This is a genomic window from Chitinophaga pendula (assembly GCF_020386615.1).
GTDB classification, from domain to species: domain Bacteria; phylum Bacteroidota; class Bacteroidia; order Chitinophagales; family Chitinophagaceae; genus Chitinophaga; species Chitinophaga pendula.
This window is the reverse complement of the sequence record NZ_CP077769.1, coordinates 288,358-346,028: the sequence shown is the minus strand read 5'-3', so window position 1 is coordinate 346,028 and position 57,671 is coordinate 288,358. Positions and strand designations below refer to the sequence as shown.

Genomic DNA, 57,671 nt, shown 5'->3' with positions numbered 1-57,671 from the left:
TTCCGGTATCGCCGGAATAGGTATCGCTGGTAGCTGCTCCACCAATTCTTTTACTGTGCTGAAATGAAATATCCGTTCCTTTCCTTTCTTTATAGCCGGAAATTGCCGTTCAAATTGCAGCTGTAGCTCTACTAACCGCAGAGAGTCCATACCGAGTTCCGACTCCAGTAAGGTATCGGCCGTAATGATCGTTGCGGGTACACCTGTCATCACTGACAGTGTATTGATCAGCCATTTTTCGGCATCTGTTGTTATCCCGCTGGCTACGGTTATACCAGCATCCGGCGCTTCTTTTCCGTTCTCAGTGGTTGCTGGTATTTCTTCCAGGTACGCCACTAATTGTGCGATGGTACGGTTATTATAAATTGCATCATGTCGTAGCTGATACTGAGGAAAGTTTTCACACAGTTGTCGCCATATAGTAGCCAAACGTATTGAGTCCAGGCCCAGATCGCTCTCCCAATCTGCATCTGTAGTAATCAGTTCTGCATCTATACCTAGCAACGCTGCAATACGCGACTGTAACCAGGATTGTATAACTGGAAAAACTGGAGGGGTACTGGATTCCGATTTGTTATGTGAGGAAATTTCTCCAGTTGTAGCTGAAATAAGGACACCTGTACTTTTATCAGTTTGTTGTAGCAATTGTTCCCTTAATAATTCATTGGCCTTTAGATATAGTGTAAATACTCTTTCACCGGTATCTAAAATAGCGCGAAGTAAATCTGCAGTATGTGGCGTGAGGGGTTGGGAAGCAATTAAATTGACTATTCGCTCCTGGTAGTCAAAAAATAACGCAATGGCATCCGCGTTGCTTCGGGTAAAATCTGAAGACACATGCATAGGTTTAATAAATTAAAATATCAACTAATTACTTAAAATCAGTTATCAGTTAAGCAATAAGTCTTAAAAAAGAGGTAGTTAGCAGATCCCGGCTGGGCCTGATACAAGATGATGGGATTTACAGTTATGAAACACTTCTATTCATCCAGCAACAAGATGATAATGTGCACGCAGAGTAAACAAACGCAAAACAAGTTTTTCAGGTAGTATCCGGGGTTTGGGTAGATTTGATTAGATATAGCTTCGCTATTTCAAGTCACAAGACTTCGATGTTAGCATAGTTTAATAATACTTCACTGGTCCTTCACCTGGGTTATTCCTGTGCGCCGACATTATATAGCCACACAAAACATAATAATAAAATAATAATCTAATATACTAAGAAATCTAAATCGGCGGAAAATATTTTGCAGTACAACTGTTATAAATTTATTTGACAAATATAACTAGTTGGCCTATACTAATTAGTATCATTTCAGCGAACTTATCCGTTCATCTCTTATTTGCTGTTTAGTTGCTGTAGTATCAGATCGGCCATGTCAAACCGCGGAAAATCGCCACTATTGCTCAATAAAATGATTACAATGCCTTCATCCGGCTGCCTCAATATCATACTATAGCATCCCATATCTGTACCCGGATGATATTGTATTACATGTTTATCTGACACTTTAAACATACCTTTATCTATCATCCATCCGTAACCGTAATCTGCATTCCAGTCTTTGTAATGCGCATGAGGTTGGAACATCTGGTTTATTTCTCTAAGTGGTAATAGCTTATCGCTATGCAGCGCCTGCTCCCATATTAATAGATCTGTTGCATTGGATATGATTGCACCTGCTCCTGCCATATTAAGCAGCGGATATTTGGTTTCAGGCACTGATCCTTCATATCCGGTAGCCATCAAAGTATCTTCAGCATCTACAACACCGGCATGAGAATAAAGCATATTCAAAGGTCCGAATATTTTTTCCGTCAGCACATCCGCATATTTTTTCCCGGTAACGCGTTCAATTATCTCCGACAACACCATGTAACCGGCATTGCTGTAACGAAAATGCTGGCCACTGGTAAACTCAAGGCTATCGCTACAAAAGCGGGTGACCAGTTCCGAATTGCTAAATGGATGTAAGAGTAGCTGAGAAAGGTAATCTGTATTTAACGTACAATTAGGGATACCTGATTGATGAGTTAACAATTGTGCGATGGTTATATTTTTATGTATATAGTCCGGGAGATATTTACCCACACTATCCTCCAATTGTAAGCGACCTTCCTGTTGTAGCTGGAGGATGAGCATAGCTGTAAATTGTTTGGTAATAGAGCCTATTCTGAACTTTGTATTTAACTTATTGGCGGATTGCCTGCTGCGGTCGGCCCATCCGAAAGCGTGTTGATAAATTGTTTGTCCTTTATGTTGAATAAGAGCGGCCCCATCAAACAATCCCTTACGATGGTAAAATGACAGGATAGTATCTATTCGAGATACCGGCTGTTTCGATTGCTTTCGTATAATATTCTCCAGCATACGCCTGTATTGGGAAATATCATTCCGGCTATGTATGGCAGCAGCAACTGAATCCACGTCGTAATCTGCCGGCATCAGATTCAGATCTTTCCAAAACATCCCACTATTTTCTTCTCCCTGGTGTTCTATGTATCGATTGTGGCCCAACAGTTCTTTATCAGCAAAAGGTTTAACCGCCACCGTATCAATTTGTGTAGTTATATATTGCATATCTACCGGACAATTAAAATCAAAATGTACTCTTCCACTATGCAAACGTATTAATGAGCGATTAGATACATGGCTTAAAAAATATTTTTCACCATACTGCCTGTAATGTATCTGTACTGTGTCTTGTAGTACAGTTTCATACATATCCAATAGTTTCATTAATGCTCTTTGGGAAAGGCTTTTAACCTCCCAATAATGAATGCCGCTGGGACTTAACCAATACTGTAATGAAAGAATGGCCAGTGTTTCCTTGTCCAGATATATTTTGCCCTGGTATCTGGATTTACGTAGCCCTTCCCGTTGATCAAATATCAGTTCATATGCCTGCCGGCCATTGTATACTACCAATCCGTTTAATGAAAACCGGTGGTCTTTCAGCCCTTGTTTACTCAGCACATCTGACTCATTAATATTGGCTGTCACATCATATTCAAACACATTTTCGGGTTTAACGCCAAATACGATATTACTTACCCCGTGGAAAGGAGACAAGTCTTTTTCCATCCTCGCCCGCGTGAGCCGAAATAGCCTGTGACGTCCACTAAGATCCGGACAGTACAGATCGAACGCGGCTTCTGAAATATGGATATAGTCCCAAGCTTTGCGGGCTGATAACCGGTAGAATCCTTTCATTACATGAGGACGACCATAGTAGTTTTCCGGAATCCGTTGTATCGCCTTTTGAATTAACGACAAAGGATTGATTGCTGATATGGATATCCCTTTTAATTGTAGTGGCTGCTGTTGTAACAATATCCTGTTGCCTTGTTGATACAATATAGCCGGCGTAAAACATTGTGGTTGGTATCCGAGCATTCGCACATATATACTATCGTTTGTATTCATAGCAGGGATCTTTAAAATAAATCTTCCCTCCTGATTACTCATGCTATGAATACCGCCATTGTGCACGCTTATAATCGCCCCGGGGATGGGGCCTCCGTCTTCCATAGCCACTATCTGCCCTTCCAGCACTGTCATTTTTTGTCCACATAAAGACGCAGGAATAAAAAAACAATATAGTAAGCATAAGCAGGTATAGCATATAATGCGCATAAAAGGGATATTGGCTTGCATTCAAAAATAGCGGGACTGCTGTTAAGTATTTCTTAAATTAGTAACATGATTAAATTGATCTGCAGCCTCACATTCTTTGTGTTATCTTTTCAGGATGTTAACTACCTTTCTGACGCAAACAGCACTTTTGTTACGGTAGATGTTCCGGATACTATACCGAAACAATTGCTATATCTGTCAGACCGTGCCCATGTATTTAACCAGGCAGAACAGCGAACGCTGGATAGTTTACTCCATTACTATGACCAGCACGATACTGTGAAGATGATCGTTTTCACGTTAGATAGCAGCATGACAACAAAAGAACGATTTGACGATACGGTGAATGGCATTCGCGAAAAATGGGCGATGGCAAGTGGCACAGAAGAGGGTATTGGGATAGGGTTTAGTAAAGATTTGAGAAAGATACGCATCAGCGTTGGCCGCGGTATCGTGTATCGTTTTCCTGATGAGGCAGCGCAACATGTAATCGATGGGAGCTTTATTCCGGCTTTCAAGCAAGGAAAATACTATGAAGGTTTTATCATAGGGTTGCGAGATATCGTTCAAAAGGTGCACCGTTAGAGCAACTGATATGCCTTTAATAAACAAGGGTTGCCGCCTGATATGGTGCGACAACCCTTGCCGGTTGTTATAGTATGTTATTTATCTGTTTAGCGAACCATTACTTTTTCGGTTTTCCGCTCTCCCTTTTCATTGGCTACTTCTACGATATAGATACCGGCGGGTAATGGCAAACTCTCCGTATAATTTTTGTGTGCTGCTGGTATCACCTGTGTCCGGATCACCTGACCAGCGGTGCTACTTACCCGCAATCGAAGCTGTTGAGAATAATGTCGCTCAATCAGTACCTGTACTGTATTATTCGTACTTGGATTGGGGTAGATTTTTAATTCAAATCCTGCCGGAGATTTACCACCTGTTTCTTCACTTACAGCTACTCTCGCATTTATATTGTTGGTGGCATTTACGATAAAGGTATCTGTTATACATTTAGCAGCGGTTCCGTTTTGGTCCGTCACCAGATATTGTGCGTTTCCGGTTGATGGTGTTACGGTGATACTACGGCTATTAGCACCAGTGCTCCAGGTGTAATTACCTATCCACGATGCGGCCAACGTGATCGGTTGACCGCTGGTAGCCGTCAACACTGTCCGTTTATTCACATCCTTCAATATCGTAAATTGATCTTTTATTGTATTATCAGCAGCTACAAACTTTGCATCCAATCGGTTACCCTCTATTTCGAGAGATAAGGAGCCTCCTACTGTTGCATTGGAGTAAAACATAGCTGCATGTGGGAACGAGCCTGATGTGCCACCCACCTGACCGGCAGATCCTGCCACTACGTATACGGTTCCATGATTCACCTTTGCGGCCGTGCTCAGATAAGGACATGAATTGCTACTGCCATCGTATTTAGCACTGGAGTTACTCACTGCGTGATTACTAAAGGAGAAAGTATTTTCCATACCGAAATGCCCTTTTAACAGATAAGAGCGTTCGTAATCGTGGCTATGCCCGTTGAGGATGAGATCTACGCCATAACGTTCCAGGATACGGATCATATTACTACGGATAGCTGCCAGGTCAGATTCCGTATCAGAATTATGGCTGCCCATGGTATAAGGCGGATGGTGCCAATAAGCAATAGTCCATTTACGTTGATTAGCAGCCAGGTCTTTTTTCAACCATACGATCTGCGGGCTGGTCGTATCAGACATTCTTTTTCCACTTTCTTTACCATAAGCATCGAGGCTGATAAAGTGGATATCGCCGTAGTCAAAAGAATAATATTCTTCCTTTCCGGATGCAAGTCCACCGCACTCTCCTCCTTTGGGTAATGAAAATACACTTAAATACGGTATGTTATGATCGTCCTGCCGCGAGCTGCTGTTGGCATAGTCATGGTTCCCCAAGGCTGGAAAAAGCAAGGTATTTTTTAACAGGTTATCCTTATAGATATTAAAAAAGTTAGACTGGTACTCAGCATCAGTGCCATCGTCGTAGGCATTGTCTCCCAACAACAACCACAGATCTGTATGTTGTTGTCCGCTGAAAGACAGATAGGCATTCCTGACCTTTACCTGATTGGAGGAGTTATTACCACAATCTCCATATGCTGCGATCCGGATCTTGCGATTTACGGTAACCGGGGGAGCTGTCTGGAAGTAATTCCGGTCGGTACCTTCCAGTACGGCATTACCTGTACCAATATTATAATAATAGCGGGTATCTGGTTGAAGTCCTGTGATGCGTACTTCATGCTCTTTTGTGATCGCGGCATCTGTTACTGACTGGCTCAGATTGCCGGGTGCATCGCCGTATTTTACTTTGCTGTCAGTTGCTATATCTGTTCTCCACCTGATGATCACGGACTGCTGATTACCCATCTGTAAATAGGGACCACGTGTGATTGTAGCGGGTGTACTTCCTCCCGCACCGGTGAGGCTTAGGTCGAAGGCAATATCACTACTGCTTTTAGACGTCTGATGTAATTCGACTGCAATTGTATTGGCGCCTTCCACAAAGTAGCTGGCGGCGATCGTTGCCGTTTGCAATCCCATTCCATCATCGGAGGCGTCGCTTGCCGTGGTTGTATATGTTACGGTGCCGCTGCCAATATTATCACGTTTTACCTCGGTGCCATTTACATAGATGATCAAACCATCGTCGCGATAGTAGTCCATCTTAAAACCGGTATAGTTACTCAATCCGTTGATATTGAATGTACGGCGGAAATAGGTAGTGATATATTTATTGCTCGCGCTACTCCCGTAACTGAGTACAGTAGTTTCATCTCCATTTCCATATCCTAACTTCCCGTTTCCGCTTTTCCAGCTGGCGTCGTTAAAAGTTGCCGTCCGCCAGGCAGTACCTTGGTTGCTTCCGTTATCCAGGTACTTCCAGTTAGATTGAAATGCAAATATGGATTGTGCATCTGCCGTGTACGAAATACATAGTGATATGATGAGTAAAAACCACAGAGAACGTGGAGTAGTTGTAGGCTGCATAAATGGGGATTAAGGTTTACAATAGGGTTAAAATATTGATTCAAATTAACGAATTCTTTCCGCAATACGGTTATATTCGTTAACAAAAAAAAGCCCGCTGGGATGAACGCATTGCTTTTGCAGTGCTTCTTTTTACGCAATGGAGGGACTAATATTTTATTATGAAAACCTACCTCAATCTTGTCAGTTTTTTTATTGTCATTGCCGGCGTTTACCAGCTACGGCCACCTGTAAAAAATATATCTCCTGCAGCGCAAGCCGCGGAGACCTATTTTCAAAGACAGTTGCTAGCGCTGGATTCTTCCCTGGGTATTTTGCAAGGAGCTATCCGTCATCGACAACCGGTAGTAAATATACAAAATGCTTTCCGGCGCAGCAGGCTGGCCTATAAAAAGACAGAGTTTTTGCTGGAATACTATTATCCGCATCTTATCCGTCAGATCAATGGTCCTGCCCTGCCTTTTGCAGACGGAGAGAATAGCCGGGAAGAGCTGCCACCGGAAGGTTTCCAGGTGATAGAGGAACAACTATTCCCTAGCGTACGAGCAGACGCATACCATACTGTATTACCTATGCTGGATCGGCTCCGGCAGCATATTTTTTCAGTTGCGAAGCAACAGGACGAGTATGGATTCCAGGATACTTATGTGTTTGATGCTATGCGGTTGGAAATATATCGCGTTATCGCTTTAGGTATCAGCGGTTACGATTCGCCTATCGCGCAACATTCTCTACCGGAAGCTGCGGCAGCGTTAGCGGGAGTACGATCAGTATGTAAATTGTATACAACATCGGCACTACCCGACAGTAGCCTTATAGCTTGTAACCAGGCTATTCGTTATTTGTGTCAACCTACCTCCTTTCTCACTTTCGACCGGCTGACATTTATCGCCCGGTATGCCAACCCGCTGTCAGCAGCACTATTATCCTTACAGCAACGGAACAGCCTTATGATTGCGCCAGAAAGAAGGGTATTAAGACCGGATGCGCCTCATCTTTTTGCTTCGGCTTATTATGATCCAAATGTCTACTCTCCCAATAAGGCAGCGGATGCGACGCCGGAGAAAATAGTACTGGGTGCACGCCTTTTCAGTGATGTTGTCCTTTCCGGTAACGGGCAACGTTCCTGCGCAAGTTGCCATCAGCCACAGCAAGCATTCACAGACGGCCTGCCTAAAAGCCTGTCGATGGAGACAGGTGTGACATTGGCGCGTAATGCTCCAACCCTTTGGAATGCTGCATTCCAGCCCAAGCAGTTTTACGATTCCAGGGCGGTGTTTATGGAACGCCAGGTGTTTGATGTGGTACACAATCGTAATGAGATGAATGGATCCCTGGAAACGGCGGCGCGTAGGATACAGCAGGACAGCATGTATGTCTCGCTATTCCGCCTCGCCTTTAGAGATGATAAGGATATGATCTGTGCCGACAACATTGCGAATGCACTGGCGGCATATATGCGTTCATTGGTCAGTCTTTATGCAAGGTTTGATCGATATATGGCAGGAGTAACCACAGCGATGAGTGCCATGGAGAAAAAAGGGTTCAATCTTTTTATGGGCAAAGCCAAATGTGGTACTTGTCATTTTGTGCCCTTCTTTAATGGTGTTGCACCTCCTTATTTTTCAGAAGCGGAATCGGAAGTGTTAGGTGTACCAGCAACAGCATCTAAATATGCTCCTCAACTCGATCCGGACCCCGGTAAGTATGCCCTATACCAGATCCCTATCCAACGTTTTGCCTTTAAGACCCCCACGCTTCGTAATATTGCACTTACGGCCCCTTATATGCATAATGGGATATATAATAGCCTGGAAGAAGTGATTGACTTTTACGATAATGGTGGTGGTGCGGGTCTGGATATTGCGCCAGATAACCAGACTCTACCGGCTGAAAAACTTCACCTTTCAGACCCGGAAAAAAAGGCGCTGGTAGCTTTTATGCATACTTTAACAGATACAAGCCATACACTACTGTTATATAAATAGAAACAGTCATAAATATTAACATATATAATAGTACTGTGGAGCAATAGAAAAAGACACGAATTATAGATTCTATGCGGATGATTGCTTAGAAACTAGCATCAGATTTGGTTTCCCTAGATATAAAGCCTACCTTCGGTCCTTCTTTTATACAATTTTTTTTAAAATGAACACAAAATTTATCGGAACTGTAAAGTTCTTCAACGAGACAAAAGGCTTTGGCTTTATCAGACATGAAGAATCTGAAAAAGAATCTTTTGTACACGTAAACGGTCTCATTCATGAGATCCAAGCAGACGACCGCGTAGAGTTTGAACTGCAGGAAGGTAGAAAAGGTATGAATGCGGTAAACGTTAGACGTATCGATTAAGACTGATATTAATATTTTCAGTTAACGGAAAAAGGTGTCTGGTATCAGACACCTTTTTTTATTGGGTATACCTTCTTAAAAAAAATATAGCGGACTATATGTCCGCTATATTATGCTCCATTCCTCCGTTAAATATTCAACTTAACCATAAATCCCTTACACACAGGAACTTTCAAAGCATTATAAGAGGTAGTGTCTAAATTTATGTCTAAACTAGAGAACTTATAAACCCGCCTCTTTCAATACATCAGAGGGCAGCACCTCTAGTGCCTCACATATCTTGACCAGCGTCGTAACAGAAAGTCGTTTTTGTCCATTTTCAATACGACTTATATGTCCATTATCCATTGAGGAATAAGCCTCAAGAGTACGGACCGTGTACCCTTTTCGCTCTCTAATTTGCTTCAAGGTGAAACCTATTTGCTGAAGTAGTTTTTTATCATCCATTAACACAAAATCCACCCGTCAGATAAATCTTTTGCTGTACGATCGTACATCAATTGCAAAATTAACCTATATTGCATTCAATTACTTAGATTTGCAGCCCCTAAAATTTATGGTAGCTGCTTCTGAATCGCGCCAGGGAAACGTAGGAAATTTTCAATTGGGCGACGATGGAAGGGGGTAAGCTCGCGTTACGGCGCGGGCTCTTCTTTGCGCGCGTCCCATGCCTTCCTACGGGCACCCTGGCCGGCATCGTAAGAGTTCCGCGCTTTTTTTGCGCCCTAAACCGATGACTAACATTGTAAATATTACTGTAGAAGGGCAATCCTTCAGCCTCAAACCGGTAAAAGCTATTATGGTAACTGTAGATCGTAAAAAATACTATTTCGACAGGAACACCGGGCGTTTCATAAAGCCTCGTCCTGATCCGTTGATAGAGAAACGGGCAATAGAAATTATCTCAAATTATTTCCCTAAACAGGAAAAACGATCCTAAAAATTTAAGGGTTTACAATGCGTAGGAGGGTTTATACCCACTCTACACCTGGGTTAACAAACAAGTGGACACAACCAGAGCATAGCGTTGTGTCATCTCATTTTTTTCACCTAGGTTTCTACCTGGGTGCCAATATGTCTTTTTTCGGCCAAATGGTACTTGGCTTTTATATATCTGGGATATACAATACTTGCCCACGGTCAGGGCTTGTGAGCTAGATCATCAAAACGGGCGGTGTCTACCGCCCCACTAATTGTATTAACGGAACGTATAAATACGCATTTTTATGATAACACATTTGTACAATGATAGTTCTTAGTATTTTGTATTATGATTACGAATGCAACCCCATGAAAAAAGCACCTATTTTCTAAATACCTCAAAACACAAAAAAAACTATGAAAAGAAATTACCGTATGTTGCTAGCAACCGCTATGCTGGCCTTATCTGTACTTAGCTGTAAAAAACAAGATCACCCGGCTCCCGCTCCTGAGCAATTAACCGTAGCCAAAGCCCGTAGCTTTTTCGAAAGCAAGGTACTTCCAATCTCTGCCAAGCCGGAAAGCGCTGGCGCGCTACCGATAGCAGGACCGCCTAATTGGGACAGCGCCTACACAAAGCACTTAAAAACAGGCGACGCGATCGCCGTTCCCATAGATGGCGCCAGATATATGACAGAGGACAAGGGGAAACACAAAGTGCAACCCGACAACTACCTGCTGGTGTATAAAGGGAAGGCCGGAGACCTGCAATACGAAGTTGTATCCGTAATTCCCTCTGCGACAGATACCGGAATCGGATTTAGCGGTACCGTTATCGTGCAGGACTGGTCCGGACAGATATTAAGGGGCTACACGTACAAAAACGGACTGTATCGGAAGGCAGATATATCCGTAAAGGGGGAAGCTGTCCAGAGCGAGACTTTCCAGTTGTGCGCGGAAATAGCTATATGGACCTGCATAACCGTTGGGAACAGTGGCCCGTACTGTCACTACGATCATACAGTCTCAGTATGTGACGGTGGTGGCGGTGGCGGGAATAATCCATGGGGGCACGAACCCGGCACAAGCCCGGTGAATCCCGATGATTACCCTAGACCGGACGGCGCGCCTGGCGTCACTGGCAACTCCACCACCAACAACCAGATAAAAAATATTTTAACCGAATTTGAAAAGGCATACGATGTTATACAAAAAGGTAAGAATCCGAATTTTATACCAGGGGCAACTTCTGGGTATGCCCTTACTACATTATCTTTGCTTGGCATGGTTAATTATGTTGTAACTTTTAACTGGGATGTCAGTTCCCAGCCGTACAAACTGGACGGCATAGCTACTAGCATTACTGGGGCAACATTGGGTCTTATAAGTTTTAACCAAATTAGTGCCCAGGCAACCGAGTTGATATATAAGAAAGAGCTAAGGTTTCAAGTCGTAGGTGAGTTTACTTATACGCTATTCGTAAGTGGAATAGGTACGATCTACAAAAAGCCGGTGATGATTTCCGGCGCTTACAATACAGAAACCGGCGAATATATGTTGGTGCAATCAAGAATAAAATAATATAAAAATTAACCCTATGGACGAGTTTCTCTTTAAATCCTCTATTGTTTTATGGTACTTATTCAACGCGGCACTACTGGCGGCGATAATATGGGCCATTTTTAAGTTCTATAAACTGCTGACTGGACTTAGGAAGAACATTGTAGAACTGATAGACCTGCTACGGCATAAGAAAGACTAAATCCATAAAAAAGCCCCGGAATGATCCGGGGCTTTTTTGTTTTAAGAAGTTAGGTCAACTACCATAGATAACTTATCACACATTTAAACCCATACCACTACTTATTATCATGATAGCTATAGTAACTATAGTAGCTATAATTATTACGACTACATATAGGTCATAAATCTCATAAATACATACTAAGCATTATATGCACCATTTTTCCACTACCTGTGGGCAACTTGTCGGGACAATCGAGTACACCCTCCGTATCTTTATAGGGCAAAAGAAATCCGCCCTACGTTCGAAGGTGAGGACGGATTTCATATTTATCTACAAATAAATATTTAATGAAGATGTCTAAAAGACAGAAAGCCAGAAGATGGCGAAGTTTTGTTAAGTTCCTTCATGCCAACGCAAAGGAACTATTGCGGTTGTTTATTTTGCTGGTACCATTGTTATCATCGCTAATATCTTTCATCAGTACACTTTTTAAGCATTTCCCCTAATCCTAAACTTCCAGTAGCTATAATAGGTTAACGTTACAGGCGTTAGCCTATTTTTTTTGCACTGAGGACCTAATGTAATTAAGGAGCTTATAGTAATTAATTACTATACTAGGTACAATATACTTTCTTATTGATTATCTGAACCGATTAGTGATTAGCGCATAAAATCATCTAATTCGACAAAAAAAATTGTGACACGATTTGAGTTATCGGATATTAATACTCCTCCTTAATAGTAGCTGTAAAATGGTGTTTACTACATTATATCTACAACATTCTGTATCATACTGTAAATATCATACTGTAAATGTACGTATCAAATTTGATACATACTAAATAGCCATACCAAATTATACTAACACATATACTCATACAATGTGTAAAAAAAACTTAATTTATTGATTATTAAACTTTTAATAGCAGTCGGTAGTATAAACTAGGCCAGTAAAGCCTGAAGCCAGGAAGGTAATGCTGAATCGCCTGTCCTTTACCAATCTCAAAATCCATGAAAAGCGACACCAGAGCTTTTTAAGTTAATTTGCTAAAAATATTAGTATTTGTATTTTTACATTGTGAACAAGAAGCTAAGCATAGAGTTTAATATCGTGGTGAGTGAGACTAGGAATGTAAAAATTTCCGCGATAAGTGGTATGGGTAATGATGAACCAGTATTTCACGTTTATATAAATAACTATTTCCAAGGAACCATATACAAGCGAGGCGGGCGCTGGTCTACGACAATAGAATACACTCGATTCAGAGAAAGAAGCGAAATAAATTACATTCTAAATGGTGCAGATATCGCGGCGATCTACGACCTCATAGAGGCTGAAATAGAAAAGCAAACGTGACTAGATGCCAATCTGTTTTAACCACTGTGATACCTCGAAGCTGGGGCAGGCTTTTGGTACCTTAAAATCCCTATGCCCTAATATTTTTGCTTTGGGATACTTGGAATGAAGATCAGTAATTATCGTCTTCATTGCCTCCAGCTGTTCGGGCGTCCGTGTATCCTCGGGAATCTTTCCGGTCTTATCTACACCACCTATGTAGCTAACATGTATACTATTCGCATTATGCCCAGCCACACCATTTGTTACGTCACATTCCGATGATAGCTGCACAATTTCACCACTTGCTTTAATGATGTAATGATATCCGGGAGACTTCCACCCCTGCCCAAACGGCTTCGGAGTTCTCCAATACCTTTGTATAGCCTCTATCGTGGCAGTAGGTTGTGTTGCAGTACAATGTATTACTATATAGTCTATGCGTCTCATTTTATAATGCTTTTAAACTTTAATACCAGTGCAACACCCAATAGACATAATGTCGGTATTGCGATGTTTCGCCATTTATCACGCCCATTTTCAGCCTTAATGACCTTCTGCTGTGCTTTCTCTCTATCTAAAAGCAAAGCCTTAATTTCGGCCTCCTTTAGCCCATTAAGATACTCGGCACTTGCCAGACTGTCGCGTACGGATTTTAACGCCGCTTCGTCCAAAATTCGAAGGGTATCTACCCGCCGGGCGGAAGGTGGACAGACTTTCGTTATAGTTTTCCCGGAGCTGTCAATAATTCGGATCGTGTCGCCAGGTATATAATGCGTCACACCGACCTTGTATGCTACCGGCACACAAGGCAATTGCTGTCGGACTTTCTCCAACTGTACCATTTCCTTCTGCCTGGCCTTTTCTTGCTTCCTTGCAATCCGCTGCGGAGACTTACAGGCAACAAAGAAAAAGGCAACGATTAGCAGGAGGTTTTTTGTAGTGTATACTTGCCCATTGCCCAACAATACGCCAATACCTTTAAGTGCGGCAGGAATAAATGTCAAAACCATTAGCCAACGGTTTTCTATTGCGTCTGATAGCCCCCAGCCCTGTATAAGAGTAACGAAACCAGGGATTATAAAAATGATCAGTGCATTACTTAACCTACGATACCAAAGCGGTGCAGGCTTCTCGACCTGGCCCAAGCCGAACTTAGTTTCTCCCATACTTACGTTTTAAATAGTTCCAAAATTCTTTTGCTATCAACCCACCTAAAGCCCCAACTGCTCCCATCATAAGAGTTTTGAGAACTTCAGGCCCTATATTCGTTACAATTCCCATGGTCGCGCCGCTTATTGCAGCTACGGATTTTTCATTCATGTTTCTAAGTTATAAAGCTCGAACATCAAAGATTCGAGCAGCATAGAAGCGGTTACGAATTTTATAAACAGTGCCGGCAGGATGTAGCGTATTACGACCGAAGCGCCAGTAGAATTTTGCGATGTCGTCAGTTCTTTGGGTGAAGTAGTTGTCTCCGACGATATACGCTCGTCTATCCAGCTGGTGTGCGTCTGTGATATTAGTGCTAAAACCGGCTACGAATCCGCTTGAAATCGTATTATCATCTACCACAGCAGCCGAGCCGTATGCACGAGGTAAATTTGTTTGAATTTCGGCCGCTGGCCGGGCAACAGCATATTCCTGCACACCGAAAATGACTTTGTTTGCGGTAGGCATTTTACCCGCGAACATGGCTAGATAACCTACAGATGTTGTGACATCCCTGAGCATGCGGATTTTATGTGTGATCTCTAATCCTTCGCGTGATATGGAATGACTAATAAAACCAGACCATAACGGATAATTACCCGGCACATCATTTTCGTTAAATCCTGTATAGGATTGCTGGAAACTAACCTTGTGTATACCGGTAAGCATTTCCAAACTTGTGAGTGTTGACATGTTTAAGCTAACACTATCAACAACGATCTGCGTTACAACTGATCGAGTGGAGCCGCTGACTGCACCGTGTGCAGGTATCCAGGTGAAAGCCATAGATGGCACTTCTGCCGGACGCGCGGAAATAGCAAAATCTAAAATTGTATTCTCCGCTACAACATCTACCGCGTCGCCGGACGGCACACCGTGAATAGCAAGTATGTCTACGGTTTCTTTTCCTGTAGGTGTGTATCTTATCCACCCCCGGGCAGGCCCGGAGGATGGCGCATGGTTGGGATCAGCGCCAATAAATGTTGCTGTTACTGTATAGGTTGCATACTTCAGACCTTCGAAAATGACATCTCGCACAATCGAAGTTCCCGTACTAGGCGCATTGTTCCGCCATACTGAAACCTCTTTAGTTGCGCCGGTTTCTGAAATAGTAAAACGAAATATTCCTCCGCGGTTGTCGCTATAGTGTTTAAAAATAAAGCCGCTTCCCATAAACTGAAACGTGAAGGTTGCACCTGCGGAGGTAGTGTAGGTAGATGGTGCTGCGCTAGTATTCCAGTCGCCGTTTAGTGCGACGTCAGGCGGATTAACCAAAATAGTCCGGCCCATATAAATACCTCTGAGCAACCACAAATCTGAGGTGCTTTTACGTATACGATATTCTGCGGTGTAACCATCTGCATAATTTATCCCGCATGCAACTATTTGCTGCGCATCACCTGATCCGATGTATCGTATATAGTTGTTAACTACTGGGGCAGACATGGATTTCAACCGATCTACATAGTCCGATCTATCACCTCCGGATGTCTGTGTCCAGATAGATTTGATGCTGTCTGACAATGGCGGCGCTCCTACATCTACCCAGGCATTAGCCTTCCAGAGCTGCAAACTACCCGGACCAGGATTATAACGGATTGCACCGTCGCGAAGCGGAGCGGAATAACTAACATCAGAGGGCACCCCAAGTACGCCATCTACGTACAAACGTCCTTTGTATCTATATGCCCCATTGAAGTTGCCTAACGTCGGCTCTTGTGCGGTAGCTACGAAACTCAATAGCAGAAATAAAACTAAATAGGTATAACGCATCTGTTTAAAGGTTGTGGATCATTAAAAGTTAGATTGAAATACACGCCAGCAGTTAAATCACGAAAACGCCCTGAAAAGAAATTAAATACTACGTCTGCATCTACGGTGACATCGTAGTCAGGATGATCACGAAAATGTGCAACTATATCAATTCCCACTTGTAGCATGTCGCTTTGTACTTCCAGCTCATTTCTGTTATCATCGAATACTTGATCTGCAAAAAACACCTGGAAAGTATATTTCATGTTCTTGTCTCTGTATGGGGATGGCAGCAACTCAACCCACATGACGGGATAAGTAGCATCTTCGCTGCCAGCCCAGTCTAAAAGGTCTCCCAGGCCAACATGATTTATTTGTTTATGGCTGCTACCGTATTTCTTTAATAGGTCAACTACCTGATTTAATGTCATTGTGCTTACTTTATAATTCACGATGTACCTAAGAATATACCGGTATGATAGGTTGTACGATCCGGCTTAATATCATCAGCCCGCCCACCAGGCGCTTTGTATTCTGGGTAATCCGTAGAATTCGCACACAGGAACTGTATAGCGCGTTGCGCGTAAAAATCAGCAGTATTTAAATACTCGGCAGCAACACGGTTCATCTCTGCATAGTCAATCTGTTGCCCCTCTTCGGTTGTCCGCTTAATTGTTCCCTTGTTCGTGTATTTGTATTGTAGAGGCGTTGTAATCTTTGCCATCACGTACCAAACGATACAATCCAATAAGTATTCATCCAATAGGATTTTATACGGACCGGATACAGTACCCCTGTCAATATCCTGCTGTAAGCGCGTGAATAAAGCTGACCCTAGCAATGGGTGTATGTATATATCCTGTACCGCCTTTATAGTTGGGCGAATCTGCTTTGGGTCTACATTTCCTGAAAGTACAGACCTGTCTTTTAGTCCTTGTTCCCCTATAAATAAAATGTTCTTGCTCATTATACATTTTTTACCACAACGTTAGACACCCAGGTATGGCGACAGTAAGGACGCGGCGCACCTGTTTTGGGGTCCGTATACCAACCGCCACGCCTTGCCCAAACAGAGTAACCCAGCTTAGTAGATATGGCCTCTATATCCGCGCGAGAATACAGTCTGTCAAGCTCCAGCATCTTTGCACAAAATGGCCTATTACGGTCATCCTCCGGTCCTTCATAAGAGTACATAACCTGTATACTGCGGGTGAGTGGCCTTATTTCCTTTAATAGCCGTAATGCCTCCTGAACTGGTTTTCTCTCCAACACAGTATTACCGCTCTTGTCCTTTCGTTTCACCGTCTTTATTAACTCCGCCTCTTCCAGGTAGGATAGAATCCCCCCTATCTCTTCGAGTGTGACATTTAAGGCGGAAGCAAGATCATCCGGAGTAATAAGAGGATCTTTATTAAGGAGGTCTAAGGCTACCACTTGCTTATTAGTTAATTCGTCATCAGCCGCTGCAAAGTGCGCTACCTCCTCACTGTCATTCCTAAACCTAGCCTCACGCCGTAGCAATAGCCTAAACTTGGCACGATCGACTCCAAATCGTGAAAACACTGCGGCCGCTTCTTCTTCCTCCTGTGTGCTAAAATGTATCGTAGACATAGACACTGCTGGTGTAAGAGCTGCAAGGGCCCTTAATTCATCTTTGCTCATCGCGTCCAGGACTTTATTTACAACCGAATCCGGAAGCGCCTTTAAGGCGTTTATTACTTCTTGCATACTTCCTTTCTTCTCTTCCGAAGGAAGTCCCATTTTCTCCCGTATTTCCTCCCTCGACATATTTTGCGTCTGCGTGGCCTCTGAAAACCGGGATGTTATTATTTCCGTTCGTTGAAGAGTTAGGGGAACAGTTACGCCCATCTTTGGAAAAATCCAATTGAACATGCGTTCGATTTCTTGCTGACGATTATTTACATAGGTATTTTGGAATAACTCACTAGCATCTATCAATTCGGTACGACCTCCAAGCTGCCCTTCTACTCTAATTCCAAAAAGCATGGGGCTTGTTACCCGATGAGCAGTAAATATCTCCTGCCCGGCTGTTTTATTAAGCAGATCAAAAATTTTATCGCTTTCTGCGACCCCTAAATCTTCAATACTGGTAGCCGATTCCGCATTCTTATTAAAGGCCAAAATGAATTTCTGCGACCGGACGCCGGTAAGTTTCTTTTTAAATCTCTTTTCTATCTCTTCCTGCTGTGGCGTTTCTGGTATTCCGTTATTCAGGTTAATGATCTTATTGGCAAAGAATCCGCCTTTTACGTTAGAATGGTGGTATGCTGCAATCTCTACATCAACTTCTATCCAATTATCTGCGGCAATGTATCCAGGCAAAGGGTATGCAGCCATCCCCGGCGTGTATTTCTTCAAATACAAAACTTGTGTCCCTCTGGGATTCGATGGGTCATAGGCCGGATAAGTATCATACCCTGCGTTAGCATTCGCTTTCCATGTACCATCTGCATTTTCCTTTACCCATTCGTCACTTACATAGAATTCTGTCCCCTGCTCATTCGTTCTGACCTTGTTAAAATCTATATGATAAATTTCAGCAATAGCAGTACGATCCTTTGACCATATTACCTGAAGAAATGCAAAATTGGCAATCTCAAAATCCAATGCCACCTTTTGGGTAACATCGTTTGCGCTCTCTCCCGAGGTGTTGACTTTTTCGAGTATCACTCTATTTGGATCGTCTTCATTCATCCGCTCTAAAGGCCACCCTTTGCCAAATACATAGTCTGCCTTACCTTCAATTATAGCCTGATTTTTCGGGCTTGACTTAAAAAGAAACATCAGATATTTATTGTAAGCGTTATCAGTACCATACTTAATGTATGGCTTACCCTTCTGCTCTTTGAACACAGGTTTAGGTATCTCTTCAAGCGCTACAAACCTGACGTTTAGATTATTGTCCATAAGCCTTATACTGACTATTATGATTATATTCCTTAATTGCACCCTTTTCGGATACTAATTTCATTTTCCCAACCTCTACAAGCCCGGCGGTCGCTTCAGGTTCCAGGTTTACGATGCTTGATTGTTGAAATATCCGATAGGTATAAAATCCGTCCTTTCCTGCCGAGAAGTAAGCGTCTACGTCTATCAGAAATTCATCATATCTGATCGGGTAAGCACTAACATTCGCAGCTATAAATGCCACAGACATGCCGGTTAAATCGTTTGTAAAGAGGAAAAGGTATTGGGCATCAGCTATAGAGGTCTTTTCAGTTACCGTAACCACTACTTTCGCGACCTCTCCCCTGTATAACACGATCATCACCCGTTGATTTTTCCAACGGGAGTAGCAGAAAGCAAGGTATCTATGATAGTGGGAGACACTTCGTATGCAAGCACCCTTTCTTGACCGGTAAAGACGAGGCTGTAGCCGTTACGGTCTCCGTTTGCGGTGCCGCTACCAACTTCTCCGCCCGTTAACTCCATGCCGGTATCCTTGCCTAAAAGCCAGTATTGACCCATACGATCCTCAACGATTTGAATGAGTGTATTTTGGGCCAGGTTTAAAATTTCGTTGCGGGTGTTTGTTCGCAGCTTGTTAAGGACAATCGTTAATTCCTGGGTATAGTACATACTTCCGTTTTGAACGTTTTTCGTCGGAGTTTCCTTGAATCCGGCCGTTTCCCGAACAAGCTGGTATTGAAAAAATTTCTTACCCGGAGCAATGGTAATTGCCGTAATAACACCATCTGTAACCGTGATGCCTAGCACATTCGCATGCTCAATCGATAGCATCCGTTTCAATCCGCCGATGGCATCCCCACACTCCATGATATAGTTCTGCGTTAATGCACAATTCATATGCTTGTTTTTTGTACAAAGAAATAGGCCGGGTTTCCCCGGCTATTACAATTCAACCTCCCTATGGGTTAGTTTCCTCCATTTGGCGGAGCCGGCTTAAATGTTACCATCTCATCGGGATAGGCATAGTTAACACCAGACTTCCAACGGGCTTTAAACTTCACCAGTTCGTCGCTCTCCATAGGCAAAAACTTAAATTGATCCTCTTCGAGGTCCAAGTCTGTACCATAATACATGTTAGACCAACGGAAGGCATGTACTCTGTTCGTGAGGTCGAGACCAGGGAGTGCTACCAGTTTCGTATTGGTGCCAGGTATGACGATTTCGCCATTTGCGTTGTCACCATTGTAGTGGAATAGATTTTTCATGGTCAACGCCAATACGAAAAGCCTGAATGTGTCCCATCCTGCCACAATCTCCAAATCACTTTTACTTAACAACTTGGAGGGAATTGCCTTGTAAACCCCCATTACAACATCAAATACATTATCTTCTGTTATTTCTGCTACAGGGGCTCCTTTGGTATATTTTGGAGCATTTGATTTGATAACATCGGCAGATGCGTCAATAAGTTTATTAAACCCGTCGAACTTGTTAATATTAGGCTTTGCGCTTGTCTTATCTCCCTGCCATACCGCAACCTCTAAAGCCTCTGTGATCGCGTCAGACTTCAGTTCTGCATACTCTTGTTCGAATGGAATTTTGTCGTAGTCGCTGCCGATGGGGAGCTGTTTTTGTGTCCATTTTTTTTCAAGGTCTCTTATACATAGCTCCTCATTTACTTTCATGTTACCTACTACAATACTGCGCTGTGTTAGCTTAGTAGTATCCGCACTCTTGAACCCGCAACCATCACCATCCTGGAATACTACATCAGTTCCCAGACGATTGATTTTTTGCTCTGTCTTTATGCCTGTTTCCACATTGGCCTGCTTTCTGATTTTATCCAGGGTTGGGCCGGATACCGCAGTCCGTACAATCAGTTTGTCGCTCTGCTCATCACTATAGTTTTGTAAATCTTTAAGGTCAAACGCCATATTCTCGTGTTTAATTTAAGTAGTGTGAATACAATCAGGTATGCATTACTTCAGAGCCTGCTTTAAGCGATCGAACCGATGCGCCTTTTCTATTTTTTTAGTTTCACTAAAGACAGATTGTCGCGGGGTGTGAATAGGCTTTCCATCTGGCTCATTGGCCATAGTCTCGACGATGCCTAATGTTTCCCTAAATGCAGCGCTGAACTTAGCGTTTGCCCCCTCCAACGCAGATACACGCTTTGCATATTGTTCGAGCTGTCCCTTCAAGCCGTCAATTACTGGTGCCCAGTCAACCACGGCGGGCGCAGGTTCTGACATTTCAGTCTTTTCGTCTTCATTGGCGGCTGGCTTCACTTCATCAATCCTCCCAGATTCAGCCACGACAATAATCCGTCCGTCTTCAAGGGTGTATTGTCCAGGCTCGGCAGGAATAGCAACGCCATCAGCTGCGATGGTGGAAATAGTACCACCAGCTTCAAGCACGGAATACTGAATAACTGTACCATTCTGTAGCATTGCCGTTTGCAACTCACCAGCTTGTTCGATGGAAGAGAAAAGCGCCTTTATTTTGTCAATAAGAACTTTTTTACTCATTTGATTCATTTGTGTATGTCTATAAAAGGACATTTTTGTTGAAGCGTTCGGAGTTGCCATAAAAAAAGCTGCGATGATTCGCAGCCTGTTTTATCTTTTAAGTATTCGCGCAAGCTGCGCCATAAACTCATCATCTGTCATGTCATCGTGATCCTCCGGCACATATTGAAAAAAACCCTCTACACTGAACCCCTTTAACTCTTTTGACTTAATACGCGTCCACGTATCATCATTGTTTATTTTTGCAGATAGGAACCATGTCCCATCTGGAACCTCCGAAAAAGCGCCCATAGGGTATTTACCTATTTTTCTATCCACTATCCAGGATTCGAAGAATACGCTATCTGTTGCAAGATCATCCCGCCTATGCCCAATGTTGATATTGGATTGAAACCCTTTCTTGAAAAAGCGATACGCTATTTCTTTTACTGTTTCCGCATCGAATAATGCGTAGTGTTCCCCATATGTTTCATTACGTTGAAAAATCGGCATGTTTGGTATCATTGCGGGACCGGTAAGTATCCGCTGCTCTTCGTCCTGTATCTCAAAATGAACAGTCTCATTAAATACTAAAAAGTCCTTTTGTATGGCGGGTCGTTCTACAAGTGATACATATTCAACTTGTGTATTGTCTGATTCATCATCGCTAAGGCGCAACTGATACAGTGGTAAATCCATTTTGTTTAAAATTTTGCGTTCTGTTCAATTTTTGCAACTCTGTCCTGGGTGTCGGTGATATCCTTTTCTAATACATACACCCTGCGTGATTCACGAAGATTGCTATTGACATCATCAAGCCGATCGACTATCGTGCTGTTGTTAGTAGGTATGCTTGGCTGTAATGGGGCGGACATGGATACGTTGGGAGGCGACCCAGGTGAATCCCCACCACCACCCAGAACCTGAACCTTAGCGATCTGGCGCACACGTGCGTAGCCAGCGACCAAAGCCGCAGCAGCCGCGGCAGCACCCAGCCCAGGACCAATGATAGGAATACCCGCCAGTGCAGTGAAAGATTTTGCAGCCCCGGATATTGCTTCTATTGTGGCAGAGGCTATAGCTACGGCTTTCCCCACTTTGCTTTGTGCCCCAAGTACTCCGGAAGCGGCTTTTAATACGTTAGCAGTTTGCGTGAACGCATCTTGTTTTGCATTCTCCTGAAAGGCCACAACTGCGGCAGCGGCAGCAGCAATAGCGGCCTCCGTATTTCCCATTTCCGCCCTGTTATCGACAATAAAGGACAGATAATCATTTGTGCGTTGGAACGCTTGCCGCTTGGCCTCTTCTTCTTCCTCCGTTCTAATTCTTGCCGCTGTTTGCGCTTCTATATTCCTCTGTTCCAGGTCTACCAAAGCCTTCCCTACATTTTGAAGCAGAGACGAAACATTTCCAGTGGTTGCATATGCCTTGTCCTTTAATACGGATGTCAGCTGCTCCCGCTGTGCGAGCATTTCTAAGTCAATTTGTTGCTGTATATCCTTTGTAGACTGTCCGTAAGAGATAAGCAACTGCCTTTCTGCCTCTAATTGCTGTTGCTTTAGCTTATACAGGTTATCACCTCGAAGCTGCGCCTGTTTATACTCTAATGCTTGAAGGTTTTGTAAGTCCTTTAGGGCAAGCATTGCATACTCTCTGTTCTTATCGGCGGCACTCTTTGCATCGGCCGCTGCTTTATCTGCTGCTGCTTTCCTATTGGATGCTATTGTTGCGTTAAAATCTGCCTGGGCATCTAAATACTCTTTGCTGTCTGCTCCGAATTCCAATAGCTTCGCAGCTGCGGCGTTTCTTGCTATCTCTTCTTCCTGACTTGCGACATTCTGACCGTAAGCCTTCCTTACCTTCAATTCCCTTTCCAAACGCTCATTAAGCGCTTTTAATGCCTCTGCTGCTGCGGCCTGTCGCTGTGATTGTAGGGCGTCATTAAACCCCTTGTTAAAAGCATCACCTAACCTCTCTCCAAGCCCCTTTGCAGCTGTTATAGCTCCGGAAAAATCGCCTTTAAAGAGATTAGAAATCACGTCACCCAGGACTTTAAACGGTTCAATTAATGCGTTCGCAAGGCCGGAGCCGACCGCCTTAAGTTTATTCAGAATTGTAGCAAAACCTTCAAATCCTGGTATAATCTTTTTTAGCCACTTTTCGACTGATTCCAGGTTAGCTATTAAAGTTCCAACGACAACGATCAGCGCACCAATGCCAGTTGCTATTAACGCACCGCGCAACGTAGTAAAGGCCGTAACAACATAGGTACGTACCACCAGGCCTAAGCGCTGGAAATCTTTCCAACTATCTGCAATCGTAGAAAGCCCCTGTGTCAATGCAATTGCCCCTTGCAGTTTAACCAATTGCTTCTGCAGGTCTTCACTTTCTGACCCAAATACAGCCATAGCGCCCTGCGCAGCTGTAAAGCCACCGGCAACTGAGTTAACAACGTTACCAAATACAGCGAATTTTTTACCCGGATCAAACAGGGCAACACGTTCGCTTAAATCCGCCATTTCATCCTTCAGTCCTGCAAGCCTTTTGGCTGCATCCTGGGCAGACGGGGATAGTTCTCCAAACTCTCGGCTTAACCTTATAGCTTCCGCCGTCGCCTCCTTGATCTCTTTCTTTATGTTAGCTACTGTCCTTCCTGAATCTCCAGGGTTGACCTCGATTCCTATTTCTACCTTTTCTGCCATGCCTATACGTTATAAAGAATTCGAATAAAGACACCTGCCGGTAACACCTGCCCAAAGTTTACGATAGATGGATCTTCCTTATTTTGTCGCCATTCATCCTGTGCAAGTGTACCCGAGGTGGTACGCTCCTTTAATCCTATGCCATCTAACGACACATCAAGAACCTCAGAATCAGCTAATGCAGAGTTTTGATAGCTCGACCTTTCAGTCGGAATAATTGCGGCGATCCTTTGCATCCCACCGGTTGATCCATAAAAGTCTTGCAGTATCCACCTCCCGGAAATCTTCAAGTACATTCCCTTCCCCTGCGTATCAAAAGCGACATCGTTATCAACTCCAACGGATACGCCGGGCACACCAGGACTAAAGTATATCCGCGCGCCAGCTGTAGCACCGCCAAGCACGAAGGATTTAAGAGCCTGGGCGGATGTATATAACATCTTACCGGTTGCCATGTCCTGCACTATTCCGATTATGTCATTCCCTGATACCGGCCCGGCAGGGTCTAACAGATTTAGCTTCTTATCCATTAAGCGTATGGTATTCTTGCAGGTGAAGTATCATCGTGAAGCAGATAGCCGTCATTCCCATGCAAAAGGAAACCAGGCTTCTCAATAGAAACTTTTACCGCGGTCTTGAATAACTCGACTTGTGTACTTCCCTCGTTAAGTGGGTCATAGCCCGGCACTTTGTTTAGCTTGTAGTACACGTTATTAACTTTTACCAGCCTCTTAAAATCCAAGCGGCTAATATCCATCGGTAACAGGTAGACAAATAGAGCGACGAGCTTGCTATCTTTGTTTGTGATCTCTTTTAGGTAGGATTCCCAATAATACCGATACAGCCCTACATTGGGATAGGGATTATCTACCTGATATTTTAATTCTCTCGGTGGGGAAAAGCAGATATCACGTGTGGGGGATGTGGGATGATCTGTCATGCCAGCATAAGGATATTGGACAAACTGACCTAAAACGTTGTTAAACGTATCTACAATCTCCCATCGGGCGTATGGCCTACCGCTATCGTCTAAGCTGTCAAGCAGCCCACCATATTGCAGGATGCGAATATTAAACGCGTCTCTTTGCCTTGATCCCTCCTTATCCTTCTTATAGATGTGGGGTATCACTCGTCTGCTCCCCTCTTCTTGAACAGACACGGTAGGGCTGAATATGAGTTCTATTTTCTGCGTACTCTTTTGAAAATCATTGTCAACAACATATGTTCGCTGCCCGTAGGTTTCATTATATCGCGTGAAATACCAATCGTTTCCCCAATAGTCGTTGTCCTTTTTGTAGGTAAAGCTGTATTCCCTCGCAGTAAGTAAGCCCATAGGGGTAATGTCTATCGGCTTGCTGTAGTCCACCTTACAAGTCCAGTCTACAGCATCTACAGCATATGTACTGTAGAACCACATTTGAGGCGTCACAAATAGATTCCTTTCGTCGTTCTCATCGGTGAACACGAATAGGTTATGCATAAGTATTATTGACTTAAAAAAATCCCGTTGTGTAACTGACTTACTTACCAGCTGGGCCATGTCAATTTCGGCATTCCCGTCAATAGGATACTGGCTTTGATCTACTGGAGAAGGCGCGAGCCAGGTAGAGGATGTTTCCCATGTAACTGTACTTTTCGGCGGCATATTGAAAGCAAGCTGGATGGTATCCCCTACCTCCCACAACTGGCGGGGAACCTCTATTACTTCCTCTCTGAATTCAAACCGGCTATCAACTTGCTGTGTAAGAATTCTATTACCATTCTTCAAAACAAATATTTCACAACCTCGGCCCCGTGTGTTGTGGTGCCTAAAATTCAGGCTAAATTGAAAGCTACTTTCTAGCCGATTAGTAATAATTATATGGTGATTATCACCGGAATGCCAACGGTATTTGTCATAGTCTACATTAACAAATGGTACTGTTACCTCTCGCCAGTTGTTACCCGTTCGCTTGTTTGACTGGGATTCGTAGCGGGAGTATAGCCGCATAAACTTTGTTTTCTCACCACTGGTGGTGAACTCTCTATTTTCTGTGGGGGGTATTATCAGGCTTTTAAAATAGGGAGTATTGAAGAATCGGGAGTTATATGTAAACCCGGCCTGCGCAAAAATGCGATCTATGTATTCCTTGACATATATTGCAGGCGCAAAGTTGTTAAGTGGGTAACTAACTCCCGTTTTCGACATACCATAGTCGATTAATGGATATGCATAACGGAAACTATCGGGATTGTTCCATACGTTTTGTAGGTGATCGACAGTTAAGATATGGTTCAAATTGGAAAATGGTATGTCTGCTAACTTCTTATCTCCCATCGAGTACAAAATGTCAGCAAGCCTCCCCGTGACGTTCGTTTCGTAGATCACCACTCCCCTATCACTGCGCACCTTTGTTAGCTGCATTACGCCTCTGAATACCTCAACACCGTCTACTAAGACAACAGTTTTTGCAACCTTATTTGGATTAAAGTTGTACCCGATATTCGCCAGCGCAGCATTGAAGTCGTTTTCTATGTTCACTTCAAGGATATGGGCAAACAAAGAGTTATTATAGGCTGTTCCTGGTAACTCTATCGTCTTTGAATAGTCGGTATTGCGTTTATCTGGCTCCCGTATATCCTGTACAGAGTATGTAAAGTCGGTCGCTATATCCTTTAGCAAGTCGACTTTATATCCCTCTACGATAATCGTTGTCCTGATCATACCTATATAAGGTCGAAAAGGTATATCTGTACGGGAGGGAATACAATTAAATACCCTGGCGGATGTTACGTGTAGTTAATTGTAGGTCTATTTCGAGATTAAACAGCTTGTCAGCGCTTACTCTCTTCCGTTGGTAGCTCGTGATTGTATTTTCAATAGGAACTAATAATTTCCCGCTACTGCCGTAATCCTCCCCTTGTACCTCCTGATAGATTAAGGGAGAGTGCATGAGTTGTTCTAATCCTTCGGATTCACTGTCTGTAAGAAAATCGCTAACCGCCCGTACCTTCTCAGTATAGGATGTAGCGTAATTTCGTTGCAACGTCTCAAACCTTCGTTCTGTAGGATCATATCCGGTACGGCGGTTAGATGGTTGTCGATAATACGACTTCCGCTCTGTCTCTATGCTCCTGATGGAATTTAACATAAAGTTGAAAGAATCGAATCCCCCTAACTCGTTCAAAAAATGCAGACGTACACTGGGTATCCTTTCGCAGCGACTATTTAGATCGATCCGTACCGCCCCACCACCAGACATAGATATAGTATAGTACGCAGCTACCGATACTACATTAAGCGGCAATGTCAGCACGGTAGCCAGGTGGTTGAATCCTACATGAAGGTGTAAGACTCTATTGTTAACCGCCGTCAGACTCGTATAGGGATTGGGAATAGTTCCGGTATAAACCGGCACACCGGTAGCGCTATAAATCTTCAGCTCAAATAATGCTATAGGGGCCGTATCTGACTGAATCACCGACAACATAACGCTATCCTGCTTACGAGCAACAAAGCGGCTTAACGGGGTTAAAAACCGTGTATTCTGAAGGGCTGTATAATCAAAGAAGGCAAACCGCATATTATTTAGCGCGCCATTGAACGCATATCCACTATGACTGTTAAGGTTTGCATGGAGCGTTCCACTGTACTGCTCGCCAAATTGAACGCTATATGCAGACACTGCGCCACCAGCGACCACTACTACATCAGGCGCAACAACAGTGTTTAATCGGCAGTAGTTAGCCGATACTGTTGATTGGATCAATCTTCCTATCTCGACAAATACAGGCGCGCTACCTATTGGCTCTGCCTGGTATTTCAATGTTCCTAAAAGTGAACCACCGGAATATACATCCGCAACAAACTTAAAATCAGGCTGCATATAGTTATCTGAACTGATCATGTAGCTAACCGAATTCCAGGCAGGTGTAAATGTCTGCGGTTTATCATGTATTGTTATCATTGTAATACGGATGTGTCGATGCTGATTTTAATATCTCTTGCCATTGCCTGCGCTAACTCCTTCATAAGACCGGGCATAACGTCATCAATAGCACCCTGTTTGAAATTTTGAGCTTTCAGCCCCTTTGATTTGCCTGCAACAGCAATAGCGTATGCGATAGACCGGTTAGTCTGTATAGCGTCGTTAATATGGTTCTTCTTACCGGCGGTTAATAACCCTTTCGGTGCTCTCCTATCGGTGAGGTTGTTTTTCTCTTTCAACCAGCCTTCGATTGCGTCCACGTGGTTGCGAGAGGCATTTTTAAAACGGAATGAATAAGGGGACGTGGTATTTTGATTATTACTACCTAGACCGCGGACCCCCTTATCCTGGTAGTCGGCATAGCTGGCCATATAGAATTGTGCCCGATATAAGACGCCAAGAAAAGTATACTCAAAGCGCATAGAGGCTGATAGCCCACCGCTGGCTGTTATCTCTTTATCAGCACATTGCGGGGCATTTACTCTTTCCTGTAGACGCTTTAATAGCTGCCCCATATGCTTAATAAATACCTGCTCAACGCTGGTAAACTTCAGCTTATCACCGCCCCTTGCCTGCCCTATATCGTCGAGAAATCCGCTTTCTAAAAGCTGCCTTTGTAGCTTACTCTCACTGGCCATTACTTACGATTTTCTTCATCATGTACTTGTTTCTCCTTCAGATAGGCCAGGTTATTCAGGAAATGGATAGCAGACAAATCATAGACCTCCGTCAATCTGATACGCTCAAACTCTGCTATACATGCTGCGTTCTGTACCCATCCCCACCGATCATGGAAACGGCTTCCAATCTTTGCATCTGCTCCAGGCTCAGGTTCATCGCCTTCATCAACAACTGGGGGAAACAGCCCTGAGTACTTTGATAGAATTCCGTCCAGAGTTGATAAAAAAAAAGCGCCACACCGTATGCCTCTTGGAAATTTACGGCCCTCATATCCTCTGCAACGATATTATGCGGTATTGATCCGTATATCTGGGGCCGGTTTCTTCCCTTAACAAGTGACTTTCTAACCGGCAGGCAGATACTTGCAAGAATGTTATGCATTTCCTGCACCATAGCGCCCCGATCTTTGCCGAAAGACATTGCATCTATGTATTGCCCTGCGCGTAGTTCACGGAAGTCGTAAACGACCTTATACGTGCGTCCATTTGCCTTTAGATATTTGGACGGCTTGGATACTGGCATGTCCTCGGATAGGAAGCGGATTTTATGCAACTCCCTGCGCAAATCGGTAAGGTGCATTACCTCATAATGGTGTATCGGCTTACCTGTGTAGCAAGCAAGGATGTTAATGTCCCGCTCAATCTCAGATTCAAAGTTCGGACTGTTCCTAATGTCGTCCAGTGCCTGAAACATTCCTAAAGTGACTTTATCCCACATGGTTATGCGTTTTATGAAAAGGCATACAAGCCATTTTGACGGTTATTGATATAGCAGTAGCGGGCAAGGGCCAGGGCACAAACAGTATCGTCGTGAAAGCCTGCGGGGGCCGTGTATCGTGTACCTGTAGGTGTATGAAAAAACTCGAAAGATTCCAGCTCACCGGTTATCACCCCATCAGGATATCCGATTTCCCCGTTCTGAATCGCCCATGCCAGTGCTTCCATTAACTGCTGTTTACTTATAGGGGTGAATTTCAACCCTTCGGCGTACTGCCGGCTACGTTGTATCTGTTCCACTATAGCGTCTCCCACACCAGTACTATCTATCAGCATGGGCAAATCCGGGAGATTGCATATAGTCTCTGTGGTCTGCTTCCAGTCTTTACGGAACCGATCAAAGTAACATACATCACCGTTGATATCCAGGCCAACAATCACCGTCCAGTCTGTGTATTTGGCAAGGTCGATACCAAAGCATACAGGGGGAAGGTCGCTAATTGGCTTCACGCATGCTGTGATGTGAGATTCGCCAAACGGGTTACTACCATCTTCCGCAGCTTCGGCTAAATACAATTCCCGGAAAGCGTGTTCCGGTAGGTCATTCTTCGCTGCTTCTATCTCCTCATAGCTTAACAGCCCTTCCGCTGCGGCATCGTACGCCGTTATTCGGTGGTAGCTGTATCCAGGTTCTCCCGCCTTCCCCTTCAATGCCAGCTGATAGCCCCAGTTCTTTTTACCCTTTACGTTGCCAATAAACTTACAAGGACCATTCGTGAATGTAAGGGTAGACCGTAATGCCGTCCATGCTGCCTGTTTAGCCCTGGTGAATTCATCAAAGACGGCTGCATAGACATCATCCCCATATAGGTTATCTGGCTTGTCTGCGGACTTAAAATAGATGTTTACGTCGGTTGGCAGGGTCAGGCGGAGCTTACTTTCATTGACGCGAAAAAATGCCTTATTGCTTACCTGCTTCCGCATCCTGTTGAATGCAATTTCTGCTTGCCCATATACAGGAGCCACCCACCACACCGAGCTACCCGGGGGTGGGTGGCCTCCGCCTTTCAGCACCAGGTTGGGCAGCGCTATAGCCTTCTCAATCAACCATATGACGTGCGATGCAGTTTTGCCGACTTTGGTGGACGCTTCTGTGACTGTAAATCTCGCAGGGTCGTCCAGTATCTTCCGCTGGTAGTTGTAGAGAAATGGCCGGGTATATCTTATATGCGTCTTGCCCACTCAGCCTATTTAGATTCACTACCAGGTCCGCCCAGGTCCATCGTGATATCAAAACCGCCCTCATGCTGTATGACGGTCTTTTCGTTGATGCCGTAGTTAGCCTTCATGTCGAAGATCAGCCCGGCAGTACTGCCTTCTGCGTTGATCATTGCCTCCTTTTTACGGGCAAACACCTCTTCCTCTATTCTTTTTATAGCGTCAAGATATGGAGGGCGCTCCTTGTAGTTGGACCAGGTTTCGCGGGAAATCCGCAGCCATACCATGAACCTTTCTAGCGTATAGACGAGACGTTTGGGCAGGGCGATCTTCTTCCCAGCTGATGCAACATATTCAAAGTGTTTTTTGTCGCAGTGCTCTTTAAACCTCTCCCAGTTATCAGTAAGTGCCTCGGGTGTCTCGATAGCCAAAGGTCGGCCCGCCTTCTTTACTGTTGCCGTCTTTTTACGGGTGGTGGGCTTCTTTGCTGCTTTTGTTGTCTTTGCCATACATTCTTTCTTTGCTGCTGGTTAAATGAAAGGTTTCACACTCTTCACAGAAATAAAACCTACTTTCTCTCCTTTTGCGGTTTGCCTTCCTGCCCTTATGCGTTCTTATTACGACTATTGCGTTTATCGCTTCCCGTTTGCTCAGGCTTCGCTTGTTGCACATTTCTAACGGCTTTAAACTGTTCGTAATTCACATACAATATCCGGATCATTTCGGCCACGCAGCTGTTACACCAGAGGTTGTAAAAATGTACGTGCAGGGCTTCGTTATGTATACGCTGTAGGGTTTCCAATATGCGACCCTCCATATTACGGACATAGTGGGCGTCCCGCAGTCGTACCCATATAGGCATGTATTCATCCAGTAAGGCTATATGCTCGTCTGTAAACTTCATTTATTAAGAAATTTGTTTATAAAAATTGTGAGTATTGCGGCTGCACATCCTATATAAGTGCTTATTAGGGGATCTGTTCGGAAATAAATAGCCTGGCCGATGCCAAACCAGAAAGACAAGCAAAGATCACAGTCGATGGGTTTTAGCTGTCTCCATTTCCTGACATCATCGCCCCACATTGCCCGCTTAATAATTCGCGGGAACTGAAGGACGTTTACAAATAGCCATGCAAGGGCGGAAGGCCCAACGATTAACATAAGGTGATCCATTCTATAAGGATTTGTTCAAGTGGGATTTAATAACCTTCCGGGCGTTTACTAATGCAGTGTGAACGGTGGTAACCGGGATTTTGGTTTTCTCGCTTACCTTTCTGGTACTGCCTAGCTCTGCGTACAGCTCTATCATTTGCCTTTCCCTCTCGTTCAGTTGACGTAAGGCACTAGCTATGTCGTCATGCAGGTTTTCATCATCTGGCTGGTCAGAATACAAAGCATCTATTACCCCCCTTGTATCTCGGTTGAGGGGTAGTTGATCTTTACGGTATTTACGATGGTATTTGCTACGGGAAGAACAGTATTCATGCACGACAATGCGGGCAAAGTAGCAGTAAAGACATGATCCGGATAGCTGTAGTAGCTTATCCTCTGGTAACTGAAGTAGAATTAATACAACCTCCTGGTATAGGTCGTCAGCCTCGGATTCAGTGGCTACAAGTTGGCAAGCCTTACGGAAACGAGGGTCTTTGTCGATGGTCTTAAATATGTCGTTCTTTGTCATACCGCATTTAATGCGGCCGTACTCATTGGAAGTTGAGATACAACAAATGTACAGACTATTCTGTCCATAAACCAAGAAATCCGGAATAAAATCCCGGATTTCTTAAGATGGATGTTCAAAAAAACTTGTTAAATATGCCGACCGGGAGGAGGTAATGGTCTTGGATTCTCGCAAATCTGACCAGTACAAACGCATGCCTTTACTGGGCAATAAGGTGCAGTATTTATACAAATAATACTAGTACAAGGAATTGCAAACTTTCCAATTCCTCCACCGATAATTTTCATAATTCGGCACGGGATATACCAACAACATTTTTTAACTTTTTCATTTGTTTTGTTTTTGAGATAATGAATACGGAGCTTTATCGATGACAAATCGATCTGAACTACTTCAGCAGCACTTTATTAATCTGCCGTTTGGCAATATTTACTGTCGCAGAAACAGCCAGGAGGGCATACCTGCCCCTCACGCCAACAAATAAATCCAGCGCAAGCTAGGACTGCCTTATTAGTTCCACCGCCGGTAATTTTCTTTAATTGGATACGGGGGATAGTAGTGAACTGTTTTAACTTTTTCATTCGCTTTATTTTTGGAGTAAAGAATATAAAATGAACGTCGCGAATTCTACTCGCAGAAGCTGACAGTCAGTACGAGGATGTAGTATAGCACCGATATATTTCACAGCATAGGCGTTTGGGGAAAATCAGAAGGAACTATTTCGGTGGTATTGCGACACAAGTCCAGGTTAAGACACCACTCCCGATTAGTTTGCAAGCGCAGCCATTCAAATACGAGCATTCAATAGCACCGTTGAAACACTGGTAGTACCAGCAATCCGGATTTGACTTTTGGTTTCCTCCGCCTTTGATCTCTTTCATTTCGATACGGGATACTACAGAGAATTCTTTTTGGGTATTCATATCTGGTGGTTATCTACTCAAGATAGTTCAGATCGGTGAACCCTAAACGCAGCATGTATAACATACACATAGAAATCCCCCTGCGTTACTCTGGATGGCCTCAACTTCCAATATACAGCCCGTGATCATTTCACACAGGGGGATGGTTTATTATAGAATTGGTGTACTAAATACTAAAGGCACATATCAAATTTCTAATCTGTTCATTTTATTCATTTCCCAAAATAGTTTTGCAAGAACTAATTATTATGTAGTTTGTGTAAAATCCCCAACATGGAACAATCTGATACGTTTCACTTTGAGTTCAGTTCGAACGACAGAAGCTACTCGGCGACAGCAACACGAGTTATGCCGCCCTGGACAGGCATAGCAAATACACCAGCCGATAGTATCTATACCGTAATTATTGAAAACACATCTTTAGATTTGCTTGTAACTAAAGAAACAAATGGAAACTATATATTTAGCGGCAGCTTAGGGGACTTGGGTAAGATATTGAAGCGATCCGATTATGAGGATGCATTTGCAACTGCTGAAAAAAAGGCATTTCCTACCGATCTCGAAATTCCCGTCATGATCAACTACCCTTTAGAGTTTACTTGCGAAAGCGGAAATCATGTTGTTGTAAATGAATTAAGCAAATATGAATACGAATTATCTGTAACTTTTCCGGACGGCAATAAAGATAAATTCATATGGAGTTCTGGGATATCAACTAATGCCACCTCCGACGGGGTTATTCCCCACCACAGAAACGAAGCGTTATTGATACTCCATAGATTACAGACTATGAACGGTTAATAATTGCTAGCACTTCATTTACGACTGCCTATTTTTCGTTGCATAGTGTATTTATCACGTACTGCGTTTTGAACTCCGTAGCTAAACTTAACTTTATTCAAAACCCCTATTATGAAATTCCTTAACAAATATCCTGTAATATCACGCGCTGAAATGAAGGACATTTTGGGCGGAGGCGCTTCCATAGAAATGAGACCTATTTGCCAAATAAAACTTTGTTTCAATTGGGACGAATGCGGAGATTGGGAAAGTAGGTGCGAATGTATAGAAGGTGTTTGCCAAACCGTTTAATCATTCAACTTATTCAAGCGGGACACCTTAAACTTTCTTATCCGGGCCCAGGCGTCATGCTGCTCTACGAAGGCATTACAATAGTTACAGGAGGCAATCATATTTCTTTCATCCAATAGAGCCTCTACACTTGTTTTGCCGCCCGGATGGTGGATACCCTGGGCGCGGCCCCAACAACCAGGCGCACGGATCATACACGGCTTATCCTGCCAAATCGGGCGGGAGATTTCCGAATACTCCCGGTTAATTTGCTGCCTCTTCTTGCTGACTGGTCGAATTCTTTTTGGCTTCTCCTTTCCCTGTTTCTTGCCTTCCAGCTTCATTTGTAGGCGTTCCTTCATGTATTCGCTCATCTTCAAATATTTTTTTTATATCCTTACCTTTTAAGGCTTTGAAATAATCTAGCAGTGCCAGTCGCCGTGCGTAATTCCGCACCAACTCCTTTTCTGCCACAGGAACCTGCTTTTCCAAATACGACTGTACCAACTTATTAATCGCCTTTCTTTCATCTTTCGTTGCCGCTGGTAATCCTAATTCCTTTTTCCTAAATAGCAGTGCCTCCTTGTAGTATCCTATTTTCTTTTCCTTATCCAGGTTAAGCACTCCAAACCTATCGAGGTCATTATACACCAAATGGGCATACGAAATTGTGATCTCGGTCATCTCCCCGGTTAGATATTTCCGGTAATACTCGTTTGCGAATTGCCTTGCCTCTTCGTCAATCGCGGAAGATGTTGGCCTTGGTGCCTCGGGCAGCTTTTCCTGATTTTGGATTTTAACCGCCAATTTTGCCCGCCTTTGTTTATACTGGACCAAGACCCTACCTATGTGCTCGATCGTTAAATTTTGGCCATAATGAGAGATAATGTCGCCATATTCCCCGGAGGCATTCAGCCGAAACGCTAAAACTATTTCGTCGAGGGTGAGTATACCGTAGTGATTATAGAGGAAGATACTTACCTCCTGAGCGAATGCCCTGGCGAACTCCGGGCTTGATTCCACCTTTAAGCCTGTAATAACGCCGATCTGGTTTAAAGCCCGGGGAAGGCCCTTAAATAGTACCTCAGTGCTCATTTCTTGTAACCTATCCCCTGCCGCGCATTTCTGCATCCAGACTTCCGATGAGGTCATCGAAAGCGGCGTTAACTGCTGCTGCACTGTCTGTAACTGTCTGCTTTCGCGAGATTCCATTGTTTATTTTTTTGAGCGGGAACAAGCCCTGCCAACCGTTTCTAATGCTTTCTTCGATGATCTGGCATGCCTCCTGTACTGTATAGCCAGCTAAAAAGTCCATTTGCTTGTCAACTGAAAGTTGCGTTAGTGGCTTCTTTTTTTCTTTCCGAAAGCATATCCATTCATTAAATACTTTTTTAAATTCTTCTTCATTAAAACAATAAGAGATTACTAACTCTTTTTTTTTATCCTTTACCTTATCCTTATCCTTGGAGGGCTGGCAGACCGCTATTAGCCCCCTAACAGCCCCCAAATCGACAGAATTAGTATTTAAGCTCTGATACAATGATTTATGAAGAGGATTATTTAGTAATAGTTCAAACTCCTGCTGTTTATTGAAATACTGAAACTTTATGAACCCCGGAATAAACCACCGCCCATTTTCCAGTACTATGATTCTTAGTTTGCCCCCATTCACTTTCTTTAAAAATGAATCCAGGCTTACATTGAATTTTGTAATAGCTTGAAACATTGCTACATTTGGTTTCCACACCCCGGCAACATCGCACTTGTCTTTTATGTACTTCCACAAGTGCTGGTATTCCCCCGACATAGTTATAAACCAATCCTCTTCCCATTCGTTTGTATCGGAAAATCGCATAGCCATTGTATGATCCTCCTGATGCATTTGTTAGAATTCTTCATGTTGCATTTCCTGAAGGCGATGCAACAACCGGATGTTATTCTTGTGCTTTATAAGCTCCGTCAAGGCTTCCATTAGTTGATAATCCAATAGGTTATCAGCCTGAAAGAGTATACCGGTGTCCCTGCCGGTATCTACCTTGCTATCATATGTGATCTCCACCATATCGTCCACCTCTTCAAATTCTTCTACAAAAAGTCTGTCTTTCCTTGCCATAGTATTTAATGTTTAAAGTGATTAAACCAAACCGTTAATTAGCGCGACGGTTGAAGCCTCCTGCTCGCTCCGAACGAAGTACATAGTACCATTGGCTCGTTCTCCTGGTTGCAGGCTCAGATACTCGCCAGGAAGGGATTTAAAAACATGTAATAGCAGGCGAGTATTAAAGTTGAAGACCGCAGGAACAAAATTTTTTTCCGCTGTGATGACGTTGGACAGAGATACGCTCTCTTCGTAGTATCCTAGCGTTAACCCATCATCCGAATTTGAAAGAGTGCCTATCGTCCACTTGCAGGTACTTACCCCCAGCGCTGCCTCGCAGAACCTTATTATATCTTTCCGGTTAACGGTCATCCGTCCGGGGCTTGTGGCTGAATCTAATACCCGTTTGTAAGGGAGAGCTGTATACGTTGGTTTGATGAAAGCATATGTAGTCTTTCCCGCGTTGAAGACATTGTAGTTTTGATAGCTGAAATATTGCAGCTTATCGAATGCACCCACTAGAACCGTTGCCTCCTTAGACAACACTATATTGGGAAGCGAAATAGCGATTTCTGTTAAATACAAGATGTGCGCGTCAGTACCCACTATAACAGACCTATCTTCAGCCGGGAGTATATAACAAAAAGAAAGAGGGTTATTATCCAATGCTGACAAGTATGTCCCAGCCACAGCGATAGATTTTAACACATGCCTGTTTAACAGGTAAGAAGTATCAGACACGGCGGTAGGAGGATCGGGATAATCCTTTTCACCCCCATTAGGATAGAACGTATCTATCGTTACACTACCAGATATCAATGTAACTTTGTTTCCGTTTAAACGTATTGATACTTCGTCCTCAGCGGTAGCTACAAAGGCTGTCAAAGTCTTGTCATCCACCAGGAAAGATATATTCTCATCAAATTCAGCACTTATATCATGCGAGACTACAGTCTCCTGGTTGCTTTTGCATAAAGTCATAGTGTCGCCGACACACCGACACATCACATACTGAAGAACAGGTATTATACTATTTCTTGTAACCCCCTTAGCAAGTCGGATAAACTCCTTTAAATCAGTCGTTTTTATTGTTATCATTTTCAGAACTCTTTTAATGAATATTCCTTGCAACTAACCATATTGCCCGATGAATCTTTAACCCGTATCATGCGATCATAGACCAGGACGCCGTGTTTGTTACGGATGTCCGATAAGCGACTATGCAAATGATATATTTGGTAGCGCGATATGGCCTGAAATACATTAATGGTGAGGCCACAAGCCAAATGCTGATAAATCAACCTGTTTTGCCTGGTGAATTTTGCTGCATTAATCGGACTGGGCGACGTCAAATCAAATGTGAGCTGCTGCATGTTTACTATCTTTTACCTCGTTTTTGTCTCTTAGGCCCTGATCCTTTGTAGTGCCTCGGTTTAACCAAACCGCGGAATACTTTAAATGTTGCTTCGAATGGCTTTACTTCTGCCTCTGACTGCTTTAGAGTCGTCTCATCCCGGATAATGTAATAAGGTAATCCATCTTTAACCGTTCGGTCTAGCACCCTCACTATCCGGGTAATGCCTGTTTTGCCACGTATGGCGACGGTTTCTCCTATCATATGCCTCCGTATGTTATGGTAGATAATTCTGTTTTGAGCGCTGATATAACTGTTCTTACTCCGTCTATAGCGTGTACACAGCTCCTACTACATCGTTCTGACAGATCGTAGTTGTATTCTTGTTCAGAGCACCGAGCAGCAGCATAGTCCTTTGCCATGCTGGGTGAAATTTGTAGTCCGGAAGCAGCGCGGCTAAATACGTATGTATCGTATGCTTTAACTTTTGCCTCATTTAGGAGTTTCTTAGCTGTTGCCATTTGCTGACCAGCGAAGGCATTCCAGCCCATTAGCTTAAAAAGCCAATCATTCAGCAGGGGTATATTTTGTACCTCTGTATAGTTGGCGGATTCTATTTCTGTCAGTATCGCTGACAATTGCGGTGTTTGTACTGTCATTTCCCCAATGATATTTTGAATGTGGATTTAGAAGTCTTAACAGGTGGTGGCACATCAAATGTTTCTCCTGTCTCCGGGTCTGTTTCAACCATTGTCTTTGTTAATGTCTTTAGAAGAGATTCACGGGCCTTTCTCTTCTCAACCAAAGGCTCTATTTCTGCCGTGATCGATCTCCATATTGGATCACCAGTGAAGTCATATTTCACACCAGTTTCCGCCGCTTCTATCTTCGCATCTAACTTACCGACCGGCTTACCTTGGTACTTGTCCAATTCATCACGTACATGCTTCTCCAAATTTTCCCGGACCTCTTCGCAGACCTTTTTTATCGCCTCAACTCTTACTATCGTATCGAAAGGATCGCTAAACCCATCAATAACGTCCTGCGCTATGTTTTGGGCGATGGTGGCTATATTACCCTTAGTGGGTAGTATCTTCATACTGACTACGTCAGGCAGTGGCAGGTTTTGCATTTCTTAGTTCTTCTTTACGGTTAGATAATCGTTGCTTAATTTCCTGGTTCTGCTCAAAGGACTGGGCATGTTTGTGATAGAGTGCAACTAGCTCGGGTATCGTTTCACAGCTGTCTATTAGCATATCGAGGCCCTCGGTGTCTTTTACTTCCATTGCTACTACGTCTACCACTTCTGTTGTTTGGTCAGCAGACTGCGCCATTTCATCATTCGTATACAAACCTGAAAGGTCTTGCGGGTAAGCCTTTCTTAATGCGATAGCTTCAGCAACTTTGCTAAGCATAGCGTGAGGCATTTTCCGCCACATTGTATCTTGGCCTGGTTGGGGTACATATTCAGCCCAGTACGCAACCCCTACAGCAGCCTTATATCTTTGATCTCCCCGAAACCGGTAAACCGGAACTTTTGCACATACGAGGCCCCCGGTACTATCCTCAATAAAAACTGGTTCGTCCTGCCCCGCGTAGTTACCCGTTCTCTCGGCCACTACCCGAAATCCATCAATAGACGTCTGAATTACCATCTTCTTCACATACCTGTTTGTATCCTTATCCTTAGCGTTACGAAAAAGGCAGTATATCTGCTTTGCCAATGGGTCCAGTCCGGTGCGGTGGCATTGGTACAGAAACAGCCGAAGCTGATCATCAGTCGCGCCATCTGCTACCTGGGATTTAATAAGGCTAACCTGCTCGGATGTAAAGCCTTTGTGTACAACTTCCATATTTTTCAGTCTTTTATTTGCTTTGATTTTATCGGCGTATAACTGCCAGTAGCCAAGGGATGAGAACAATGATAATGAAGCACAGTAGTCCTATCATGGACATTGCCATATCGCGTCTTCTTATACCCTGAAGGCGATTATTATGATGTGGTGAATTGTAACACCACCTACGCTGTGTGTTCATTACTGTGACAGTTCTGGATAAAGAAATCGTAGACAAAAACGAAGGCCAATGCGATACCTACGGGCATAGCAAGGGTATACAGCCCAACCTGGGCGGCTAAAAAGTATTGTTCCATACTTGTTTATTTATTATTGCGCCTCGCGCTGATTAACGAAATGTTTAGTAATCTTTAAGCATGGCCTATAGTTAATGGAAATTGAGTTAGTAGGCTTAAAACAGGCTTACATTATTCTAACCCTCCAAGTTTAATAATTCAAATATTCAGAAGGAAGGTAAATAGGTAACATATTTACAGGCATGATTCGTCCTAATGATATGCATGTTGCATTATGTGCTTCGATCAACAACTTTGCTACTTTCTTTGTATATGTCGGCACCTTCGCCCCCGGCGTCGAATCTATCAGAAAACGAGCGGTATACGAATCAAATACGAGAAATTCAAGCCCTGTCATAAAAGGAGATACAATGATATACCTATTCTTGTTCGGACTTAGAGATGACATGTACACACGGTTTGTATAGTATTAAATATCTTTCCTGGGCATAGTTTTGATGGTGTCTAACCATTTCCTTTTTATAGCGACTTCTCGGCCCAACTTACAATATGGCACCTTGTGAGCATCGATTCTATTTTTCACGGTCTGCTTGCTTACGCCCCATTCTTTGGCGATCAAACTTACCGTCACGTCCTCATTAAGATCCGTCTTTCGGTGTAATACAGCTGCTACCGCCTCATCCGCCGCTACGCGTGCCGCGTCCGAAACGATTTTTACAAACTGATCTGCGGTAATACTCATGATTTGTATAGCTTGCATTTTATTCTTTTTTGGCAATAGGAATTCGTACCCGTGGCGGGCATAAAATCTACGTTGTAATCTTTATAAAATATTAAATAGAAGATGCAATCTCCTTTGCCTTCTCTTTAATCTCTAAGTGTTCCTTCGCTGTTTTGTAAACCTGTGCAGCTTTTATGTATTCTTCAGGACTAGAAGCCTTGCCTGTAAGCAAAATACGTTTCACTTTGCTACGTGAAATTTCGAAGGATTTTAGTATTGGTTCCAATCTTATACTTTTAAACAACAATTCTACATCTTGTACTGTTGTTCCTGTAAGCGCTGATACAACTATGTCTTTCATGAAAAGGGGATTTTTCCGGTTGTTTCGTTTGTTGATACATCTTACATTTGCATCACCTCCGCTAAGGTATGTAGAATTATTATACATTTAGTGTATAAATGTATAAATTATATACATTTTTTATTTAGTTATTTATATATAATTATTAATAAATGAATAACAAAGATACACTTAACGAACTTGTCAATACTGTAAAGGCTTGGGCAAAAAGCCAAGGGCAACGTTTGACTGTAGATGACATCGCAGGTAGGATGCATATAACTAGGACTTACTTGTCCGGCCTCTTGGGAGGGAGCAAAGAAGTTACAAAAAAACACGTACTGGACTTTAGGTCACATTTTAAACAGGAACTTCTGTTAGCCGCTGGTATTGAAAGTAATGATAAAATTAGCCGAGAACGGGCCCTATTACTTGCTTTGGTTCACGACTATACGGAGAGGATGGCTCTATTAGAGGGTGTTTCTGAAGAGACGGTAAAGTCTCGAATAAAAGCCAAATCGCGTCTAATTTTAGACGATTTTGATTCATGGTTCTAGAGATTCGTTGGCGCTTGCACTTTTTGCTGACTCGCATAGTTAGGATTTTGTACTACAACAAACAGCATGTGGCTGAATCTGATTTGTGCAGTATAGTACAGAATATTAGTAAAATTATATATACACAGTTGGCTACACGTCGATAGGACGCATTCACATAACGTTATAGCCTATACTAATTTAGCAAAAAAATCCTTAAAAAATCGTTAATAACCAATTACTAAGCAAATAGTTGTGTATTATTAATACAAATCCTAACTATTTTTTAGTGACTTTGAGACAGGGGAGTAGTAAAAAAGGGGTGTGATGCCAGGTCTTCGGCATTCTCTTTCTTATCTAACTTAACGTATCTCTTAAATGAATCCTCTGTAGTATGTCCTGTAAACTGCATTACCTTTCTAGTCGGTATACCAGCCTTTATAGCGTTAGTGGCAAATGTACGTCGCATCGTATGTGGTGATACTAGATCATATTTAGGGTAATAACGCCAACCTTTTACTCCACCTTTTGTAATTGCTACTAATATAGGAGTATCGATACCTGCCTGTTTAAACACTGAACAAATTCCCCTAGCTAGGCCACTATTGTATTTATATACCGGCATATTCCCGTTATACTTTTTCCAAATCTCCTTCGCTACTGGATGTGCCGGAATAATAACCCTTTCGTCACTTTTCCCAGTATGAAACTCAAAATAATCACCAACCAGAATATAGTGATTTATCTTCCGAAGATCGTCAGCCCTTAGACCAACAAAACATCCAAAGACAAATACATCTCGTGCCCGCTCCCTAGATAGTGAAGTCGTGAGCCTATAAACTGTTTCAAGCTCTGGTATGCTGACCGCAACCGTGTCAGATTCCTCAGAAGAAACGTTAAAAACCTTGTCAAACCCGATAGGATTTTTGTGCTTGTCATCATCGTATGTTCTACGGAGAAAGGCTGCAAGATACTGTAGTGAGAACGCCAAACTATTTTTTGACAATTGTCTCTCAGTCAACCATTGTATGTATTTTTCAACCCATTTTTTATCTATTCTCTTGTATTCTAATTTCATCCCTTGTTCTTCCACAAACAATAAAATCCTATTTAATGCCCATTGATAATTGTCAATTGAGGCAGACGCATACCGCTTTTGAGATCGGGGAACAAGTAATTTCCCACTTCTCATGTCTTTAATCATACTTTCATAATCTGTGATAAATCTATTCTTATCTTTTGGCAGCCGGCCAGACGCAATTATTATAGCTTCCTCGCAGTCTACTTTTTTAAGTGGTTCGCCTAGCCTTGCGCAACTCTCCTTATATTTGGTGATAGCATCTATTACTTTGTTAAGTATCATTTTCTCAGATCGCTTCAAAGCTCCAATATCAACAAGCCCCCAGTCTTGATCTCTTCCATCTACTTGCTCCTTTTTTATTGATCGCCCTTTGATTCCTGTTGAGGCTCTAGCCCTACCATCATTACAATACCACGTACCATATATATACGAGTTGGAAATCACTAACATTGCCATATGAAAATATTGTGTCTAATTTCATGTCTAAATTATATCAATATTTTCAATTTAAACAAATCGAAACAGAATCAAGTATTTAATATACACATTGATTTTCAACATAATTATATAAAAAAATATAGCGGACTATACGTCCGCTATATTATGCTCCATTCCTCCGTTAAATAGAACGAGGTATACGCTGTGAGTTGGTCCGATCACACAGTTTCTTCCTTATTCTACCACGATCTTTATGCTATTGCGCACCGCGCCGCTGTTGATATGAGCGATATATATACCGCTATTCAATCCTGCAGTGGGGATGCTGAAATTGCGTCTATTTTCTTTATAGGTGGCCACGGTTTTGCCCTGCATATCGGATATCACTACTGTTACTGTGCCACCGGCTTTATAATCGCCAGCTTCTATTTGGATATTACCTCCCCGTTTTACGGGATTGGGGTAGGCACGTGTAACGCTGTTGTCAGTGAATGTTTCAGACGGTTTTGCGCCGAACTCGCGTGCGCCGCCTACTGTGGCCCAACCGAAGGCTTCCCAGCCGCTGGCACTTGGACGAGTACAGGTCATTGCCTGTGTCCCGTTTTCTGAGGAGATAAATGCACCATTATTGCCACGGAAAGCTACTTTACCATCCGGTAAGGCTATTGCATCAAAACGTTCCCAATCGCCGATCGTAGCGCGGCTGCAGGTAATAGCGGCCGCCCCATTTTCAGAAGATACATACTTATTCATGCTACGAAGTGCGATCTTTCCGCCCCCGGCATCTACTACGGTGAATTGTTCCCAGGTGCCGGCAGTGGGGCGATCACAACGCATGGCCTGCGTACCGTTCTCACCACTTACAAACTGGTTATTGAAGCCACGTAAGGTGATCACCTGACCGATAGGCAGATTGGCGGGTGTGCTGATACCTGGTGCCACTGCAGCAATAGTGTTATTGTTAGCAATACAGTTTGCAAAGCGAATATTATTGAGTACCGCGCTCATATTGCCGGCTCCATCCATCAGATAGGGAGGATTGATACGCATCAATGCGGCATTCTCCTGGCCATCAAACCGCTTGTAGGTCCAGTGGCACCACCCGATACCCTGGCTATTCAGTGCGTTGATATTATCTCTTAACCAGGTGTTATTGTTTTCGCCGGTTTCACCTACCCATACAGGTACATTATGTGTTCTGCGGAAGTTCACAATATTGCCGATCAGGCTGATTTGGTTAGGATCGTTATCGGTAGCAGTAACAGAAGTAGAGTTCCAATAGCGATGAGAGTTATAGATGAGGTTAGTACGGTTAGTAAAGGTGAATGGTTCCATGTAATTATAATTATTACCGAATCCATTACCCTCTACCATGATCAGGTGTGTATCGCCCAGTGCGCGGATGGCATTGATAATCCGCTCATGAATATCATGAATCCAGCGGTTATCCGGCACATTGTTAGGTTCGTTGATGAGGTCATAGAAAGCTACGCGGTTATCGTTGATGTAACGGCTGGCGATTCGGGTCCATAGGCGTACGGTGATATCCTGGAATATGCTTTTATTCCAGAGGTCATTACCCACCAAAGCATCGGAGATATTGGCATCTGTACCCTGCGCTCCGGGGGCTGCATGCAGGTCAATGATCACATACAGGTTGTTGGCGCCAGCCCAGCTGAGCAGGTTATCTATTACCCGGAATCCTTCGAGGTTAGCGTCGGTGAACAGCTGGTTGTTGTTGTACCAAGTGGTCATCGAGTTCACATAGTTATTATAATTACCGGAGTTACGTGCTACGCTGTTACGAACGGCCCGTTGTGCCGCGGTGAGGAACAGTTCGTAGTGCAAGGGTATGCGGACACAGTTGAATCCTTTGGACGCGATAAAATCGATGTCTGCTTTCGTGATAAAATTATTACGCCATTCCTGGTAGAAAGTTTCTACCTGTGCATCGGTTTGCCCCTGGTCGTACAGGCGTTTTTTAATAGACCATTGGGTACCACCACCGGAAAAGGAAGGTTTGACCATATAACCTTCCTGCAGCAACCAGCCTCCCAGACCGACTCCTTTCAGCAGTACTTCCTGGTTGGCTGCATTAACTACACGTGGCCCATCGGCCCGCAGGCGGGTAAGCTGGGCGCTGGCTGGCTGGCTGGTAATACCAATAAGACATAAGAACAGTAGTGAATAGATGAATTTCATAGATGTTGTGTTTGTAGTTGTTTTTTCATTTATGGAATCTGAATGGTCTTTTTAAAATGTGCCGGACGCCCGGTAGCTAACCTGTTGCTGCGGAAGTAGCTGACCGGGCGCTGAACCGGCTATTGTACCAGCACTTTTTGACTGTATGTATTATTACCGTTGGCCACTTTTACGATATAGTAACCATTAGGTACTGCACCTGTATTCAGGCTTACGGTCTGACTATGTTCCGTGCTATTGGTAATCACGTTTCCTTCCATGTTTACCAGGGAAGCATGTACTAAAGCGGTCGGATCATAATCTTTTACTTTTATGGTCAGCGAGTTCCCTTTCACCACCGGATTGGGGAATACATTCACGCCTTTGCCTTCTTCTGAGATAGGCGCCAGTTTCTCCTGCGGTGTCAACTCTGTGCTAAAAGTGCGGCCTTCCTTCGTGTTGGTTTCACGCGAAGCTGCCGGTTGGTATACGCGTACATAGTCTACTCTTAAAGCGGAAGGGAAAGGGGTGCTACTATTGGGGCTACCCGGCCAGTTGCCACCTACTGCCAGATTGAGGATCAGGAAGAAATCGCGGTGAAATTCTTCTGTGCTGTTGATATTGTTGGCAATGTTTGCTTCCCAGAATTTTACACCATCCACATACCAGCTGATAGAGGTACTATTCCAGTTGATCTGGTAGTTGTGCCAGCCAGCGGGTGTAGTGGCTACGGATCCGCCGTAGGATACGTGCTGGTTGTTGGAGTCCCAGTGGATGGTACCATGTGTCTGGTTCTCATTATTGATGTGTTCCATGATGTCGATCTCCCCACATTTAGGCCAGCCGATGCTACCTATGTTGGTGCCTAGCATCCAGAATGCAGGCCATAGTCCTTGTCCCATTGGGATAGACATACGAGCTTCTATCCAGCCACTTCCCCAATGGCGTTTTCCAGATGAGGTGATCTTACCGGAGGTGTAGGCATTACCACCGAAGTTTTCTCTTCTGGCGGTGATTACTAATTGTCCACCGCTAACGCTTATGTTTTGTGCACGATAATATTGCAGCTCGTTATTACCAAATCCACCATTGCCCTGGTCGATGTTCCAGTTACTGGTATTGAGTGTGTTACCATCAAATTCGTCTCCCCACCACAATTGTGCATAGCTACTGCTGCTGCTTAGCAGTGCGGCAAGGAGAAAAGGAAAAAAGGAAAACTTACGTTTTGTAGAATGTTTCATGTGTTTTGGGTTTTAATAGAAGAAAGAATAACTGCTCCGTGCTATATTTCTGCGCCATGCCGGATATGGGTATTTAGCATCCCTGTCCGAGTGATAATAGTGCCAGTCTGCGAGTTATTTGTGTAGGAGCTTGCTAATGTGACAATACCGCGTTGTTAATGTGATCTGGTTGATAAAGAGAACTACTGGGTTCACAATCGTTGGAATTATTCTGTCGAGCTTTTACGCGGTACAGACCTGCTGCGCCATAACGGGAATTTAGTTCTGTACGATGGTGCTCAAAAATAGGATAGCGTTTGCTAATTACCTTCTTTCCTACTACGTCATTACTACATCACAACATCGAAGATCAGCCACAAATCGCTGTTTCGTACTACATCAATGGTACATCTGGTTATTAGATTGCCCCTACCTTGGTCGAAAAGGGGACAATTTTACTATTGGGAAAATGCCTGTTATTATTTTTAACCGGGAACAGAAAGGTTGTCATTTTGCCTATATTTAGTCATCATGAAAGAACATCCTGACCATTGTGTCTTTTGTAAGATATTGAAAGGTACGCTGCCTGTAAGCCTGGTACATGAAGATGAGCACTGCATAGCATTTATGGATATCCAGCCTGTCAATGCCGGCCATGTGCTGGTCATTCCCCGGGTACACGCTCCATATGTACAGGATCTTGATCCTGTAGTCGGGGGGCATCTATTCCAGATAGGTATGAGGATCAATGCTGCCCTTCGCAAAAGTCCACTGCGCTGTGAAGGCGTTAACTTTCTTATGGCGGACGGAGAAGCGGCGATGCAGGAAGTTTTCCATATTCATTTGCATGTAATTCCTCGTTTCCGGCAGGATGGTTTCGGGCTCCGTTTCGGGGACAATTACTTTTTTCCACCATCCAGGAAGACGCTCGATGATACTGCTTCGGTTATACGTAAGTCCCTTTAACACAACTTTAACGTGATAAGGTAAAATTGTCCACTTCTTCCGGCAAATTGTCCACGCCGATTATTGTTGCAACAATTAATTTTACATTGTCTTTATGACAGACGTACACTTAAAGTTACCAATTTAAAAAACCGAACGACAATGGCAACCTGGAAAATAGACACAACGCACAGCGAGATAGGCTTCAAGGTAAAACACCTTATGATCACTAATGTGAGTGGAAACTTCAGGGATTTTGAAGGTACTGTATTGACAAACAGTGATGATTTTCATGACGCCAACATCACTTTTGAGGCACATGTAGCCAGTGTGGACACTAAAAACGAACAACGGGACGAGCACCTTAAGAACGGAGAATTTTTTGACGCAGCACAATTTCCCAAGATCCAGTTTACGTCCAAGCAGGTAAAAAAGATCAGCCAGGATGAATATAAGCTCCTGGGACATCTGACTATCCGCAATGAGACGCATCCGATAGAGCTGGATGTGGAATATGCAGGTATACAGGTGGATCCCTGGGGACAAACAAAGGCAGGGTTTGAACTTAAGGGGCGGCTGCATCGTTCGGATTATGGATTGCGTTGGAACTCGACTACAGAAGCAGGTGGTCTTGTATTAAGCGATGAGATCAAATTGCATATGAACATTCAGTTGACCAAGGCCGCCGAAAATTAACAATAGCTAGTTTTTAATAATAGATAGTGTTAGCGGGAGAGTAATCCGGTAAGATAGGTTATTATGGTTTCATGTGTCTAAGCGCCCCTTATCTTGCCAGTTACTCTCCTTTTTTATCCCGTGATCATCTTATTTGCCCATTTCCTCTCACGATCCACTTTTCTGTCACCAGTTTTTCTAAGGCAAAAGGCCCACGGGCATGTAGTTTCTGGGTAGATATGCCGATCTCGGCTCCCAGGCCGAATACTCCTCCATCTGTAAAACGAGTGGATGCGTTGACATATACGGCAGCGGCATCTACCTCCTGCAGGAATCGTTCGCCCAACACGACGTTTTCTGTAATGATGGCTTCCGAGTGCCTGGAAGAATAGCGGCGGATATGTTCCAGGGCTTCTTCGGCATCAGCCACAACCTTCACTGAGCATTTATAGTCCAGGTATTCTCGTCCAAAGTCGGCAAGGGTTGCTTGCTGTAAATAGGGATAGGCAGCGGCGGTCAATATTTCATAGGCAGCTACATCTGCAAATATTTCCACGTTATAGGCAACCAGTGAAGCTGAAAGGAGCTGTAATAACTCCTGCGCGATTGCTTTGTCCACCAATATGGTATCCAGTGCATTACATACAGAAGGTCGCGATACTTTTGCATTTGTGACGATCCGGGCGGCGTTCTCCAGCCGGGCAGTCTGCTCGACATAGGTATGGCATACGCCGGCCCCTGTTTCGATGACAGGTACACTGGAGTGTTGTCTGACATATTCAATCAGTTGCTGCGAGCCCCGGGGGATGATAATATCTATAAATCGTACTGCCTTCAGCATCTCTTCTACCAGGCTTCTTTCTACCGGTAAAAGCTGTACAGCTGCCGTGTCCACCTGGTGAGCGGTCAGTTCTTCCTGTATCAATCCGACCAGGCAAGTGTTGGTATGTATGGCATCGGAACCACCCCGTAGTACACATACATTACCGGAACGCAGGCAAAGGGCGGCTACATCTACTGTTACATTGGGGCGGGATTCGTAGATGACCCCAACGACCCCTAACGGTACGCTGATCTTTTCCACAGTCAGGCCATTGTCCAATGTGCGTTGCAGTATTACGGCACCTACGGGGTTTGGTAATGCTGCTATATCCAGGAGGCTATCTGCCAGCGACTGTATACGGGCATCGTTCAGCAGCAACCTGTCTTTTTTGGGATCAGTATCTGCCATGCGTTCCAGGTCCAGCTGATTGGCAGCGAGAATAGCAGGCGCAGATCTTACCAGTCTTGCAGCCAGGGATCGCAACAGGGATTGCTGCCGGTGGTCTGAGAGTGTCCGTACAGAGAGGGTAGCCTGCTGCGCCCGTTCCAACAGTGGTAATAAAGCGTCCATATTATAATAAGGTGGTTGTTAGATGAAGGGAGTAGTTAGATTATAGCAATACGATATCGTCTACATGAGCGATGGCTACATTCTGCACTTTACCTTTTCCGGCAATTGCATCGGAAGAAACTTTGGCTCTGGCTACAGCGATTACCTGGGAAGCTTCGCCAACGATCTCAAATACTTCTCCACACTCGAAACGTTCCTGTACGGCCAACACTCCTACTGCCAGCAGGCTGTGCCTGTTCTTCAATGCCTCTTCGGCCCCAGCATCTACCCGGAGGCGGCCTGTGACCAGGCTACCGCTGGCCAGCCATTTTTTCCGGGCCGGCATACTGCAAGGTTGTGGGAGGCACAAGGTGCCGGTTTCTCCTGTCATTGCTTTCAGAATGCCATCGGGGGTATGGACACCAAATATCACTACCTGTATCCCCATACGGGTAGCCAGGCGGGCAAAGGTGAGTTTTGAAACCATACCACCCAGTCCTAGGGAGGATTTTTTCCCATCGGCCAGTGCCAGGGCTGTCTTATCGATCAGAGGTATCTCGCGTACGACCTGTCCATTTCCATCCAGTACTCCCGCTACAGAGGTACTGAATAATAAGGAGGAAGCGCCGAAGCCGACTGCTATCAGGGTAGCTAGTTCGTCATTGTCGGAGAATTTCAATTCCAGGCTACTGACTACGTCGTTTTCATTGGCGATGGGTATGATGTTGCTGGCCCACAGTTCTTCGTAGGTTTTTTTCAGCTGCAAGAACTGGTCCCGGTTAGAAAAATGCTGCCGTTCGCATAAGCTTTGAGCGATGGCGATGCCATAAGGTTCGAAATAGGCTGCGTATTTATGTAATAAAAGCGGGTTGCCGATGGCTGCTGCCGCTTTTCGCTCACTTATACTGGCATTATAACTTTTCAGGTAACGTTTTCCTGCCGCTACGGCGCCGGATGATACCAATACAATATTATAGGTGGTATGTAAGGTGGCTACCTGCCGGGCAATTTCTGCCAGCACGGCCTCGTCCAGCTCCCCTGCCGGATTGGTGATGGAGGCGGTACCAAACTTTATAACTAAAACTGGTTTCACAACGTATAATTATTTCCTGCTAAATTATTCAAAAACTATAGAAATTACACTACAGTTAAATATTATTCAAAACAAAGTGGATTTAGAAAGAAAAGATCAAACCACAAATCAGTTGGTCCTGGCGGTTTAATTTATGCTGAAATAATTGCTAAACCGATTTATCTTTACGGATACCGGATATAGAAGTTTTTATCTTCATCAGCCAATAAATTGTAATTACCCGCAAATGAATAAGATCCTGCTTGCCACCGCATGGCTTTGCACTTCGTTGCCAGCGCTGGCGCAACAAAAATCAGCCACAGATGATCTGACACAATATGTTAAACCCATCATCGGCACCCAACGTATGGGACATACTTATCCTGGTGCGACTGTTCCTTTCGGGATGGTGCAGCTCAGTCCTGAGACGGATACGATTCCTTATGAAATGAATGGCAAGTATAATCCGGATGTGTATAAGTATTGTGCTGGTTATCAGTATGACGATAAAACGATCACTGGTTTTAGTCATACGCACTTTAGTGGAACGGGGCATTCGGATTTGGGAGATTTTCTGATCATGCCTACTACTGGTCCTTTGCAATTGAACCCGGGTACGGCGACGCATCCCGAAAGCGGGTATCGCTCCACTTTTTCTCATGAGCAGGAGGAAGCCTCCCCTGCTTATTATAAGGTAAAGCTGGATGAGTATAATATACAGGCGGAACTGACGGCCTCTAACCGGGTAGGTTTTCATCAATATACGTTTCCTCAAACGGACCAGGCGCATATTATCCTGGACCTGATGGCTAACCTGTATAATTATGATAACAAAAATGTCTGGACGTTTATCCGTGTTGAGAATGATACGCTGATCACCGGTTACCGGCAGACGAATGGCTGGGCACGTACCCGAACGGTTTATTTCGCCATGACGTTTTCGAAGCCATTTTACCAGTATGGTCAGCAGACGAAAGATAATAATGTGTACAAGGGTTTTTGGCGGAAATTTGATCAGACGCGGAACTTCCCGGAGATGGCGGGCCGGCAGATGAGGCTTTATTTTGATTTCAAAACTACGGACGGAGAAAAGGTCAAAATAAAATTTGCGTTATCACCGGTAAGTACGCAAGGAGCTTTACAGAACCTACGTGCAGAGATACCGCACTGGGATTTTTACAAGACCCGGCAGGAGGGTGTGGCGTTGTGGAACAAGGAGCTGCACAAAGTAGATGTGAAGACGACCCATGCGGAAGATATGGTAAACTTCTATACGGCGTTGTACCATACTTTCCTGGGGCCTACGACCTATATGGATATAGACGGCGGGTACCGGGGACTGGATCAGAATAATTATAAGGCAGAAGGATTCACAAATTATACTTCTTTTTCTCTCTGGGATACCTATCGTGCGCTACATCCTTTCTTCAATGTGGTGCAACCTACGCGCAATGCGCATATGATACAGTCTATGATGGCGCATTATGACCAGAGTGTACAACGTATGCTTCCGATATGGTCGCATTATGCGAATGAGAACTGGTGTATGATCGGCTACCATAGTGTGTCTGTAATAGCTGATGCCATTATGAAAGGTAATGCTCCATTTGACGAGGAGAAAGCATTGGAGGCCTGCGTAAATACAGCCAGGAACCAACGTTTTGACGGATTACAATATTATATGCAGTTAGGCTATATCCCTGAGGACAAGAACGGGTCTTCTGTATCCAAAACGCTGGAATACGCCTATGATGACTGGTGTATTGCGCAGGTGGCAAAGAAACTAGGCAAGCAGGATATTTATGAGGATTTCAGCAAGCGTTCCCGGTATTACCGCAATGTATATGACAATCAGACTGGATTTATGCGTCCGAAGATGAGTGACGGTAACTTCCGGAAGGAGTTTGATCCATTAAAGACGCATAACCAGGGGTACATAGAAGGAAATGCCTGGAACTACAGTCTTTATGTGCCGCAGTACCCCGAGGAGCTGATTGCTATGGGAGGAGGGCCTAAACGATTTGTGAAGCACCTGGATTCCCTGTTTACGATGCATTTGCCTGATGAGTTTTTTGCTGATACGGAGGATATTACCCGGGACGGTATCATCGGCAATTATGTGCATGGTAATGAGCCCTCTCATCATATAGCCTACTTGTACAACTGGTGTAATGCATCGTGGAAGACCCAGGAGCGGGTACGTATGATCCTTAAGAAAATGTATGGTCCTACTCCTGACGGCTTGGGGGGTAATGATGATTGTGGGCAGATGAGTGCGTGGTATCTTTTCAGTTCGCTCGGATTTTATCCGGTGTGCCCGGGGGATGTGAAGTATGCGTTGGGTAGTCCGGCGGTGGAGCATGCTACGATACGGTTGGAGAATGGGAAGTCTTTCACGGTGGATGTAAAAAACCAGGGTGATCGTAATGTGTATGTACAGCGAGTGTTATTGAACGGGCAGGCGTTGCAACATCCGTTTATCAATCATGCAGATATTCTGAATGGAGGTACGCTGACATTTTACATGGGCAGCAAACCCAGGAAATAAACAGGGCAATGACAGTATGTATTGGCGGTAGCCGGGGTTCCGGCTGCCGCTTGTGCTTTTCCGGAAGCGTCATGTGCCATAGGGCAAGGATTGGCCCTGTACTTCTTGTTGGGGTTAGGGCAAAAAGAAAGGCCTGTTATAAAACAGGCCATATGGTACTTTGGGGGGGGACAATACAATAGAGGGTTTTCACAAGGGTACAAATAATATTTATGGGGTTATTAACAAACAGGCTCTTAATCTGAATGGAAAATTAGTCAAAACACGATTCTGAAAAGCAATTTGCGAAGGAAGGCCCCGGTGAATGGATTCAAACAAAATGTAATATCATAAAACGCCCCCAAATTTCACGCAGCGCAAAAATCGTTATATACAGTTAAATTTCATATAGTTATGGTATATGAATTTTCGTTTCATGACGAATATTCTACGCCTATTACATAAAAAAAATCCGGCTATTTTCTTAGTTTAAGTGGATGTTTATACACATATCAACTGCGTAAACACCGGTATCATTTACCCCGATATTTATTCAGTGTTTTGTGTAGGCGTTTTTACGATCTTTAGGGTACTCATTCTATGACCAACGTGTGTGTAAAGAAATATTGGCTAATGGCTTGATTGGAGACAGGACCGTATTTATACGGCAGAAAAATACCGTTATTCACGCAGATTAAATTGCATAATACCACATAAAATAATCTGAATTTATCGGATATTCGCATTCGCAAATCTCGCTATTTACTGATTGAGTTGATATTATAAATTTACAATACTCATTATCTAATGATTATTATAAATTTACGCTACATTATTGTCCTAAATCCGGCCTAGTTTTAATTTGTCAATTAGATCAATCACCTAAAATTCCTTCTATGAGTGCCGTTAAATTAACTTCAAAAGCTGGCCAATTTGTAAACGCCGAACACGTAAATACCCTTCGTCAGAACTATCGTGATTCCAGGTGGGTACAAAACTCAAGGATCATAGGTAAAAGCGACTCTCTTAGCGTATGGTACAGCCTGAACGAACTTCGTCACTTCCTGGATACAGCCTCAGCGGCTGGTGCGGATGGCATAAAAGTATACTTCGGGGTATATCCTTCTGACTATAAAGAAAATGTACTTTTACAAGATCGGCAGACAGTTGTATTTGTCGCCACGCAGCAGAAAACCAGTGAATCCGGTAAAAGCGAAAACAAGGACCTGTATGTTTCCACGAAACAGGGGCCTGAGATTGTTGCTTACAACCTTGGTTCTGCTTGTCCTCCCTTCTGCAGGCCTACTGAAACATTTGGCCTTCCGCCGGAAGTGTTTATGAAAGATGTACCGGTAGAAGCACGTTAATGATGTGGTTGCTTGCCGACAAAGTCATATAACAGGAATTGCCAGATAAGACCCTATCTGGCAATTCTTTTATTAGTATGATCCGGGGGTTCCTTATTATTACCTGCACTTTATTAACTTAGCCTGGACAATGTTATTATCTGACCTAGCTAATCGTGACATATAATAAACCTGATTCATCTGATATGCCATCCCTCCCAGTCCATGTGGTCTTTTGTATACTATGCACGTTTTTAAGTACTTCTAGTTTTATTAATGGCAGATCGCCTGTATATCTGAGAATACTTTCTGTTTATTTATTCTTCACACTTGGGGTAGAGATTACCAGCTGGCGTTTGATGCAAAGTGGTCAGCAGAATCTCAAGCTGTATAACTTCTACAGTGTTATTAACATTCCCTTCTTCATTTATCTCTTAAGAGGCTTCCTGGTTAGTAAAAAGATGCAGCGGGTGTTGGTGGTGGCTATGATTGTTTATCCTATATTGGCGTTGATCAACATCCAGTTTATCCAGGGGCCGGACATCTTTAACACCAATACCTATATTCCGGGTTGTATTATCCTGGGGCTGATCAGTATCTTTTATTTCAAGGAGAATATCAGGAGTCCCAAGCAACAGAGTTTGCTGAATGATCCTGCGTTTTGGATTACTACGGCGGTATTATTCTTTTATACGTGTACAATACCCGTGTACGGTTTGTTAAATTTTTTGCGTAATCTGCCTGACTATTTATATAATAGCATTTACATTTTCCATACGGTACTGAACGTTCTTTTATACTTGTTATTCAGCATCTCTTTCTTATGCAATCTGAGTTTCCGGAAATCTATATCGCAATAGTAACGAGTACTATGCTTTTGCTGGTGCTGGCCGGTTTCATTGTTATTATGGTGGTACTCAATCAGAAGAAGCAGCTTGCCCAGAACCAGGAGCTGAACCTGTTGAAGGAGCGGTATGAGCAGGAGTTATTGCGTTCTCAGCTGGAGATACAGGAAGCTACTTTTGGAGATATTGCGCAAGAGATCCATGATAATATAGGTCAGTCGCTGACCTTTGTATCCATTTCACTCGCTACGGCGCCTATTACTGCTGATACGGAAGCGGCTTCTTACCTGGATGATTGCCGTAAGATGCTTAATAAGGCTATTACGGAGCTAGCTGACTTGTCCAAGGGATTACATACCGATCGTATTGCAGAAATTGGTCTTGTGAAAGCTATTCAATTTGAGCTGAATAAGCTAGAGAGGTTCAATTTGTTCAAAACTTCCTTTATTTTTACGGACATTCGCAACCTGATCGACGCCAAGAGTGAGATTATCATCTTTCGTATTGTACAGGAAGTTTTTAACAACATACTGAAGCACGCAAGAGCCAAGATACTGGAGGTTAAGATCTTCAGAGAGCAGGACAAGATTTACCTGCAGATCACCGATGATGGAATCGGGTTCGACCCCACCAGCCAGTTGGCATCTACTGATCAACACAAAGGGCTGGGATTGCGAAACATGAAAAAAAGGGCCATGATGATTGGCGGTTCTTTTTATATAAACAGTGTGACGAATGGCTGAACAACCATCCGCATTTGCATTCCAGTAATTAAACAATCGTTCCATGAGCACCCGGAAAACGAAATATAGCATAGCCATAGCAGACGACCACGTCCTAGTAAGAAAGGCCCTAAGCAGATTAATTAATACATTCAATGACTATTTCATCCTATTTGAAGCCAATAACGGAGAAGAAGTAATCAAGATCATTAACAGCCGTGAGATGCAGTTGCCCGATATCCTTATCCTGGATGTAAACATGCCAGGCATGAATGGATATGATACCGCGGTCTGGATCAATGAGCATTATCCGCAGATCCGTATCATGGCATTGTCTATGCTTAACGATGAATCTGTGATTATCAAGATGTTGAAATCCGGTGCTAAAGGCTATATTATGAAGAATGTGGAGCCGGAAGATCTGAAAGAGGCCTTTGATTCCCTGATCAAAAAGGATTTTTACCTTCCTGACTATATATCTGGTAAGCTGATCTCTGGTTTGCAGAAAGATGTATTATCGTTGAGTGAGAAGATCGAGCTGACCACGAAGGAGAAATATTTCCTGCAGTTGTTGTGTTCTGAGTTATCGTATAAGGAGATAGCGCAGAAGATGTTTGTAAGTCCGCGTACTATTGACGATTATAAGAGCAGTCTTTGTGAGAAGTTGAAGGTAAAAACGAGAGTGGGACTGGTTATTTTTGGTATTAAATACGGGTTGGTAGACCTTAGCAGTCAGGGTTAACCTTATTTCTGACAGATACTAACAGGTAGTATTGCTTTATGCGGTACTACCTGTTAGTATTTACAGGGCATGATCTTTCTGTATTGTTTTGCCTGACCAGGCTAACTGGGCTGTCCAGGGTTTTGCGGGTGAGGTCCAGAAGTTGTGAGCCGGAGGTAATCCCAAGGCCAGAAAGCCGGTGGTACAGAGGTATAAGCTACCGGTAGAAGTATATATATCGGCTATTTCGGGTTGGTGTCCGCAGAAGCCTAATTGGAGCCAGCCTTTTTTATCGAAGGTGCCCGGTGTTTCGAATATCCTTTTTATGACTGCGGTGAGTGCGGCACGCACTTGTCCCGGTGTGATTTCCGGCGGTAGCTGCTCCTGCAATGCCAGTTGTACCAGTGGTTGAAAGGCTGCGTTTCTGTAGGTCATTGAGCGGCCGACCACGGGGAAGGTACCTTCTGGGGATATGAGACGTTCCTGTATAACGCTGTATCGTTGCATGCGACGGACGGCTTCGTCGTACCCTGCTTTTGTTCCTTTTCCTTTTTCTGCCAGGATACGTAGGATATCTACCAGCATTGGCTGTATGACAAAACCGTTATAGTAGTCGAAATGAAAATCCTGTCCATCGCCGTACACGCCATCTCCTTTGTACCATTCCTGGTGTTTTTTGACAGCAAAATCTACTCTCATAGGGTCCCAGGCTTCACCGAAATTGAGTAGTGCGATTTCTATCATGGCGGCAAACAGCAACCAATTGTTGTAGCCTGGTTTTATCTGCCGAAGTGTTTTAAAGGCATTGATCACGCTTGATTTCACTTCTGGTGGCAGTGGTTGCCATAGTTGTTGGGGTGCGCGAATGAAGGCATGGGCGAGGAAGGCTGCATCTACCAGCGGTTGTGCGTCATGTTGGCCGGACCAATCCATATAATCGGGGGAAGCGGGATTGGTAGCTTGTGTAGTGGCTGCCAATGCGTATTTGA

58 protein-coding genes (2 of these 58 only partly in view) are annotated in these 57,671 nt (G+C 43.7%); 14 read left to right on the top strand and 44 right to left on the bottom strand.

The window, feature by feature from the left end:
- Together KTO58_RS01355 and KTO58_RS01350 are read right to left on the bottom strand one after the other, a co-directional pair.
- Nucleotides 1–843 carry the start of an SDR family NAD(P)-dependent oxidoreductase gene (locus tag KTO58_RS01355; RefSeq protein ID WP_095841103.1) on the bottom strand. Its footprint begins 1,611 nt before the window's first position, so the window shows 843 of its 2,454 coding nt (coding positions 1–843); it begins with the start codon at nucleotides 841–843; its stop codon lies off the left edge, out of view.
- Between the two features lie 499 nt (nucleotides 844–1,342).
- Nucleotides 1,343–3,430, bottom strand: coding sequence for a serine hydrolase domain-containing protein (locus KTO58_RS01350; protein WP_157753286.1), 2,088 nt, complete (start codon nucleotides 3,428–3,430; stop codon nucleotides 1,343–1,345).
- A gap of 276 nt (nucleotides 3,431–3,706) precedes the next feature.
- On the opposite strand from KTO58_RS01350, the gene KTO58_RS01345 reads away from it, so the two are divergent.
- Nucleotides 3,707–4,225, top strand: a complete 519-nt coding sequence (locus KTO58_RS01345) for a TPM domain-containing protein (RefSeq protein ID WP_095841105.1) — start codon at nucleotides 3,707–3,709, stop codon at nucleotides 4,223–4,225.
- Between the two features lie 89 nt (nucleotides 4,226–4,314).
- Here KTO58_RS01345 and KTO58_RS01340 read toward each other — a convergent pair whose 3' ends face one another.
- Complete coding sequence (locus KTO58_RS01340; protein WP_095841106.1) at nucleotides 4,315–6,675, bottom strand: metallophosphoesterase; 2,361 nt, start codon at nucleotides 6,673–6,675, stop codon at nucleotides 4,315–4,317.
- 161 nt (nucleotides 6,676–6,836) lie between these two features.
- Between KTO58_RS01340 and KTO58_RS01335 the strand changes: the two genes are divergently transcribed.
- A complete protein-coding gene (locus tag KTO58_RS01335; RefSeq protein ID WP_095841107.1) occupies nucleotides 6,837–8,663 on the top strand; it encodes a cytochrome c peroxidase in 1,827 nt (608 codons plus the stop codon).
- 163 nt (nucleotides 8,664–8,826) lie between these two features.
- Nucleotides 8,827–9,030, top strand: coding sequence for a cold-shock protein (locus KTO58_RS01330; RefSeq protein ID WP_095841108.1), 204 nt, complete (start codon nucleotides 8,827–8,829; stop codon nucleotides 9,028–9,030).
- A 222-nt stretch (nucleotides 9,031–9,252) separates the two neighbouring features.
- On the opposite strand, the gene KTO58_RS28860 is transcribed toward KTO58_RS01330, so the two are convergent.
- A complete protein-coding gene (locus KTO58_RS28860; protein WP_095841109.1) occupies nucleotides 9,253–9,477 on the bottom strand; it encodes a helix-turn-helix domain-containing protein in 225 nt (74 codons plus the stop codon).
- Nucleotides 9,478–9,763: 286 nt separating this feature from the next.
- On the opposite strand from KTO58_RS28860, the gene KTO58_RS01320 reads away from it, so the two are divergent.
- The 3 genes from KTO58_RS01320 (at nucleotide 9,764) to KTO58_RS01310 (ending at nucleotide 11,713) form a co-directional block, all read left to right on the top strand.
- Nucleotides 9,764–9,970 (top strand): hypothetical protein, encoded by a 207-nt coding sequence (locus tag KTO58_RS01320; protein WP_095841110.1) that lies wholly within the window; start codon nucleotides 9,764–9,766, stop codon nucleotides 9,968–9,970.
- Between the two features lie 398 nt (nucleotides 9,971–10,368).
- The gene (locus tag KTO58_RS01315; RefSeq protein ID WP_095841111.1) at nucleotides 10,369–11,532 is read left to right on the top strand and encodes a hypothetical protein; all 1,164 of its coding nucleotides are present in this window, start codon (nucleotides 10,369–10,371) and stop codon (nucleotides 11,530–11,532) included.
- Between the two features lie 16 nt (nucleotides 11,533–11,548).
- Complete coding sequence (locus KTO58_RS01310) at nucleotides 11,549–11,713, top strand: hypothetical protein (protein WP_157753290.1); 165 nt, start codon at nucleotides 11,549–11,551, stop codon at nucleotides 11,711–11,713.
- Between the two features lie 1,342 nt (nucleotides 11,714–13,055).
- Here KTO58_RS01310 and KTO58_RS01305 read toward each other — a convergent pair.
- The 22 genes from KTO58_RS01305 to KTO58_RS01200 all read right to left on the bottom strand — a co-directional run bounded on the left by KTO58_RS01305 (nucleotide 13,056) and on the right by KTO58_RS01200 (nucleotide 32,402).
- Nucleotides 13,056–13,484, bottom strand: a complete 429-nt coding sequence (locus KTO58_RS01305) for an N-acetylmuramoyl-L-alanine amidase (RefSeq protein WP_095841113.1) — start codon at nucleotides 13,482–13,484, stop codon at nucleotides 13,056–13,058.
- A complete protein-coding gene (locus KTO58_RS01300; RefSeq protein ID WP_095841114.1) occupies nucleotides 13,481–14,203 on the bottom strand; it encodes a hypothetical protein in 723 nt (240 codons plus the stop codon). Before KTO58_RS01300 ends, KTO58_RS01305 begins: the two co-directional genes overlap by 4 nt.
- Complete coding sequence (locus KTO58_RS01295; RefSeq protein ID WP_157753291.1) at nucleotides 14,190–14,357, bottom strand: hypothetical protein; 168 nt, start codon at nucleotides 14,355–14,357, stop codon at nucleotides 14,190–14,192. Before KTO58_RS01295 ends, KTO58_RS01300 begins: the two co-directional genes overlap by 14 nt.
- Nucleotides 14,358–14,366: 9 nt before the next feature.
- Nucleotides 14,367–16,019, bottom strand: coding sequence for a hypothetical protein (locus tag KTO58_RS01290; RefSeq protein WP_095841115.1), 1,653 nt, complete (start codon nucleotides 16,017–16,019; stop codon nucleotides 14,367–14,369).
- Nucleotides 16,001–16,429 (bottom strand): hypothetical protein, encoded by a 429-nt coding sequence (locus tag KTO58_RS01285; RefSeq protein WP_095841116.1) that lies wholly within the window; start codon nucleotides 16,427–16,429, stop codon nucleotides 16,001–16,003. Before KTO58_RS01285 ends, KTO58_RS01290 begins: the two co-directional genes overlap by 19 nt.
- 17 nt (nucleotides 16,430–16,446) lie before the next feature.
- Nucleotides 16,447–16,965, bottom strand: a complete 519-nt coding sequence (locus KTO58_RS01280) for a DUF6712 family protein (RefSeq protein ID WP_095841117.1) — start codon at nucleotides 16,963–16,965, stop codon at nucleotides 16,447–16,449.
- Nucleotides 16,965–18,926: a phage portal protein gene (locus KTO58_RS01275; protein WP_225860005.1), complete on the bottom strand. Its 1,962-nt coding sequence runs from the start codon at nucleotides 18,924–18,926 to the stop codon at nucleotides 16,965–16,967. Before KTO58_RS01275 ends, KTO58_RS01280 begins: the two co-directional genes overlap by 1 nt.
- Nucleotides 18,916–19,287: a hypothetical protein gene (locus tag KTO58_RS01270; protein WP_095841120.1), complete on the bottom strand. Its 372-nt coding sequence runs from the start codon at nucleotides 19,285–19,287 to the stop codon at nucleotides 18,916–18,918. The genes KTO58_RS01275 and KTO58_RS01270 overlap by 11 nt, the downstream gene beginning before the upstream one ends.
- On the bottom strand, nucleotides 19,287–19,826 hold the full coding sequence (locus tag KTO58_RS01265) for a hypothetical protein (protein WP_095841121.1): 540 nt from the start codon (nucleotides 19,824–19,826) through the stop codon (nucleotides 19,287–19,289). The genes KTO58_RS01270 and KTO58_RS01265 overlap by 1 nt, the downstream gene beginning before the upstream one ends.
- A 68-nt stretch (nucleotides 19,827–19,894) precedes the next feature.
- Complete coding sequence (locus KTO58_RS01260; protein ID WP_095841122.1) at nucleotides 19,895–20,863, bottom strand: hypothetical protein; 969 nt, start codon at nucleotides 20,861–20,863, stop codon at nucleotides 19,895–19,897.
- 45 nt (nucleotides 20,864–20,908) lie between these two features.
- A complete protein-coding gene (locus KTO58_RS01255) occupies nucleotides 20,909–21,517 on the bottom strand; it encodes a hypothetical protein (RefSeq protein WP_157753293.1) in 609 nt (202 codons plus the stop codon).
- Nucleotides 21,518–21,547: 30 nt separating this feature from the next.
- Nucleotides 21,548–22,135 (bottom strand): XkdF-like putative serine protease domain-containing protein, encoded by a 588-nt coding sequence (locus KTO58_RS01250; RefSeq protein ID WP_095841124.1) that lies wholly within the window; start codon nucleotides 22,133–22,135, stop codon nucleotides 21,548–21,550.
- Between the two features lie 5 nt (nucleotides 22,136–22,140).
- Complete coding sequence (locus tag KTO58_RS01245; protein WP_095841125.1) at nucleotides 22,141–24,138, bottom strand: nitrogenase component 1 family protein; 1,998 nt, start codon at nucleotides 24,136–24,138, stop codon at nucleotides 22,141–22,143.
- Nucleotides 24,139–24,140: 2 nt separating this feature from the next.
- Nucleotides 24,141–24,668, bottom strand: a complete 528-nt coding sequence (locus KTO58_RS01240; RefSeq protein WP_095841126.1) for a hypothetical protein — start codon at nucleotides 24,666–24,668, stop codon at nucleotides 24,141–24,143.
- Nucleotides 24,668–26,842, bottom strand: coding sequence for a hypothetical protein (locus KTO58_RS01235; RefSeq protein ID WP_095841127.1), 2,175 nt, complete (start codon nucleotides 26,840–26,842; stop codon nucleotides 24,668–24,670). Before KTO58_RS01235 ends, KTO58_RS01240 begins: the two co-directional genes overlap by 1 nt.
- Before the next feature lie 46 nt (nucleotides 26,843–26,888).
- Nucleotides 26,889–28,085: a hypothetical protein gene (locus KTO58_RS01230; protein ID WP_095841128.1), complete on the bottom strand. Its 1,197-nt coding sequence runs from the start codon at nucleotides 28,083–28,085 to the stop codon at nucleotides 26,889–26,891.
- A complete protein-coding gene (locus tag KTO58_RS01225) occupies nucleotides 28,082–28,744 on the bottom strand; it encodes a hypothetical protein (RefSeq protein WP_095841129.1) in 663 nt (220 codons plus the stop codon). Before KTO58_RS01225 ends, KTO58_RS01230 begins: the two co-directional genes overlap by 4 nt.
- 115 nt (nucleotides 28,745–28,859) lie before the next feature.
- Nucleotides 28,860–29,504 carry a hypothetical protein gene (locus KTO58_RS01220; RefSeq protein WP_095841130.1) on the bottom strand — a complete coding sequence of 215 codons (645 nt, stop codon included), beginning with the start codon at nucleotides 29,502–29,504 and terminating at the stop codon, nucleotides 28,860–28,862.
- Nucleotides 29,505–29,515: 11 nt separating this feature from the next.
- On the bottom strand, nucleotides 29,516–30,745 hold the full coding sequence (locus KTO58_RS01215; protein ID WP_095841131.1) for a hypothetical protein: 1,230 nt from the start codon (nucleotides 30,743–30,745) through the stop codon (nucleotides 29,516–29,518).
- A gap of 5 nt (nucleotides 30,746–30,750) precedes the next feature.
- Entirely contained in the window at nucleotides 30,751–31,230 is a 480-nt protein-coding gene (locus tag KTO58_RS01210) for a terminase small subunit (protein ID WP_095841132.1), read from the bottom strand.
- 95 nt (nucleotides 31,231–31,325) lie between these two features.
- On the bottom strand, nucleotides 31,326–31,625 hold the full coding sequence (locus tag KTO58_RS01205) for a hypothetical protein (RefSeq protein ID WP_095841133.1): 300 nt from the start codon (nucleotides 31,623–31,625) through the stop codon (nucleotides 31,326–31,328).
- A gap of 270 nt (nucleotides 31,626–31,895) precedes the next feature.
- Nucleotides 31,896–32,402, bottom strand: a complete 507-nt coding sequence (locus tag KTO58_RS01200) for an RNA polymerase sigma factor (protein WP_095841135.1) — start codon at nucleotides 32,400–32,402, stop codon at nucleotides 31,896–31,898.
- Nucleotides 32,403–33,598: 1,196 nt separating this feature from the next.
- Here KTO58_RS01200 and KTO58_RS01195 point away from each other — a divergent pair.
- On the top strand, nucleotides 33,599–34,126 hold the full coding sequence (locus KTO58_RS01195; protein ID WP_095841136.1) for a hypothetical protein: 528 nt from the start codon (nucleotides 33,599–33,601) through the stop codon (nucleotides 34,124–34,126).
- A 287-nt stretch (nucleotides 34,127–34,413) separates the two neighbouring features.
- Here KTO58_RS01195 and KTO58_RS01190 read toward each other — a convergent pair whose 3' ends face one another.
- The 12 genes from KTO58_RS01190 to KTO58_RS01140 all read right to left on the bottom strand — a co-directional run bounded on the left by KTO58_RS01190 (nucleotide 34,414) and on the right by KTO58_RS01140 (nucleotide 41,022).
- The gene (locus tag KTO58_RS01190) at nucleotides 34,414–34,611 is read right to left on the bottom strand and encodes a hypothetical protein (RefSeq protein WP_095841137.1); all 198 of its coding nucleotides are present in this window, start codon (nucleotides 34,609–34,611) and stop codon (nucleotides 34,414–34,416) included.
- 49 nt (nucleotides 34,612–34,660) lie between these two features.
- Nucleotides 34,661–35,548, bottom strand: a complete 888-nt coding sequence (locus KTO58_RS01185; RefSeq protein ID WP_225860004.1) for a hypothetical protein — start codon at nucleotides 35,546–35,548, stop codon at nucleotides 34,661–34,663.
- Nucleotides 35,502–36,278, bottom strand: coding sequence for a phage replication initiator YdaU family protein (locus tag KTO58_RS01180; protein WP_225860003.1), 777 nt, complete (start codon nucleotides 36,276–36,278; stop codon nucleotides 35,502–35,504). The genes KTO58_RS01185 and KTO58_RS01180 overlap by 47 nt, the downstream gene beginning before the upstream one ends.
- 3 nt (nucleotides 36,279–36,281) lie before the next feature.
- A complete protein-coding gene (locus KTO58_RS01175) occupies nucleotides 36,282–36,509 on the bottom strand; it encodes a hypothetical protein (RefSeq protein WP_095841141.1) in 228 nt (75 codons plus the stop codon).
- 21 nt (nucleotides 36,510–36,530) lie between these two features.
- Nucleotides 36,531–37,592, bottom strand: coding sequence for a hypothetical protein (locus KTO58_RS01170; protein ID WP_095841142.1), 1,062 nt, complete (start codon nucleotides 37,590–37,592; stop codon nucleotides 36,531–36,533).
- A 2-nt stretch (nucleotides 37,593–37,594) separates the two neighbouring features.
- Nucleotides 37,595–37,867 carry a helix-turn-helix domain-containing protein gene (locus KTO58_RS28855; RefSeq protein ID WP_095841143.1) on the bottom strand — a complete coding sequence of 91 codons (273 nt, stop codon included), beginning with the start codon at nucleotides 37,865–37,867 and terminating at the stop codon, nucleotides 37,595–37,597.
- Nucleotides 37,868–38,108: 241 nt separating this feature from the next.
- Nucleotides 38,109–38,507 carry a hypothetical protein gene (locus KTO58_RS01160; RefSeq protein WP_095841145.1) on the bottom strand — a complete coding sequence of 133 codons (399 nt, stop codon included), beginning with the start codon at nucleotides 38,505–38,507 and terminating at the stop codon, nucleotides 38,109–38,111.
- Complete coding sequence (locus KTO58_RS01155; protein ID WP_157753295.1) at nucleotides 38,504–38,947, bottom strand: hypothetical protein; 444 nt, start codon at nucleotides 38,945–38,947, stop codon at nucleotides 38,504–38,506. The genes KTO58_RS01160 and KTO58_RS01155 overlap by 4 nt, the downstream gene beginning before the upstream one ends.
- Before the next feature lie 10 nt (nucleotides 38,948–38,957).
- On the bottom strand, nucleotides 38,958–39,701 hold the full coding sequence (gene bet / locus KTO58_RS01150; protein WP_157753296.1) for a phage recombination protein Bet: 744 nt from the start codon (nucleotides 39,699–39,701) through the stop codon (nucleotides 38,958–38,960).
- 167 nt (nucleotides 39,702–39,868) lie between these two features.
- The gene (locus KTO58_RS28750) at nucleotides 39,869–40,000 is read right to left on the bottom strand and encodes a hypothetical protein (RefSeq protein ID WP_255408031.1); all 132 of its coding nucleotides are present in this window, start codon (nucleotides 39,998–40,000) and stop codon (nucleotides 39,869–39,871) included.
- Between the two features lie 409 nt (nucleotides 40,001–40,409).
- A complete protein-coding gene (locus tag KTO58_RS01145) occupies nucleotides 40,410–40,700 on the bottom strand; it encodes a helix-turn-helix domain-containing protein (protein WP_157753297.1) in 291 nt (96 codons plus the stop codon).
- Between the two features lie 73 nt (nucleotides 40,701–40,773).
- Nucleotides 40,774–41,022, bottom strand: a complete 249-nt coding sequence (locus KTO58_RS01140; protein ID WP_157753298.1) for a hypothetical protein — start codon at nucleotides 41,020–41,022, stop codon at nucleotides 40,774–40,776.
- 152 nt (nucleotides 41,023–41,174) lie between these two features.
- Between KTO58_RS01140 and KTO58_RS01135 the strand changes: the two genes are divergently transcribed.
- Entirely contained in the window at nucleotides 41,175–41,558 is a 384-nt protein-coding gene (locus KTO58_RS01135) for a hypothetical protein (protein WP_095841151.1), read from the top strand.
- Nucleotides 41,559–41,823: 265 nt separating this feature from the next.
- Here the strand turns inward: KTO58_RS01135 and KTO58_RS01130 are convergent, their stop codons facing one another.
- From KTO58_RS01130 to KTO58_RS01120, 3 genes are all read right to left on the bottom strand, one after another.
- Complete coding sequence (locus KTO58_RS01130) at nucleotides 41,824–43,074, bottom strand: tyrosine-type recombinase/integrase (RefSeq protein WP_095841152.1); 1,251 nt, start codon at nucleotides 43,072–43,074, stop codon at nucleotides 41,824–41,826.
- Between the two features lie 216 nt (nucleotides 43,075–43,290).
- On the bottom strand, nucleotides 43,291–45,258 hold the full coding sequence (locus KTO58_RS01125) for a cellulase family glycosylhydrolase (protein WP_095841153.1): 1,968 nt from the start codon (nucleotides 45,256–45,258) through the stop codon (nucleotides 43,291–43,293).
- Between the two features lie 119 nt (nucleotides 45,259–45,377).
- A complete protein-coding gene (locus tag KTO58_RS01120) occupies nucleotides 45,378–46,478 on the bottom strand; it encodes a family 16 glycosylhydrolase (RefSeq protein ID WP_095841154.1) in 1,101 nt (366 codons plus the stop codon).
- 510 nt (nucleotides 46,479–46,988) lie between these two features.
- On the opposite strand from KTO58_RS01120, the gene KTO58_RS01115 reads away from it, so the two are divergent.
- Complete coding sequence (locus KTO58_RS01115; protein ID WP_095841155.1) at nucleotides 46,989–47,423, top strand: HIT family protein; 435 nt, start codon at nucleotides 46,989–46,991, stop codon at nucleotides 47,421–47,423.
- A gap of 141 nt (nucleotides 47,424–47,564) precedes the next feature.
- Nucleotides 47,565–48,098, top strand: a complete 534-nt coding sequence (locus tag KTO58_RS01110; RefSeq protein ID WP_095841156.1) for a YceI family protein — start codon at nucleotides 47,565–47,567, stop codon at nucleotides 48,096–48,098.
- Nucleotides 48,099–48,222: 124 nt separating this feature from the next.
- Here KTO58_RS01110 and KTO58_RS01105 read toward each other — a convergent pair whose 3' ends face one another.
- Nucleotides 48,223–49,470, bottom strand: coding sequence for a glutamate-5-semialdehyde dehydrogenase (locus tag KTO58_RS01105; protein ID WP_225860002.1), 1,248 nt, complete (start codon nucleotides 49,468–49,470; stop codon nucleotides 48,223–48,225).
- 40 nt (nucleotides 49,471–49,510) lie between these two features.
- Nucleotides 49,511–50,542, bottom strand: coding sequence for a glutamate 5-kinase (proB, locus tag KTO58_RS01100; RefSeq protein WP_095841158.1), 1,032 nt, complete (start codon nucleotides 50,540–50,542; stop codon nucleotides 49,511–49,513).
- A gap of 226 nt (nucleotides 50,543–50,768) precedes the next feature.
- Here proB and KTO58_RS01095 point away from each other — a divergent pair, with 226 nt between their 5' ends.
- From KTO58_RS01095 to KTO58_RS01080, 4 genes are all read left to right on the top strand, one after another.
- Entirely contained in the window at nucleotides 50,769–53,069 is a 2,301-nt protein-coding gene (locus KTO58_RS01095) for a GH92 family glycosyl hydrolase (RefSeq protein WP_095841159.1), read from the top strand.
- A gap of 875 nt (nucleotides 53,070–53,944) precedes the next feature.
- A complete protein-coding gene (locus tag KTO58_RS01090; protein WP_095841160.1) occupies nucleotides 53,945–54,415 on the top strand; it encodes a hypothetical protein in 471 nt (156 codons plus the stop codon).
- Between the two features lie 802 nt (nucleotides 54,416–55,217).
- On the top strand, nucleotides 55,218–55,982 hold the full coding sequence (locus KTO58_RS01085; RefSeq protein ID WP_225860001.1) for a sensor histidine kinase: 765 nt from the start codon (nucleotides 55,218–55,220) through the stop codon (nucleotides 55,980–55,982).
- Between the two features lie 43 nt (nucleotides 55,983–56,025).
- The gene (locus KTO58_RS01080) at nucleotides 56,026–56,703 is read left to right on the top strand and encodes a response regulator transcription factor (protein ID WP_095841163.1); all 678 of its coding nucleotides are present in this window, start codon (nucleotides 56,026–56,028) and stop codon (nucleotides 56,701–56,703) included.
- Nucleotides 56,704–56,763: 60 nt separating this feature from the next.
- On the opposite strand, the gene KTO58_RS01075 is transcribed toward KTO58_RS01080, so the two are convergent.
- Nucleotides 56,764–57,671, bottom strand: the 3' portion of a protein-coding gene (locus KTO58_RS01075) for a DUF2264 domain-containing protein (protein ID WP_095841164.1). Its footprint extends 358 nt past the window's final position; the window shows 908 of its 1,266 coding nt (coding positions 359–1,266); its start codon lies off the right edge, out of view; it ends in the stop codon at nucleotides 56,764–56,766.

Bases quoted from the DNA above. Each gene is read 5' to 3' on its own strand.
- KTO58_RS01350 (WP_157753286.1), bottom strand. From the start codon at position 3,430: ATGAATACAAACGATAGTATATATGTGCGAATGCTCGGATACCAACCA.
- KTO58_RS01345 (WP_095841105.1), top strand. From the start codon at position 3,707: ATGATTAAATTGATCTGCAGCCTCACATTCTTTGTGTTATCTTTTCAG.
- KTO58_RS01340 (WP_095841106.1), bottom strand. From the start codon at position 6,675: ATGCAGCCTACAACTACTCCACGTTCTCTGTGGTTTTTACTCATCATA.
- KTO58_RS01335 (WP_095841107.1), top strand. From the start codon at position 6,837: ATGAAAACCTACCTCAATCTTGTCAGTTTTTTTATTGTCATTGCCGGC.
- KTO58_RS01330 (WP_095841108.1), top strand. From the start codon at position 8,827: ATGAACACAAAATTTATCGGAACTGTAAAGTTCTTCAACGAGACAAAA.
- KTO58_RS28860 (WP_095841109.1), bottom strand. From the start codon at position 9,477: ATGGATGATAAAAAACTACTTCAGCAAATAGGTTTCACCTTGAAGCAA.
- KTO58_RS01320 (WP_095841110.1), top strand. From the start codon at position 9,764: ATGACTAACATTGTAAATATTACTGTAGAAGGGCAATCCTTCAGCCTC.
- KTO58_RS01315 (WP_095841111.1), top strand. From the start codon at position 10,369: ATGAAAAGAAATTACCGTATGTTGCTAGCAACCGCTATGCTGGCCTTA.
- KTO58_RS01310 (WP_157753290.1), top strand. From the start codon at position 11,549: ATGGACGAGTTTCTCTTTAAATCCTCTATTGTTTTATGGTACTTATTC.
- KTO58_RS01305 (WP_095841113.1), bottom strand. From the start codon at position 13,484: ATGAGACGCATAGACTATATAGTAATACATTGTACTGCAACACAACCT.
- KTO58_RS01300 (WP_095841114.1), bottom strand. From the start codon at position 14,203: ATGGGAGAAACTAAGTTCGGCTTGGGCCAGGTCGAGAAGCCTGCACCG.
- KTO58_RS01295 (WP_157753291.1), bottom strand. From the start codon at position 14,357: ATGAATGAAAAATCCGTAGCTGCAATAAGCGGCGCGACCATGGGAATT.
- KTO58_RS01290 (WP_095841115.1), bottom strand. From the start codon at position 16,019: ATGCGTTATACCTATTTAGTTTTATTTCTGCTATTGAGTTTCGTAGCT.
- KTO58_RS01285 (WP_095841116.1), bottom strand. From the start codon at position 16,429: ATGACATTAAATCAGGTAGTTGACCTATTAAAGAAATACGGTAGCAGC.
- KTO58_RS01280 (WP_095841117.1), bottom strand. From the start codon at position 16,965: ATGAGCAAGAACATTTTATTTATAGGGGAACAAGGACTAAAAGACAGG.
- KTO58_RS01275 (WP_225860005.1), bottom strand. From the start codon at position 18,926: ATGGACAATAATCTAAACGTCAGGTTTGTAGCGCTTGAAGAGATACCT.
- KTO58_RS01270 (WP_095841120.1), bottom strand. From the start codon at position 19,287: ATGATCGTGTTATACAGGGGAGAGGTCGCGAAAGTAGTGGTTACGGTA.
- KTO58_RS01265 (WP_095841121.1), bottom strand. From the start codon at position 19,826: ATGAATTGTGCATTAACGCAGAACTATATCATGGAGTGTGGGGATGCC.
- KTO58_RS01260 (WP_095841122.1), bottom strand. From the start codon at position 20,863: ATGGCGTTTGACCTTAAAGATTTACAAAACTATAGTGATGAGCAGAGC.
- KTO58_RS01255 (WP_157753293.1), bottom strand. From the start codon at position 21,517: ATGGCAACTCCGAACGCTTCAACAAAAATGTCCTTTTATAGACATACA.
- KTO58_RS01250 (WP_095841124.1), bottom strand. From the start codon at position 22,135: ATGGATTTACCACTGTATCAGTTGCGCCTTAGCGATGATGAATCAGAC.
- KTO58_RS01245 (WP_095841125.1), bottom strand. From the start codon at position 24,138: ATGGCAGAAAAGGTAGAAATAGGAATCGAGGTCAACCCTGGAGATTCA.
- KTO58_RS01240 (WP_095841126.1), bottom strand. From the start codon at position 24,668: ATGGATAAGAAGCTAAATCTGTTAGACCCTGCCGGGCCGGTATCAGGG.
- KTO58_RS01235 (WP_095841127.1), bottom strand. From the start codon at position 26,842: ATGATCAGGACAACGATTATCGTAGAGGGATATAAAGTCGACTTGCTA.
- KTO58_RS01230 (WP_095841128.1), bottom strand. From the start codon at position 28,085: ATGATAACAATACATGATAAACCGCAGACATTTACACCTGCCTGGAAT.
- KTO58_RS01225 (WP_095841129.1), bottom strand. From the start codon at position 28,744: ATGGCCAGTGAGAGTAAGCTACAAAGGCAGCTTTTAGAAAGCGGATTT.
- KTO58_RS01220 (WP_095841130.1), bottom strand. From the start codon at position 29,504: ATGTGGGATAAAGTCACTTTAGGAATGTTTCAGGCACTGGACGACATT.
- KTO58_RS01210 (WP_095841132.1), bottom strand. From the start codon at position 31,230: ATGGCAAAGACAACAAAAGCAGCAAAGAAGCCCACCACCCGTAAAAAG.
- KTO58_RS01205 (WP_095841133.1), bottom strand. From the start codon at position 31,625: ATGAAGTTTACAGACGAGCATATAGCCTTACTGGATGAATACATGCCT.
- KTO58_RS01200 (WP_095841135.1), bottom strand. From the start codon at position 32,402: ATGACAAAGAACGACATATTTAAGACCATCGACAAAGACCCTCGTTTC.
- KTO58_RS01195 (WP_095841136.1), top strand. From the start codon at position 33,599: ATGGAACAATCTGATACGTTTCACTTTGAGTTCAGTTCGAACGACAGA.
- KTO58_RS01190 (WP_095841137.1), bottom strand. From the start codon at position 34,611: ATGATCCGTGCGCCTGGTTGTTGGGGCCGCGCCCAGGGTATCCACCAT.
- KTO58_RS01185 (WP_225860004.1), bottom strand. From the start codon at position 35,548: ATGACCTCATCGGAAGTCTGGATGCAGAAATGCGCGGCAGGGGATAGG.
- KTO58_RS01180 (WP_225860003.1), bottom strand. From the start codon at position 36,278: ATGCATCAGGAGGATCATACAATGGCTATGCGATTTTCCGATACAAAC.
- KTO58_RS01175 (WP_095841141.1), bottom strand. From the start codon at position 36,509: ATGGCAAGGAAAGACAGACTTTTTGTAGAAGAATTTGAAGAGGTGGAC.
- KTO58_RS01170 (WP_095841142.1), bottom strand. From the start codon at position 37,592: ATGATAACAATAAAAACGACTGATTTAAAGGAGTTTATCCGACTTGCT.
- KTO58_RS28855 (WP_095841143.1), bottom strand. From the start codon at position 37,867: ATGCAGCAGCTCACATTTGATTTGACGTCGCCCAGTCCGATTAATGCA.
- KTO58_RS01160 (WP_095841145.1), bottom strand. From the start codon at position 38,507: ATGACAGTACAAACACCGCAATTGTCAGCGATACTGACAGAAATAGAA.
- KTO58_RS01155 (WP_157753295.1), bottom strand. From the start codon at position 38,947: ATGAAGATACTACCCACTAAGGGTAATATAGCCACCATCGCCCAAAAC.
- bet (WP_157753296.1), bottom strand. From the start codon at position 39,701: ATGGAAGTTGTACACAAAGGCTTTACATCCGAGCAGGTTAGCCTTATT.
- KTO58_RS28750 (WP_255408031.1), bottom strand. From the start codon at position 40,000: ATGGAACAATACTTTTTAGCCGCCCAGGTTGGGCTGTATACCCTTGCT.
- KTO58_RS01145 (WP_157753297.1), bottom strand. From the start codon at position 40,700: ATGCAAGCTATACAAATCATGAGTATTACCGCAGATCAGTTTGTAAAA.
- KTO58_RS01140 (WP_157753298.1), bottom strand. From the start codon at position 41,022: ATGAAAGACATAGTTGTATCAGCGCTTACAGGAACAACAGTACAAGAT.
- KTO58_RS01135 (WP_095841151.1), top strand. From the start codon at position 41,175: ATGAATAACAAAGATACACTTAACGAACTTGTCAATACTGTAAAGGCT.
- KTO58_RS01130 (WP_095841152.1), bottom strand. From the start codon at position 43,074: ATGGCAATGTTAGTGATTTCCAACTCGTATATATATGGTACGTGGTAT.
- KTO58_RS01125 (WP_095841153.1), bottom strand. From the start codon at position 45,258: ATGAAATTCATCTATTCACTACTGTTCTTATGTCTTATTGGTATTACC.
- KTO58_RS01120 (WP_095841154.1), bottom strand. From the start codon at position 46,478: ATGAAACATTCTACAAAACGTAAGTTTTCCTTTTTTCCTTTTCTCCTT.
- KTO58_RS01115 (WP_095841155.1), top strand. From the start codon at position 46,989: ATGAAAGAACATCCTGACCATTGTGTCTTTTGTAAGATATTGAAAGGT.
- KTO58_RS01110 (WP_095841156.1), top strand. From the start codon at position 47,565: ATGGCAACCTGGAAAATAGACACAACGCACAGCGAGATAGGCTTCAAG.
- KTO58_RS01105 (WP_225860002.1), bottom strand. From the start codon at position 49,470: ATGGACGCTTTATTACCACTGTTGGAACGGGCGCAGCAGGCTACCCTC.
- KTO58_RS01095 (WP_095841159.1), top strand. From the start codon at position 50,769: ATGAATAAGATCCTGCTTGCCACCGCATGGCTTTGCACTTCGTTGCCA.
- KTO58_RS01090 (WP_095841160.1), top strand. From the start codon at position 53,945: ATGAGTGCCGTTAAATTAACTTCAAAAGCTGGCCAATTTGTAAACGCC.
- KTO58_RS01085 (WP_225860001.1), top strand. From the start codon at position 55,218: ATGCAATCTGAGTTTCCGGAAATCTATATCGCAATAGTAACGAGTACT.
- KTO58_RS01080 (WP_095841163.1), top strand. From the start codon at position 56,026: ATGAGCACCCGGAAAACGAAATATAGCATAGCCATAGCAGACGACCAC.